Raw genomic sequence first — 54,872 nt, 5'->3', positions numbered from 1 at the left:
CGTCCAGGAGGGCGTTGAGGAGTTGGTAGTAGCGGACCGGGGACAGGTCCAGTTCCTCGCGTATCGCCCGCTCCTTCGCGCCGGGGCCGGAGAACCCGCGCCGCTCCAGGGCGAGGATGTCCCGCCCCTCCGTCCCCAGCCCGTCCGTTTCCGTTCGCCGCTCCATGCCCGCACGGTAACGCCCGGCACCGACAGCGGCCCAGCGGCCGGACGGCGGACCGGTGGACGGGCGGCTCAGCCCTCGGAGCCGGCGTCCAGTGTGGTGGCCGTGGTCTGGAGTTCGCCCAGGACGCCGGCCGGGTCGCCGCCCGGGGTCACGGCCTGGCCGATCCGCTTCTTGATCTCCGCGCTGACCTTCGCCCAGGAGGTCCGCCCGACGGGGTAGGTCTCGGAGAGGACGAGCTGGTCGAGGAACGGCTTGAGGTCGGCGTCCTCCTCGGCCGCGCCCATCACCTGGGAGGCCGAGCTGGTGACCGGCAGAAGGTCGTACTCGCGGGAGAAGTCCAGCACGTTCTTCTCGCTGTAGACGTAGTCGAGGAAGTCGCCCACCTGCTCGGCGTGCCCGTTCTGCTTGAAGGCGGTCATCCAGTCGGCGACGCCCATCGAGACCTTGGTCGGGCCGGCGACGCCGGGCATCGGCACCATGCCGAACTTCACGCCCTTGCCGGCGGCGGCCTTCATCAGCGAGGGGTGCCCGTTGAGCATGCCCACGTCGCCGGCGGCGAACGCGGCGAACGCGGCGGCCCGGTTCAGCTTGTCCGGCGCGACCGGGCCGGTGAGTCCCTTGCCGACCAGGTCGTCCTTCAGCCAGTCGAAGGTCTCGACGTTCTCGGTGGAGTCGATGCTGTAGGCGCTGGCGGTCTGGGTGTAGCCGCCCCCGCCGCTGAGCAGCCACTGAAGGGTCTCGGCCTGCGCCTCCTCGGGCCCGAGGGGCAGTGCGTACGGGTACTTCACGCCCTTGTCCTTGAGCGCCTTCGCGTCCTCGGCGAGCTCGGCCCAGGTGGTCGGCGGGGTCAGGCCGGCCTCGGCGAACAGGGTCTTGTTGTAGAACAGCAGCCGTGTGGAGGAGGCGAAGGGCATGCCGTACTGCAGTCCGCGCACCTCGCCGGCGTCGGCGAGCTGGGAGACGAAGTCGGCCTCGACGGGGATGGAGAGCACATCGCTCACCTTGTAGAGCTGGTCGGCGGCCGCGTAGTCGGCGTACGCGCCGATCTGGGCCATGTCGGGGGCCTTGCCCGCGTCGACCATCGCCTTGACCTTGGCGTCCACGTCGTTCCAGGAGTAGACGCTCACGTCGACGGTGACGCCGGGGTGGTCCTTCTCGTACGCCTCGACGAGCTTGTCCCAGTACTTCTTCGAGCTGTTGGCGTCGCTGTCGCCGTAGTCGGCGGCGACGAGTCTCAGGGTGACGTCGTCGTCGGAGTCTCCGGACAGTCCGCAGCCGGTGAGGACCGCGGCCATGCCGAGGGCGGACACCCCCGCGACCGTTCCCGTGATCGTTCCTGACTTCCGTACCCGCCGCTGCACCGTGGTGCTCCCAACTGATTGATCAGACCAATGGACCGTTATCCGGAACAAGGTCTACACCACCCGTGTGGACTAGACCTCTTTCGGGCCTTCGGGGCGGCACGGTACTCCCTGAAGCGCGAGTGGACTAGACCTCTTGCGGGTACTCGGTCCACACTGTCCTCGTGAGACATGTCATCGCCCTGGACGTGGGCGGCACCGGGATGAAGGCCGCCCTGGTCGGCGCGGACGGCGCACTGCTGCACCGGGCCCGCCGGCCCACCGGCCGCGAGCGCGGACCCGACGCGGTCGTCGCCGGCATCCTCGACTTCGCCGCCGAGCTGCGCGAGCACGGCGTCCGGCGGTTCGGCGGACCGGCCGCCGCGGCGGGCGTCGCCGTGCCCGGCATCGTCGACGAGAGGAACGGTGTCGCCACCTACGCGGCCAACCTGGGCTGGCGGGACGTGCCCCTGCGGGCACTGCTCGCCGACCGTCTCGGCGTCCCCGTCGCCCTCGGGCACGACGTGCGCACCGGCGGCCTCGCCGAGGGCCGGATCGGCGCGGGCCGGGGCGCGGACCGGTTCCTGTTCGTGGCGCTGGGCACCGGCATCGCCGGCGCGATCGGCGTCGACGGCCGGGTGGAGGCGGGGGCCCACGGCTTCGCGGGCGAGATCGGCCACATCGTCGTACGGCCCGGCGGAACCCCGTGCCCGTGCGGACAGCACGGCTGTCTGGAGCGCTTCGCCTCGGCGGCGGCGGTCGGCGAGGCATGGGCGGCGGCCTGCGGAGACCCCGAGGCGGACGCCGCGGACTGCGCGAAGGCCGTCACGTCCGGCGCCCCGGACGCCACCCGGATCTGGCGGACGGCCGTGGACGCGCTCGCCGACGGCCTGGTCACCGCCCTCACCCTGCTGGACCCCCGCACGCTCGTCATCGGTGGCGGTCTCGCCGAGGCGGGGGAAACCTTGTTCACACCACTACGGGACGCGGTCCGCCGACGGGTGACCTTCCAGAAACTGCCGGAGATCGTCCCGGCCGCCCTGGGCGACACCGCCGGCTGCCTGGGCGCGGGCCTCCTGGCCTGGGATCTCCTCGACACAACCGACGGTATGGAGGTAACACCCTGATGGCCACCCCCCTAGGGACGCGGGGAACTGCGCAACGACCCACCACGCGCCCGCAGGTACTCGCCGGCGCCAGGGTGGTCCTGCCGACGGGCACGGTCCCCGACGGCCGCGTCACGATCGACGGCACGAAGATCGCCGCCGAAGCCCCGCCCGGGACCCCGCAGGGAACGGCGACGGTGATCGACGTGACCGGCCACTGGCTGGTCCCCGGCTTCATCGACCTGCACAACCACGGCGGCGGCGGAGCCTCCTTCTCCGGCACGGCCGAGGATGTCCAGAAGGCCATCCACACCCACCGTCTGCACGGCACCACCACCCTCGTCGCCTCGACCGTCACCGACGACATGGACTTCCTGGTCCGTCAGGCCGGCCTGCTGAGCGAGCTGGCCGAACAGGGCGACCTGGCCGGCATCCACTTCGAGGGCCCCTTCATCTCGCCGTGCCGCAAGGGCGCGCACTCCGAGGCACTGCTGCGCGACCCGGACCCGGCCGACGTACGCAAGCTGATCGACGCGGCGCGCGGCCGGGCCAGCATGGTCACCCTCGCGACCGAACTCCCCGGCGGCCTGGACTCCGTACGCCTGCTCGCCGAGCACGGTGTGATCGCCGCCGTCGGGCACACGGACGCGACGTACGAGCAGACGGTCCAGGCCATCGAGGCCGGAGCCACCGTCGCCACCCACCTCTTCAACGCGATGCCGCCGCTCGGCCACCGCGCCCCCGGCCCGATCGCCGCGCTCCTGGAGGACGAGCGGGTGACGGTCGAGCTCATCAACGACGGCACGCACCTGCACCCGGCCGCCCTGGAGCTGGCGTTCCGTCACGCGGGCGCGTGCCGGGTGGCGTTCATCACCGACGCGATGGACGCGGCCGGCATCGGTGACGGCCGCTATCTGCTCGGCCCGCTGGAGGTCGAGGTCAGCGAGGGCGTGGCCCGGCTGGTGGAGGGCGGCTCGATCGCGGGCTCCACCCTCACCCAGGACCGCGCCTTCCAGCGGGCGGTGACGATCGACCGGCTGCCGGTCGAGGACGTGGTCGCCGCGCTGTCCGCCAACCCGGCCCGGCTGCTGGGCATCGCCGACACGGTGGGTTCGCTGGAGCCGGGCAAGGACGCCGACCTGGTCCTGCTGGACGAGAACTTCGAGCTCAAGGGCGTGATGCGTAAGGGGATTTGGGTGGTGGATCCCCGACTGGCCTGAATCATCCCCCCGCACGGCGACGGTGACCGGCCCGCGCACTGGGCCGGTCGCCGTCTCTTTGGCATGATCAGGCCTCCGGAGACCGGAACGTTCCGGGACCGTTCATCCTGCACACATGCCATCGGGGGGAGGCCCGCCCAGGTGATCCTCACCGTCACCCTGAACACCGCTCTCGACCTCACCTATCGCGTGCCCGCGCTCCGGCCGCACACCTCGCACCGGGTGACCGACCTGCGGGAACGGCCTGGCGGCAAGGGGCTGAACGTCGCTCGGGTGCTGGCCGCCCTCGGCCACGAGGTGACGGTGACCGGTTTCGCGGGCGGCCCCACCGGCCGGGTCGTCCAGGACCTGCTCACCGGTACGGCGGGGGTACGGGACGCGCTCGTCCCGGTCGCCGGGGCCACCCGCCGCACGGTCGCGGTGGTCGACGACCGCACCGGCGACACGACCCAGCTGAACGAACCCGGCCCGGTGATCGCACCGGCCGAGTGGTCCGCCTTCCAGGAGGCGTACGAGGAACTGCTGGGCGGCGCCGACGCGGTGGCCCTGTGCGGCAGCCTGCCGCCGGGGGTGCCGGTGGGCGCGTACGCGCTCCTCATACGACGGGCCCGCGCCGCGGGTGTCCCCGTCCTGCTGGACACGAGCGGCGAACCGCTGCGCCGGGGCGTCGCCGCCCGCCCGGACATCGTCAAGCCGAACGCCGAAGAACTGGCCGAACTCACCGGCTCCCACGAGCCGCCCGGTGCCGTCCAGGACGCCCGTCGGCGGGGAGCCGGGTCCGTGGTGGCCTCGCTGGGCCCCGGCGGCCTGATCGCGGCGACCCCGGAAGGCCGTTGGCGGGCCGTCCCGCCCGCCCGGATCCGCGGAAACCCGACCGGCGCCGGCGACTCCGCGTCCGCCGGGCTGCTCTCCGCCCTCGTGGAACGCCTGCCCTGGCCGGAGCGCCTGACCCGCGCGCTCGCCCTGTCCGCGGCGACCGTACCGGCCCCGACAGCGGGCGAGTTCGACCGTGCGGTCTACGAGCGGCTGCTCGGCCGGATCACGGTGACCGCAGAGGTCGCCGCGGCCTGAACCCGGGGGCTCACCTCTTGACCTGACCCTCCTTCACCCACAACTGGTCCAGCAGGACGTTGCACTTGTCGCCGTCCTGGCAGGAGAGGGTGAGGGTGTTGGTGCCCTTGGTGAGCGTGGGATACGTGTAGCTCGTTGTCCAGCCCTTGACGAAGTCTCCCGCGGGCGCCTTCGCGTAGTTCTTCAGCGGGAACTTGCTGCCGAAGGTCTTGCCGTTGACCGTGAGCGTCATCGCCTGGTCCTCACCCGGCACGCTGTAGTGCGCGAACAGGGTGTAAGTGCCGTCCGACGGGATGCCGTTGACCGTCCAGGTGACGGAGTTGCCCACCTGGTTGAGGCCGACGTATACACCGCCGTCCGCCTGCGCGCCCTCGACGTCCGAGGCCAGCGCGGCGCTGCCGCCGAGATTCAGTGCCTTCGCGTCGACCGGCGGGATCTCCTTGCCGTCCGCGTCGTCGGCGCCCGACTCGCTGGGCGAGGGACTCGCGGACGCGGAGGTCGACTCGGAGACCTGGTCGCTCGCCTTGTCGTCGTCGGAACCGCCGTCGCCGTTCGCCATGGCCACCGCGATGCCGATGACGACCGCGGCGACCACCGCGACCGCGCCGATCAGCAGACCCTTGGTGTTGGGGCCGCGGCCACGACCGCCGCCGCCCTGCGCGGGCTGCCGGCCGGTGGAGGGGCCGCCGCCGCCGAAGTTCTCGGGCGCCGAGTAGTGCGCGTTCGGCTGGCCGTATCCGCCCTGCTGCTGAGGGACCGTCGACTGCTGACCGTACTGCCCGTACTGCGCGGTCTGCTGCTGCGACTGCGCTCCGTTGCGGCGCTCGCCGACCGCGCGCACTCTGTTGACGGAGTTGGGGTAGCCGTAGCCACCGCCGGAGGGCGGCTGCGCGCCGTTGGCCTGGCCGTCGGCGTAGAGGTAGCCGAACGGGTCGTCGTCCTCGGGCGTACTCGCGCCGTTGTTGCCGGACGTCATCCCTTGGTACTCCTCAGCAGGTGCGGGTCGGATGCGATGGTGCGGTCAGACTGGCGAGCCTACCCGCTCCGGATGGCCCAAACAGGTGACTCTGCTCGCACCCACTCGCTGACCTGGTGATCATCCCGCTCGACGATGCTGTTTGGGACGAGATCGTTTCTCGACGTACATCCGCTCGTCGGCGGACTTCAGCACTTCGTCCGCGGTCATCCCGCAATGTGCCCAGCCGATGCCGAAGCTCGCGCCCACCCGCACGGCCCGGCCCTCGGCGCGGATCGGCTGGATGATCTCGTTGCGCAGCCGTACGGCCAGGTCGGCCGCGTCGGCGCGGCCGAGGCCGTCGGCGAGGATGACGAACTCGTCGCCGCCGAGCCGGGCGACCGTGTCGCCGTCGCGGACCTGGCGGGAGAGCCGGCGGGCGACCTCGATGAGGACCGCGTCGCCGGCGTTGTGGCCGAACCGGTCGTTGATCGACTTGAAGCCGTCGAGGTCGCAGAAGAGGACGGCGAGCCCCTTCGTGCCGTCGTCGTGGCCCTCCTCGGGAGCGGCGCTGTGCACATGGTGGTCGTAACCGTCGAAGGACTCGGCGCCGCCGGGCCGGTAGTCGAAGCCGTGCCCGTTGGCGTCGAAGGCCGCGTGGCCGTAGGTCGTGTCCATCGCGTCGAGGGCCGCAGGGTGGGTGGACTGGGGGCGCTGACAGAGCCGGGCGGAGAGCCGCGAGCGCAGTTCGGCGGAGTTCGGCAGTCCGGTGAGGGAGTCGTGCGAGGCGCGGTGGGCGAGCTGGAGCTCGCGGCGCTTGCGGTCCTCTATGTCCTCGACGTGGGTGAGGAGAAAACGGGGCCCGTCGGCGGCGTCGGCGACGACGGAGTTGCGCAGGCTGACCCAGAGGTAGGTGCCGTCCCGGCGGCCCAGTCGGAGTTCGGCGCGCCCGCCCTCGGCGGAGGTGCGGAGCAGCGTGCCTATGTCCTCCGGGTGGACGAGGTCGGAGAAGGAGTAGCGGCGCATCGCGGAGGCGGGGCGGCCCAGCAGCCGGCACAGGGCGTCGTTCGTCCGGAGTATCCGCCCGTGCTGGTCGCCGCCCATCTCGGCTATCGCCATGCCGGAGGGGGCGTACTCGAAGGCCTGGCGGAAGCTTTCCTCACTTGCGCGCAGGGCCTGCTGCTCGCGTTCGAGCCGGACCAGTGCCCGCTGCATATTCGCGCGTAGACGTGCGTTGCTCACGGCGATGGCGGCCTGGAAGGCGTACATCTGGAGGGCTTCGCGCCCCCACGCGCCGGGCCGTCGGCCGTTGCGCGGCCGGTCCACGGACAGGACGCCTATGAGCTCGCCGCAGGTGCCCCCGCTGCCGGGGGCGGCGGGCATGTACATCGGGGCGAAGAGGCGGTCCGAGGGGTGCCACTCGTCCTCGAACCGGGGCGCGGGTCCGTCGGTGTACCACTGCGGTACGTCGTCGTCGTCGAGGACCCAGCCCTCGGTGTGGGGTATGAAGATCAGGTCGCCCCAGGTCTCCCCCATGGCGAGGCGCCGGTCCCAGGAGTCGCGCGAGCCGACCCGGCCGGTGATGAGGGCCTCGGCGGCCGGGTTGCCGGCGAAGGCGGCGACCACGAGATCGCCGTCGGGGCGCACGAGGTTGACGCACGCCAGCTCGTACCCGAGTGCCGTGACCACGCCGTCGGCGACGGTCTGCAAGGTGTCGGCCAGGCTGCGGGCCGTGTTCATGTCGGCCATGACCTGGTGCAGCTGTCGCAGGGACGCAAGGCGGACGTAAGGCTCCGACTCGGTCTCCATGTGTTTCGCCCTCCCCCCGAGACTTCGCAGCGAATCAAGGGTTGTCTTCGGCGTAACGTCTTTTCTGGTGCTCTGTTGTCGGTGTGTGTCTCAATGTGACGCCTCCGCCACTGAATCACAGCGCGCTGCCCACTCGGTACACAGGGTCAACAATTAATGCCCCTTGTGACTCAAGTCACAGATGAAGATGAACATTTGAGTGGAGTTTCCGCGTTTTCCTGTGTGTTTCCTGAACACGCACAGGCACGAACAGCCCCCGCCGGGCACCCGGATCGGAGCCGGACCACCTCGGTCCACGGTCCTACGACCCTACTCGGGCGGAGGTCCGATGCGGCGCGCACCGACCGGACACTAGCGTTTCGGGCATGCCCCCAGACGTACTCGAGCCGACCGCGCTCGCGACCGTGTCCGAGACCCACTCCAGGCATGCTGAGGGAGTGAGCAACGACGAGTTCCGTGCCGCCATGTCCCGGCTCGCCGACGGCGTGGTCCTGGTGACCGCCCGGGAACCGTCCCTCGACCCGGACGACCCCGGGGCGCCGGACGGCGAGGACGTCGGCATGACCGCGACGGCGTTCCTGTCCGTCTCCCTGGATCCGCCGCTGGTCCTGGTCAGCCTCCGCACGGGCTCCCGGATGGACGACCTGCTCGACGAGCAGCCCCTGTGGGCGGTGTCGGTGCTGTCCGAGAGCCAGCGGCACATCGCGGGCCGTTTCGCCATGAAGGGCCGCATCAGCGACCGGCTGCTCTTCGAGGACATCCCGTACACCCGCGGCGCGATCGCCGGCGCCCCCATGGTCGGCGGCGCCCTGGCGACCCTGGAGTGCCGCACCGAGCAGCGGGTCGTGGCCGGCGACCACACCCTGGTGATCGGCCGCGTGCTCACCGCGTCGGCACCGACCTCGGAGGGCGGCCCGCTGATGTATTTCCGGGGCCGTTACCGGCAGCTGGGGTGACGCCGGAAATACCGTGGCCCGCCGGCGAACAGCCCGCCTAGGGTGCCCGCATGACGACTTCAGGGCCGCGCCTCGAGAAAATCACCCCCTCGAACTTCGAGGCCGCCACCGGCATCCGGGTCCGCCCCGACCAGGAGTTCGCGGTCTCTCCGGTGATGCGGTCGCTCGCGGAGGCTCATGTCCATCCCGCGGGCCTCGCCTGGCCGCGCCTGATCATGGACGGTGACCGGCCCGTCGGCTTTCTGATGGCCTTTCTCGACATCGACTGGAACGGGCGCGGAGACGGCGGCCCGATCCGCTCCGGACTGTGGCGGCTGAACATCGCCGCCGGCGAACAGGGCCGCGGTTACGGCCGGTTCGCCGTGGAGTCCGTCGCCGCGGAACTGCGCCGCCGGGGCACCGAGGAGATGTACGTGACCTGGCACGAGGGCGAGAACGGTCCCGCGGACTTCTATCGCAGGCTGGGCTTCCGCACGAACGGCGAGACCAGCGAGGGAGAGACGGTCGGCGTCCTCGCACTGGCCTGACGACGCCCCCCGGCCCACCTGTGGCCCCTGGCCCGCCTGCGGCACCCGCCCGTCTGCGGCACCCGCCCGTCTGCGGCTCCCGGCGCCTAGAGAAGGACCACGTCCGTTTCGGAGATGCGGTCGGGGTCGGTCTCGACGTCGATCACGGCGATCCGGCCGCCACGTACGAACGAGAAGCGGATCGTCCGCTCCACCCGGCCGCCGCACAGCACCGCCAGTCCGGTCGCGCCGTCGACGAGGGCGGGCCGGGCCACTGCCCCGACGAAGGTGAAGCGCGACGCGCCCGCCGCGACCGCCGGCGCGCCCGCGACCACCCCGGCCTCGGAACGGGCCACGACGTCCGGGTCGAGCACCGCGAGCACCTTGACGAAGTCCCCGTCCCGGGCGGCGGCCAGGAAGGCGTCGACGACCTTCCGCTGCCGGGTGAGATCGACGTCCGGCTCGTGGGCGCCCCGCACCCGGCGCCGGGCCCGGCCGGCGAGCTGCCGGGCGGCTCCCGGAGTCCGGTCGGTGATGCTCGCGACCTCCTCGTAGGACACGCCGAACAGGTCGTGCAGCACGAACGCCAGTCGCTCACCGGGGGTGAGGGTGTCCAGGACGACGAGGAGCGCGACGCCCACGGAGTCGGCGAGCAGCGCGTCCTGCGCCGGATCGGCCTCCTCGTGCGGCGCGGCGGGTGCCCGGTTCTCCGGCGGTTCCTCGGCGCCGGAGCGGCGCGAGCGCAGCATGTCCAGGCAGACCCGGCCGACGACGGTCGTCAGCCAGCCCGCCAGGTCGTCGATCTCCTTGCCCGCGCTCTCGCCACTGCTCCGGCTGAGCCGTACCCACGCCTCCCGCACGGCGTCGTCGGCCTCGGCGGCGGACCCGAGCATGCGGCGGGCGACGGCACTCAGGCGGCTGCGGTGCGCCTCGAATCGTTCGGCGAGGAAGTCGTCGTCGCCTGTTGCCATCGTTGCTCACATCCCTGCTCGCGATTGACTGTCATGTAACTGACGTCTCTCGGGGCCGAAATGTGACACGCGTACGCAAGATGCCGGGAAATCGAGCAGAACGAGTCAGGAGCGGTCCGGTGCGGTCATCCCCAATCCCGCCCGTCACGGCCCCGCTTCGTCTGCGACCGCTGCTTCTTCTCCCGCAGCCGGCGCTCGTTGATCCCGCGCGGGATCCGGGTCGGCCGGCGCGGCTTGGGCGGCGGGGCGGTGGCCTCGGCGAGGAGGGTGGCGAGGCGTACGGCGGCGGTCTCGCGGTTGCGCCACTGGGAGCGGTGCTCGGAGGCGCGGACGGTGACGACACCGTCGACGAGCCGGCCGGCCAGCCGCTCGAGCGCCCGCGCCTTCCACACCTCGGGCAACGCCTCGGTGCGCGCGAGGTCGAAGCGGAGCTCCACCTGCGAGTCGCTGGTGTTGACGTGCTGCCCGCCCGGTCCCGAAGACCGCGAGAAACGCCACATGAGCTCGGCCTCGGGAAGCGAGACGGAGCCGCGGACGACATAGGGACCAGACATGCCGACCATGTTCCCGCTCCCGACGCCCCCACGTCACGCGAATATCCCCGCAACCCGCCATGAGACCGACTTGGTAAAGAAAGTAAAGAAACTCGGAGTGGCGGGGAACCTTGAGCACCCTTCGCTGCGTTCATAGGGATAGCTGTAGCTTCGTGCCCGTACGAAGCCCGTACGAAGCCGTACGCAACGAGGGAAGGACTCCCAACCATGGCTGTAAGCCTGTCCAAGGGTGGCAACGTCTCGCTCACCAAGGAGGCTCCGGGCCTGACCGCCGTCACCGTGGGCCTCGGCTGGGACGTCCGCACCACCACCGGAACGGACTTCGACCTCGACGCCTCGGCGATCGCGGTCAACCTCCAGGGCAAGGTCTACTCCGACGGCCACTTCGTCTTCTTCAACAACAAGCAGACGCCGGACCAGACCATCGTCCACACCGGCGACAACCGCACCGGCGAGGGCCAGGGCGACGACGAGGCGATCAACGTCAACCTCGCCGGTCTCCCGGCCGACATCGACAAGATCGTCTTCCCGGTCTCGATCTACGACGCGGAGAACCGCTCGCAGAACTTCGGCCAGGTCCGCAATGCCTACATCCGCATCGTGAACCAGGCCGGCGGCGCCGAGATCGCCCGCTACGACCTCTCGGAGGACGCGGCCACCGAGACGGCCATGGTCTTCGGCGAGCTGTACCGCAACGGCGCGGAGTGGAAGTTCCGCGCGGTCGGCCAGGGCTACGCGTCCGGCCTCGTGGGGATCGCCCAGGACTTCGGCGTCAGCGTCTGAGTCCCGCGCCCACGCGCACGCCTCGCGGAGCCCCCGGCCGGTCGGCCGGGGGCTCCGCGGTCTACCTGGCGAGTTCGGCCGGTTCGTCCAGCCGGGTCAGCTTCCGCGGGTTCCTCATCAGATAGATCCGGGTGACCAGCCCGTTCTCCACCACGACGCTCACCGCGGTCGTCTCGCCGTCGATCTCGAACCGGCCCGCGGGCGCGCCGTTGAGCCACACGGTCGTCGTCTCGAACGCGGCCGCCGCCGGCCGGTCGGCACGCGCGAGCACCCTCGCCACCCTTCCGGCCCCGTGGATCGGAGCCAGTGCCGCGGCCGCGAACCCGCCGCCGTCGGCGATCAGCACCACGTCCGGCGCCATCACCTCCAGCAACTCGTGCAATCGCCCGGTGCGCAAGGAGGCCAGGAACCGCTCCACCACGGCCCGCTGCTCCGCCCGGCTCACCTGCATCCGCGGCCGCCGGGCCGCCACGTGCTCGCGGGCCCGCCGCGCGATCTGCCGCACCGCGGCCGTGGACTTGCCCGTCGCCTCGGCGATCTCGGCGTACGCCATGTCGAAGACCTCGCGGAGCACGAACACCGCCCGCTCCGTCGGCCCGAGCGTCTCCAGCACGGTCAGCATCGCGATCGAGACGCTCTCCGCGAGCTCGACGTCCTCGGCGACATCAGGACTGGTCAGCAGCGGCTCCGGCAGCCACTCGCCGACGTACTCCTCGCGGCTGCGCGACAGCGTGCGCAACCGGTTGAGGGCCTGCCGCGTGACGATCCGGACGAGATACGCCCGCGGGTCGCGCACCTGGTCGTGGTCGACGTCGGCCCACCGCAGCCAGGACTCCTGCAGCACGTCCTCGGCGTCGGCGGCCGACCCGAGCAACTCGTAGGCGACCGTGAAGAGCAGGTTGCGATGGATGACGAAAGGGGATCCGGTCATGCCGTCGACGCTGCCCGGGACTTCGCGGGGCGCGCGGCGAACGGAAGCTCGCACACGTCGGAGTAGCCCTGCGAGGTGATCCCGTGCGCCGTGTTGCTCCTGGTCGACAGGTTGGCGAAGCCGATGAACACGGTGAGTTCGACCAGCGCCGCCGGGCCGAGCCGCTCCAGCAGCCGCGCCGACAGCTCGTCGGTGACGGTCGTCGGCGTGTGCGTCATCGCTTCGGCGTACTCCAGCACGTCCCGCTCCAGCGGGGAGAAGACGTCGGCCTCCCGCCAGCGCGGCACCCGACTCGCCTTGGTCAGGTCCAGGTTCTGGTTCAGCGCCAGGAAGTAGTTGATGTCGAGGCACCAGCTGCACCCGACCAGCGCGGCGACGGCGATGTGCGCGAACGTCTTGAGGCTCTCGTCGGCCGCGCTCCACGAGCCCACCCCCGCCGAGAACTCCTGGGAGGACAGGGCCACGTCGGGGTTGTTGAACACCACTTCGAGGGGCTCGGGCACGGATCCGAGCTGCTTGATCAGGTTCTCCCGCAACTCGGCGGGAAGCTCGGCCTTCGGGATACGCGGTGTCATGTTCTTCTCCTTGTCCGGCGGCGGCCTGTCCGGCCTCTTCGGCGTGTTCGGCCTGTCCGGCCTCTTCGGCGTGTTCGGCATCAAGACACCGCCGGGCTCTCGGATGTGACATCCGGTCGGACCACGTGATCCGGGGTTGCCCGACTAGCGTGCTCCTCATGCTTCTCAGCCCGCTCCCCCGTACCGCCGACCACGACATCCCCGCGCCCCTGCTCACCGAACTCACCGCGCTCTACGCCTCGCAGCACGCGTTCCACGCCCTCGGCGGTGACTTCCCGGACCCGGACGACATCAGGCCGGAGCAGGTGGCGGCGGCGCTCGCCCGGGAGCGGGCGCACGAGGGTGCGCGGGTGCTGCTCGCCCGCAGCGAGGGCCGGCTGGTCGGGGTCGTGGTCACGCTCGACCGGCACCCCGACCCGGCCGATCCCGATCCGTGGGTGGGGTTGCTGATGGTGGACGCGGCCGCGCAGGGGCGGGGCCACGGCAGGCGGATCGTCCAGCAGGTCGAGGATCGCTTCCGGGAGGCCGGCCGCGACGCCCTGCGGCTCGCCGTGCTCGACGCCAACAGCGCGGGGCTCGCCTTCTGGACCGCCCTCGGGTACCAGGTCGTCGGGCACCGGCCCGACCTCCGGTCCGGCCGGCCCTGTGCCGTGTTGCGCAAGCCGCTGCGCCGGTCCCGCCGCGCCGCGCGGGTCGCCGTGGTCGATCCGCGGGGCGCGGTCCTCCTCTTCCGGTACCGGAACCCCGACGCAGGCACGCACTGGGCCCTGCCCGGCGGGGGTCTGGAGGAGGGCGAGTCGCCGCGCGAGGGGGCGCTGCGGGAGCTGCGCGAGGAGACCGGGTGGGCGGACCTGGAGCCGGGACCGCTGCTGTGCACCTGGGAACACGACTTCATCCGCAGGGGCACCCTCGTCAGCCAGCACGAGCAGATCTACGTCTGCGCCGGCCCGCGCCGCGAACCCGGCGGGCCCGACCTCGCCGCCTCCCATGCCACGGACGGCATCCTCGGCTGGCGCTGGTGGACGCGTGACGAGCTCGCGCGGGAGGCGGATCCCGTGTGGCCTCCCGGCCTCGCCCCGCTGCTCGACGTCTGGGAGGCGGAGAGCGGCCGCCGTCGCCCGGGACCGGCGTGACGGCTCACGGGCGTGCGGGCCTGCCCTCCCCGTACAGCCAGTCCGCCCAGATCTCGTCGAAGTCCTCGTCCGGCGCCCGCTTCTCCACGTAGGCCGTGAAGTCGTCGGTGCGGGCGCCGCCGTGGCGGTGGGCGGCGGCCCAGCCCTGGACGATGTCGTAGAAGGTGTCGTCGCCGACGGTCTGACGGATGCGGTGGATCACCATCGCGCCGCGCTGGTAGACGGGGGTGTCGGAGATGTGTGCCGCGCTCGTCGGCTTCGCGGGCGGAAACGCCCACAGGTCCTCGTACTCGTCCTCGCCGTGGTCGTACAGCTCCGTGAACGTCTCCTGTGCCGTGGCGCCGCCCTCGTCCTCCGTCCACAGCCACTCGGCGTAGGTCGCCAGGCTCTCGTTGAGCCACATGTCCTGCCAGCTCTTCGGCGTGACGGAGTCGCCGAACCACTGGTGGGCGGTCTCGTGGACGAGGGTCGCGATGTCGGGGGCGCCGGGGTGGACGGGACGGTTCTGGGTCTCCAGGGCGTATTCGACGTCCTCGGGACGGTCGACGATCGCGCCGGTGGAGGAGAACGGGTAGGGACCGAAGTTGTACTCCGCCCATTCCATGACCTCGGGGAGCCGGGCGAGCACCTTGCGGCTCGCGGCCACCTGGGAGGGGTCCACGGCGGTGTACACCGGCAGACCGCCCTTCGCCCCCGAGGCGGTGGAGCGGGGGAGGGTGGAGCGGGTGACCGTGTAGCGGCCGATCGCGACGGTCGCCACATAGCTCGCCATCGGTTCGGCGGTGTGCCAGCGGAAGGTGGTCCGGCCGTCGTCCGCCGTCGTCGTGCCGCGCAACTCTCCGTTGGAGACGGCCGTCAGGCCCTTCGGGACGCTGACGGCGATGTCGTACGACGCCTTGTCGGAGGGGTGGTGGTTGCCGGGGAACCAGGCCATGGACCCGGTCGGCTCACCGAGGGCGAGCGCTCCGTCCGCGGTGCGCAGCCAGCCCTCCTTCGAGCCGTCCGGGTCGGTGATCGTCCGCGGGCTGCCGGAGTAGCGGACCCGTACCTCGAAGGTCTCCCCGTCGGACAGGGCGCCGGGCGGCCGGACGATCAGTTCCTGGCCGTCCCTGCGGAACTCCGCCGTGTCGCCCCCGACGGTCACCTCCTCGACCTTCATGCCCAGGAGGTCCAGGTCGAAGGCGGCGAGGTCCTCGGTCGCCCGGGCGGTGACCACGGCGGTGCCGGTGAGCCGGTTGCCGTCGGGGGTGTAGGCGAGGGTGAGGCCGTAATGGGAGACGTCGTAGCCGCCGTTGCCCGCCTTCGGGAAGTACGGATCACCGACGCCCGGGGCACCCGAGGCGTCCCGGGCCCGGGCGCCCGCGGTGTCCGGCGCCACCTCGTCGTCGCACGCGGTCAGGGCGAGCACGAGCGTCACGGCGGCCACCGCCGGGGCAAGGCGTACGGATCGGGACATGTCAGTGATCCTATGGGGCCGACCGGCTCCGGCGCGGGGGCGTGACACCATCGCCTACGTGCTCGACATCGGCTACGCCCTCTCCAACCGCTTCCCGGACCCGCCGCAGAAGGACTACCGGCGCGCGGACGTCCACAGCCTCCGCCACGACCTGTTCTGCGGCGACGTGTACCTCGCCGACACCAAGGCCGACCGTGAGGTGTCCACAGCCTGGGGATGGGTGCCGGTGCTGGACTTCGCGTGGGCACTGTGCGACATCGTGGAGCTGATCGACCGGGATCCGGCCGGCTCCCGCGCCTCCCGCCCGCAGTACGCGGAACTGGATTTCACCGAGTCGACCGACCGCATGCTGTTCGAGCGCCGCTTCGGCTGGGTGGACATCGCGGCCGACTGGATGCCCGCGGACGAGCCGCCGCTCAGCTTCTCGCACTCCGAACTCCGCCGTGAGGCCCGCGACTTCCTGCACGACCTCCTCGCCGACCTGACCGACCTGCACGAGGACCTGGCCGAGAACCCGGCGATCTGGACACTTCAGGCCCGCTTCCCCCGGGTGAGCTAGGCCCTACCGGGTTCGGGGCTCTGGCCTCGAACCCCGACCGACCCCCGACCCCTGCCCCTGACCGCGAGCCCCGGACCCCGAGCCGCCGGCCCCGAGCCGATGACCGCCCCGGGCCCCTGGCCCGGCCTGGGCCATCGGCCCCTCCCGCGCCCTCCCTCAGCCCTCCACCCTGATGCCCAGCTCGGCCGCCAGTACCGGTGCCAGATCCAGCAGTTGGGCCGCGCTGATCACCGCGCCCGACAGACGGTCCACGCCGCCCGCCAGGCCCAGTTCCACCGCTCCGCGCAGGTCCACGTCCGTCAGGGTCGCCGCGGTGAAGTCGGCGGACTTCAGGGCGCAGTCGACGAACTCCACCCGTTCGAGCCGGGCACCGCCGAAGTCCGGCTCCACCAGGACGCACGACTCGAAGACCACGTCTCTCAACCGGGCCTGACGCAGGTTCAGGTAATCGATCTTGCCGCCGCGGATCACCACCCGTTCCAGGACGGCGCCGTACATCTGGGTACCGCCCAGGCGGGCGTCGAGCAGCTCGACATCGCGCAGGGTCGCCTCCGCCAGGTCGGTGCCGACGCCCCGGATGCCGCTGAGGACCGAGTCGAGGAAGCGGGTGTGGCGCAGCCGCGTCTCGTCCAGCGCGCAGCCCCTCAGGGCGCAGTCCATGAAACGGGCGCCCCCGCCGTCCTGCCCGGCGAGGTCCAGCTCGCGCAGCTCCACGCCGTCGTAGTCCCCGTCGGGCTCCAGCTCCCCGCCTGCGTACGGCTCCAGCGGCGGCAGCCGCACCTCCGGACGCCGCGCGCCCTTCACCACCGCACTGGTCCCACCGCCGGTCCCGCCGGTTCTCCCGGTCCCTGTCCTCGCCATGCCCCCATGCTGCACCCCGCCACCGACAATCCCGCAGCCCGCCCTCCGGCAGCCGGAACGCCCTTGACCTCGACCAAGGTTCAGGTTGAAGGCTGGGAGCAGCGACGGGGACGGCCCGTCCCCGACCCACCCCCGCAGCGGCGAGCTGGTGACGAACGACTACCAGCAGCTCACCCTGCACCACACCCGGCCCCCACACCCACACCCGACGTCCACGACCACCGCCCACCACCCGCCACCCATCGGGGGATCCCTGTGCACGCCATCCGCCTCCACGCCTTCGGCCCCGCCGAGAACCTCCACTACGAGGAGGTCGCCGACCCGGTGCCCGGCCCCGGCCAGGTCCGCGTCCTCGTCGAGGCCGCGGGCGTCCATCTCCTGGACACCAGCCTGCGCGAGGGCTTCCAGGGCCCCGCCCCCGCGCCGACGGCCCTCCCCACCGTCCCCGGCCGGGAGATCGCCGGCGTCGTCGAGGCGCTCGGCGAAGGCACCCCCGACAGCTTGCTCGGCAGGCGCGTCGTCGCCCACCTGGGATTCGCGCCCGGCGGGTACGCCGAACGCGCCGTCACCGACGTCGACCGTGTGCACGAGATCCCGCCGGACCTGGACCCCGCCCGGGCCGTCGCCATGATCGGCACGGGCCGCACGGCACTGGGGATCCTCCTGTTCGCCGAGCTCGGACCCGCGTCCGTCGCCGTGGTCCCCGCGGCCGCGGGCGGCATCGGCACGCTCCTCGTGCAGTACGCCAAGAACGCCGGCGCGACGGTCGTCGGGCTGGCCGGCGGGCCGGAGAAAGTGGCCCGGGTCGCGGCGAACGGCGCCGATCTCGCCGTCGACTACACGGACACCGCCTGGCCCGCCAAGGTCCGCGCCCACCTGGGCGGCCGGACGGCCGACGTCGTCTTCGACGGGGTGGGCGGTGACGTCGCCCGCGCTGCCGTCGCCCTGCTCGGCCCCACGGGCAGGCACCTCGTCTTCGGCTGGTCCGCCGAAGGCATCCGCGACGGCGAGGGGTACTTCGTCGAGGGGGTCTCGCGGCCGGTCCTGGGGCCCGTGATGATCGAGAAGGCGGGCGGTCTGCGGGCCCTGGAGGTCCGCGCCCTCGCCGAGGCGGCGGCCGGCCGGCTGAACCCGGCGGTGCAGACGTTCCCGCTCGCCGAGGCCGCCGCCGCGCACCGGGCGCTGGAGAACCGCGGAACGGTCGGGAAGGTCGTCCTGGTGCCGTGACCGGCCCCGACCGGCCCCGACCGGCCGCGAGCAGCCCCACGGGCGGCACGGCAACCGGCCGCGAGCAGCCCCACGGGCGGCACGGCAACCGGCCGCGAGCAGCCCCGCACCCGGCCGGCAACCGGTTCAGCAACCGTTTCGGTCACCGCTTCAGGGATGCGATACGACCCGATTCATGGTGTTCTGGCTGGATGAGTGTCACCCGAACAGGTGAATCCTCCGCCGACACCGCACCCGATCCCCGCCGCTGGTGGGGCCTGGTGATCATCGCCCTCGCCCAGCTCATGGTGGTCCTCGACGCGACCATCGTGAACATCGCGCTGCCTTCCGCACAGCGGGACCTGGGCATCTCCGACGGCGACCGCCAGTGGGTGATCACCGCGTACACCCTGGCCTTCGGCGGCCTGTTGCTGCTCGGCGGCCGCATCGCCGACCTGGTGGGCCGCAAACGCACGTTCGTCATCGGGCTCGTCGGTTTCGCCGCCGCCTCCGCGCTGGGCGGGGCGGCCACCGGCTCGGCCATGCTGTTCGGCGCCCGCGCCCTCCAGGGCGTCTTCGCGGCCGTACTCGCCCCTTCCGCGCTCAGCCTCCTGACGACGACGTTCACCGACCCCAAGGAACGCGGCAAGGCCTTCGGCATCTACGGCGCCCTCGCCGGCAGCGGGGCCGCGATCGGCTTCATCGTCGGCGGCCTGCTCACCGAGTACCTCGACTGGCGCTGGTGCCTGTACGTCAACGTGCCCATCGCCGTCGTCGCCGTGCTCGGCGCCCTCGCGCTGCTCCATGACCGCCCCGGCCACGCGGGCGCCCGTCTCGACGTGCCCGGCGCGGTGCTGGGCTGCGGCGGCCTGGTCGCGATCGTCTACGGCTTCAGCGAGGCCGAACCGCGCGGCTGGACCGACCCGCTGGTGCTGGGGCTCTTCGCGGGCGGGATCGTCCTGCTCACGGTGTTCGTGTGGTGGCAGACGAAGGCGCGGGTACCGCTGCTGCCCCTGCACATCATCAAGGACCGCAACCGCGCGGGCTGCTTCCTGACCATGGGCCTGGCCATCATCGGGATGTTCGGCCTGTTCCTGTTCATGACCTACTACCTCCAGGTCATCCTCGGCTACTCGCCCCTGAAGACGGGCCTCGCCTTCCTCCCGCTCACCGTGGCGATCATCATCGGCTCGACCCAGATCTCCGCCCGGCTGATGAGCCGGGTGCCGCCGCGCATGCTGATGGTCCCCGGCATGCTGCTGGCCGCGGGCGGCATGGTGATCCTGACCCAGCTGACGGTGGACTCCTCCTACTCCAGCGAGATCCTGCCCGCCCTGCTCCTGATGGGCCTCGGCATGGGCCTGACCTTCATGCCGGTCTTCTCCACGGCCACCGCCGGGGTGGCCCCGCAGGACTCCGGCGTCACCTCCGCCACCGTCAACACCTCGCAGCAGGTGGGCGGCTCCATCGGCACCGCGCTGCTCAACACGATCGCCACCACCAGCACCACCGCGTACATCTCGGCCCATCTGACCGACCCCGCCCGCAAGGCGCAGGTCGCGGCGGAGGGCACGGTGCACGGTTACACCGTGGCCATCTGGTGGGCCGCCGGGATCATGCTGCTGGCCGGCCTGGTGGCGGGCCTGATGGTCACCACCGGCCCCCAGCGGCACGCCCCGACGGAGACAGCGGTACCGGAGTCGGTCGGCTGACCGCCCCGGCGTGGTCACCGCTCCGGGCGGGCTGACCCACCCGATCCCCCGACCGTCCGATCCCCCGACGGCACGATCCCCGGCCCCCCTGTTCCCCGGACGTCCCGGTCCCCCCGACCGTCCCTGTCCGCCCGGCCGTCCTTGTCCCCCGGCCGTCCACGTCCGTGGCGTCAGTGGCGTCCCGCCACCCGGTCCGCGAGCCGTGCCAGTCGCGAGGACCCCGCCGCGTGGCGTTCCGTCTCCCGCCGGTCCGCCGCCCGGTAGGTCGCGTACATGCCCCGCACCCCCAGCCAGCGCAGCGGCTCCGGCTCCCACCTGCGCACCCGGTGCCCGACCCAGGGGAGGTCGGTGAGGCCGGTGCGGCCGTCCTGCCCGGAGTCGAGCCGCACCAGGTCCCGGAGGGTCCGCGCGGCCAGGTTCGCGGTGGCGACGCCGGAGCCGACGTAACCGCCCGCCCAGCCGATGCCCGTGGCCCGGTCCAGCGTCACCGTCGCGCACCAGTCGCGGGGCACCCCCAGCACCCCGGACCAGGCGTGCCGCACCCGCACCCCGGCCAGCGCCGGGAAGAACTGGACCAGGATCTCGCGCAGCGCCGCGGCGGTCTCGAGCTGCGTGCGTCCGTCGTCGTCCGTCCGCGAGCCGAAGCGGTAGGGCACCCCGCGCCCGCCGAGTGCGATCCGGCCGTCCGCCGTGCGCTGGGCGTACATGTAGGCGTGCGCCATGTCGCCGAGCGCCTCCCGCCCCGACCAGCCGACCGCCGCCCACTGCTCGTCGGTCAGCGGCTCGGTGGCGATCATCGAGGAGTTCATGGGCAGCCAGGTCCGCCGCTCGCCCTTCAGCGCGGCCGTGAACCCCTCCGTGCAGCGCAGCACGTACGGCGCGCGCACGGTCCCGTACGGCGTCACCGCGCGCCCCGGGAGGATCGACGTCACCGGGGTCGACTCCCTGATCTCCACCCCCAGCGCCTCCACGGCCGCCGCGAGCCCCTTGACCAGCTTCACCGGGTGCACCCGCGCCCCGTGCGGGGTCCAGCTCGACCCCACGGCGCCCGCCACCCGCACCCGCTCGGCCGTCTCCCGGGCGCCGTACAGCTCGCGGTCCCGCTCCCCGTACGACAGCTCGTGCGCGTGGAAGTCCTTCAGCCGCGCGAGTTGCGCGGGGGTCCGGGCCACCTCCAGCACCCCGCCCTGGTGGACCCCGGCGTCGAAGCCCTCCTCCGCCACCGCCCGGACGACCTCGTCGACGGTGTCGTTCATCGCCCGCTGGAGCCGTACGGCGGCCTCGTGGCCGTGCAGCTTCGCGTATCTGTCCCGGCCCGCGATGCCGTTGTACAGCCAGCCGCCGTTGCGGCCCGAGGCGCCGTAGCCGCAGAACCTCTGCTCCAGGACGGTGATCCGCAGGAAGGGCGCCGCCTTCTTGAGGTAATACGCCGTCCACAGCCCCGTGTACCCGCCGCCTACGATCACGACGTCGGCGGAGGCGTCGCCGGCCAGCGGCTCCCGTACCGCCGGAAGGCCGTCGTCCGCGTACCAGAAGGAGATGCCGCCGTTGACGACACCGTCCACGCCACCGCTCGCCGAGCTGTTCATGGCCGGACGTTAACCCGGCGGCACCTGGTGTGCGGAGGCGCGGTACGAAAAGAGCGGACACGGGTGCTGCTCACGAGGAGGGACATCATTCCCCCGTCCCCGTGTCGGTGCCGTCGGCCCGGAAGATCCGGTCCAGGTGATGGCGCAGAACCGTGGTGGCCGATTCCGGGCTGCGCTGGCCGACGAGGATGCCGGTGCCGAGTCCCGCGGACATGGCGAGCAGGCTCACCGCTTCCAGTCGCACGTCCACACCGGGCTGAACGAGGTCGCTCTCCTCCGCCTGGCGCAGGAGAGCGACGACGGCGCTCTCGGCGGCGTCCGGGTTCGTGAGGAAGGGCTGGGCGGCGAGCACCTCGTCGGTGACGGACAGAACGGCGTACGAGGTGTAGACGAGGTGGAAGGCGCGGCTCTCCTCGTCGATCGGCAGTGCCGCCGTCAGCATCGCCTCGATCATCGCGCGCGGTCCCGGATCGTGGCCGGCGGCCCGGATCCGGGCGGCGACGCGCTTCCCGAATTTCCCGGCCAAGTGCTGAAGCCCGTAGAGCAGCAGTTTCTCCTTGGTCTCGAAGTAGTACTGCACCAGCCGCAGCGAGACGCCCGCCTCCGCCGCCACGTCGCGCATCCCCGCGGCGTGCAACCCGCGTCGCGCCGCCACGCGCAGGAGCGCCTCGGCGATCTCGGTACGCCGCTCCGCGTGGTCCACACGCCTGGGCATCGACCGCTCCTCCGCTCGCCGTGTCCACCGGCCGGGTTCGCCCCGCCACGTTGATGATACATCCGTACCATCAACGTGATACGTTCGTACCACGAAGAATCGACACCCGGACCGGCACACACCCGGACAGACGCCGGGACCGAGAGCCGAGCCGATTCCCGTCCCGACACCCGACCGCTACCCGGAGGTGACCGTGTCCCAGACCGAGACCCGCACCCAGGCCGACGTCGGCCGCTATGTGAGCGACACCCTGCGCGACCGCTACTTCGCGGCCTGCGACGCCGTCTACGCGCTGGGAGCGACCGCCCACGCGGAGACGGACGTGGCGACCTCGTTCGGCACCACGCACGTCTACGAGTACGGCCCCGAGGACCCGGCCGCCCGCGCACGCACCCCCATCGTCCTGGTGCACGGGGCGGGCTCCTGCTCCGCCATGTGGTACCCGAACACCCCCGCCCTCAGCGCCGCCCGCACGGTCTACGCCATCGACACCCCGGGCGATCCGGGACGGAGCGTCCAGCGCGAACCCCTCCACCGACCCGAGCGCGCCGCACAGTGGCTGGACGAGACACTCGCCGGGCTCGGGCTCGACCGCGTGCACCTGGTCGGCACCTCCTACGGCGGCTGGCTCGCCCTGAACCAGGCGCACCGCCGGCCCGACCGGCTCGCCTCGGTCACCCTCCTCGACCCCGGCGGCCTGGAGAAGGTGGGCCTGCGCTTCTTCGTATGGATCTTCGTCAGCCTGTTCGCGACCTTCGCGCCCAAGGCGCTGGGCCCCCGGCTGGCGGCGTGGCTGGAACAGCCGGTCCTGGTCATGCCCGAGCTGCGCACCATGGTCAGGCGGAGCGCCCGGGCCTACCGCGTACGCCGTCCCGCCCCACTGCCCCTGTCCGAGGAGGAACTGACCACCATCCGCACCCCGCTCTACCTGGTGCTCGGCAGGCGAAGCCTCCTCCTGCACCCGCACCGGCAGGTCGAGCGCGTTCCACGCCTGATCCCCGGCGCCCGGGCCGAGATCGTCTCCGGCACCGGCCACGGACCCCAGATCGACCACGCGGACGAGGTCGATCGGCGGATGCTGGCCTTCATGGACTCCAGCGACTGACGGGCACGGTGTCCTTCGGGTCCCGCGCTCCTTCGCGCCCTCTGACCAGCGGATAACACGCCAGCCCGACGAGGACGGAGACGAAGTGGCCGAAGTCGGTGAAGGTCGGTTCGGCGGTGAGCGGGAAGCCGTAGAAGACGAGGACGGCCGCGAGGTACCCGTACCGCCAGGGCGGCCGGAGCCGGTAGACGAGTACCGCCACCACGCCCGACAGCGCGTAACTCACCCCGACGTCCAGGGTGTTGACCGCCGACCGGGGCGCGAGCCCGTCGCGGATCGCGTCCGCCAGCGCGCCCTCGCTGATCAGCGTCGCCAGCACATGCGCGGCCACGCACACCGCCAGCCACCGCGCGGTCCCCAGCCAGCGCTCGGCCTGGGCGTGGAAGACGGTGTAGAGCGCCGCGTACGGCAGCCAGTACCCGCCGTCGATCCACATCGCGCTCGCCACCAGCACCCGCACCGGGTGCCGGGACAGCTCGTGGATGTTGGTGGACCGCTGCCGCAGGAACTCCTGCTCGAACTCCGGTGACATGTGGTGCAGGGCCACCGTGGTGACGAACAGGACGGCCAGCCACACATAGGTGCCGGGCGCGCCGCGGACGTACGCCCACACCGCCCGCCCGACGCCGGATATCCCGCTGAGCCGTCCCACCCGGCCCAGTATCGGCGAAACACCGGCCGACGGCAGGGGGAGCGGGCAGCGGAAAGCCCAGGTCGCACAAGAGGTGACCTGGGCTTTCCATGGAGCCCCCTGTCGGATTCGAACCGACGACCTGCTCATTACAAGTGAGCTGCTCTGGCCATCTGAGCTAAGGAGGCACCGCGCACCACCTCGCGCACGCGAGGGCGGGTCCACTGTACACAGCCGGGCTTTCCGCGAGCCACGGACTTCCGGGGCCCGCGCGCCTCCGACCAGCGGGCGGCCGTACCCTCCTCGAAAGTTTCCGCGAAGTTCACATGCCTGCGGGTACTGACAGACCGGGAAACGCCAGGTACCGTCCTGACCCAGTTCGCTCATGTGGACTACACCAACCACCTTCCTACAACGGATCGTCCGGCACGTTCCTGCCGGTAGAAGGGGGCCTAGCACCATGGCCACTGTCACGTTCGACAAGGCGACCCGGATCTACCCGGGTTCCACCAAGCCCGCCGTCGACGCACTCGAGATCGACATCGCGGACGGCGAGTTCCTCGTCCTGGTCGGGCCGTCCGGCTGCGGCAAGTCCACCTCGCTCCGCATGCTCGCGGGGCTCGAGGACGTCAACGGCGGTGCGATCCGCATCGGCGACCGCGACGTCACGCACCTGCCGCCCAAGGACCGGGACATCGCCATGGTGTTCCAGAACTACGCCCTCTACCCGCACATGTCGGTCGCCGACAACATGGGCTTCGCGCTCAAGATCGCCGGCGTCAACAAGGCGGAGATCCGGCAGAAGGTCGAGGAGGCCGCGAAGATCCTCGACCTCACCGAGTACCTGGACCGCAAGCCGAAGGCCCTCTCGGGTGGTCAGCGCCAGCGTGTGGCGATGGGCCGCGCCATCGTGCGTGAGCCGCAGGTCTTCCTCATGGACGAGCCGCTGTCCAACCTGGACGCCAAGCTCCGCGTCTCGACGCGTACGCAGATCGCCTCGCTCCAGCGCCGCCTCGGCATCACCACCGTCTACGTCACCCACGACCAGGTCGAGGCCCTGACCATGGGCGACCGCGTCGCGGTCCTCAAGGACGGTCTGCTCCAGCAGGTCGACACCCCGCGCAACATGTACGACCGGCCCGCGAACCTCTTCGTGGCCGGCTTCATCGGCTCCCCGGCGATGAACCTCGTCGAGGTGCCGATCGCCGACGGCGGCGTGAAGTTCGGCAACTCGGTGGTGCCGGTCCAGCGCGACGCGCTCGCCGCCGCCACCGACAAGACGGTCACCGTCGGTGTCCGCCCCGAGCACTTCGACGTGGCCGGCGCCGACGCCGACACGGGCCTCGCGGTCGTCGTGAACGTCGTCGAGGAGCTCGGCTCCGACGCCTTCGTCTACGGCACCGCCAAGGTCGGCGGCGAGTCGAAGGACCTCGTGGTCCGCGTCGGCGGCCGCGACGTCCCGGAGAAGGGCAGCACGCTGCACGTCGTCCCGCGCGCGGGCGAGACCCACGTCTTCTCGACGTCGACGGGCGCGCGTCTCTCCGACTGAAACCCGGTTTGAACCCGGGTGATTCACCCGGGTTGACGAAAAGGGCCCCGCAGCCTGCTGCGGGGCCCTTTTCCGTACCCGTCCCCCGTCCGCGAAATACCCCGGCACAGCGGACATTTCGACTGGGGGCCGTCAACCCCTTACCCAAAAGGGAGCACGGCTTCATCCCCCGTCCGGGTGACTAAATGTCGCCATATAACTACTGCACGCTACCCTCTCACGCGTGAAGCACTCCGCGAACCACTCCACCACCCAGCGCACGCGCCGCGGCCAGGGCGGCCCAGCCCGCCGTATCGGCCGCTCGCTCGCCCTCGTCCTGCCCGTCGTCATGGTGCTCTCCGGGACCCTCGCGGTCACCCGGGTCAACTGGTCGGGGAACCCCTCGGATTCGGTGCTCACCGCCTCCGACGTCTCCGCCGCGCAGCAGTCCTCGCACCAGGCCGCCAAGGCCCCGCAGGACGTCCTGCGCGACCAGTTGCTGACCGAGCTCCAGGAGAAGGATCCGGGCGTCGCCCTGACCCACCTCCAGGCCGCCGTGAACGGCAAGCCGTCGCTCGCCAGGCACTGCTCGTCCATCGCCCGCGCCCTCGGCCGCGCCGCCGTCCGCATGTACGGCGCCTCGCGCGCCCAGTCGTACTCCCGCCCGGTGTGCGACACGGCCTTCGCCTCGGGCGTCCTGGCGGCCCGGGGCTGAGCCCCCGGGGCCCAGGCCGGCCCGTACCGACCGCGGCGTGCGGTTCCCTCCCGCCGGGGGACCCGCACGCCCCGAAACAAGCGGCACGTACAGTGCGGGCATGACCGATCCGCACGCCGCGTCCCGCCCCACGCAAGCCGTCATCCTGGCCGGTGGCCAGGGGTCCCGGCTGCGTCCGTACACCGACGACCGGCCCAAGCCGATGGTCGAGATCCCCGGCACGGGGACGCCGATCATCGGCCATCAGCTCGGCTGGCTCGCCGAGGAGGGCGTCACCGACGTCGTCATCTCCTGCGGCCACCTCGCCGAGGTCCTCCAGGACTGGCTGAAGTCGGCCGACCTGCCCGTCGAGGTCACCACCGTCGTGGAGACCGAGCCGCTGGGCCGTGGCGGCGGTCTGAAGTACGCGGCCGCCCACCTGCCCCACCCCGACCGGCCCTGGTACGCCACCAACGGCGACATCTGGACCCGCTTCTCGCTGCGCGAGATGGCCGACTTCCACACGGAGCGCGACGCCATAGCGACCCTCGCGCTGGCCCGTCCGCGCATTCCGTGGGGTGCCGTGCAGACCGACGGGTTCGGCCACATCACGGACTTCATCGAGGCGCCCCCCACCACGTACGAGATCAACGCGGGCGTCTACGTCTTCTCCCCCGCGTTCGCCGGGCTCCTCCCCGAGCGGGGGGACCACGAGCGGACGACGTTCCCGCACCTCGCCCGCGAACGACGGCTGGCCGGCTTCCCGCTCCCGCAGGGGGCGTACTGGCGGGCCATCGACACCGCGAAGGACCTCAGGGAGGCGGCGAAGGAACTGGCGGCGCTCAGCCGCTGACCGCTAGCCCCTAGCCGCCGGCCGTTCCGCGGGCGTTGCGGTGCGTTGCGGGTGGAGCGGTTCGTTGTCGACTGCCGGTCCGGTGGGGGCTGGTCACGCGGTTCCCCGCGCCCCTGAGGACGCGCGGGGGCCGCCTCCCTGCGAAGGCTCGCGGGGTCCGTGGCTCGGAAAAAACTCGAGGGTGCCGCGCGCTTCTCAGCGTGCGGCACCCTCTGTTCTTCGGGATCCGTCCTACCCGAGCAGGCCACCCACCAGGCCCGGCTGGCCGGAGGACGACGAGCCGCCGTCCGAGCCGCCACCGCCGCCGCTCGTCGAACCACCCGAGGTGGCCGAGCCGCCGGACGAGGGCCCCGAGCTGGTCGAAGGGGCTTGCTCCACCGGATCGGACTGCTCCGGCGGGGCCTCGCCCGCGGTGCCCTGGGTCTGGCTGGGCGCTCCGGCGTCGCCGTTGCCGGTGGTGCCGGAGTCCTGGGCCTGCGACGGCTCGCTGTCCGTGCCCGCCGTCGGGGCCGCCGAAGTGGCGTCCTGGGTGGGCGAACTGGACGCGGCGGGCTCGCGCGACGCCTTGCGCGTGCCGGACTTCTCCGGCAGCGGCGAGCCCGGCAGCTCGTTGCGCGGGGGCTCGCCCGGGCCGGGGACGACCACCCGGTCGGCGTCACGGACCGCACCGCCGAGCAGCGAACCGACGAGCAGCGTGAGCCCGACGGCGATCGCAGTGACCAGGGCCCCGCGCCGCAGCACGTAACGGCGCAGCTCCCACAGGTCGGAACGCGGACCGAGCCGGCGCCACGCCCCGGCGGCGAGCCGGCCGTCCACCGAGTAGACGGGGGCGCCGGCGATGATCAGCGGCGACCAGGCGGCGAGATAGATGATGTCGGGGGTGTCGTAGACCGGGACGGTCTTCCAGCTGACGGTGACGATGAGCGCCGCCGACAGTCCGGCGCCGACGACCGCGGCGACCCGCTGCCAGCAGCCCAGGACCGTGAGGACGCCCACGACGACCTGGAGGAAGGCGATGACGAGGCCTGAGCCGACCGGGTGGTGCAGGGCGAACTGACGCAGCGGCTCGGCGACTTCCCACGGGTGCAGGGTGTTGAGCCACTTCACCATGGAGCCGCGCTTGCCGCCGTCGAAGTAGACGGGGTCGCACAGCTTGCCCATGCCGGCGTACATGGAGATGAAGCCGAGGAAGACGCGCAGCGGGAGCAGCACCACGCCGAGGTTCATCCGGCGGCCCGGGTAGTAGGCGTGGCGGGCGGGGTCGTCGCCCTGCCGCCGTCCGCGCGGCGCCGGCTCCGGGTCGGTGTCGTCGTCCCCGAAGTCCTCGAACTGGGCGTCGTCGTAGCCGGGTTCGTCGTAGGCGCTGCCGACGCCGCGCATGTTCGGCAGGATCCGCTGCTCGCCGTCGACGGGCGTCCGCTGGGCGCCGACGATCGGGGTCTCGAGGGTCTGCGCGGCGAGGTCGCCGTCGTAACCCCGGCCGCCCGTGCCGACGCGGGGGATGACCTGGGTGGCTCCGGCGTCCGCACCCGGCGGTTCGCCGTGGCCGACGCTGCCTGCCCGCACGGCCTGCAGCAGTCGGTGGGCGCCGGTGTCGTCCGGGGCGGACTTGCCGCTCCAGACGACGGCGCGCCGACGCCCACCGGAAGCGGCGCCCGCTCTGCTTACCGCCCCGACGGCGGCCATGCGCGCGGTGTCATCGATGGCGCTCACGTGCCGGGCGATCCGCGGGGATTGGTTACGCCGCGCCGACGCTCCCAGCTGCACGCGGAAGCTCGCGTGGCTGACGATGATCTGCGCCGGATCGCTCGGCACCTTCACCATGCTCAGCGCGGGAGCGTCGTCGAATCCCGACGAGCGGTCCCCCGTGGGTGTGCGGGGTGTTCTGGTGTCCACACTCATCTAACCGAGTGACGTGTGTTTAGGACACTGCTTTGACCCGCCGGATCTGTCCGGACTCCGTCAAGGTTGCACTACTCGCCGGGATTAACCCGTCCGAGTGAACCTTCGCAGGCTCACCGGGCGGGCTTCAGCCCTCCGTCAGCTCCTGCGCCGAGCCGCCTCGTACAGCACGATCCCCGCCGCCACACCGGCGTTGAGGGACTCCGCGCCACCCGGCATCGGGATCCTCACCCGGAAGTCGCAGGTCTCGCCGACCAGGCGGGAGAGGCCCTTGCCCTCGCTGCCGACGACGATGACGACCGGACCGTCCAGGGCCTTCAGCGTGCCGACCTCGTGCTCGCCGTCGGCGGCCAGGCCGACGACCGCGATACCGGCCTTCTTGTAGGCCTCGAGCGCGCGGGTGAGGTTGGTCGCGCGGGCGACCGGGGTACGGGCGGCCGCACCGGCGGACGTCTTCCAGGCACCGGCCGTCATACCGGCCGCGCGCCGCTCGGGGACGACGACGCCGTGACCGCCGAAGGCGGAGACGGAGCGGACGACGGCACCCAGGTTGCGCGGGTCGGTCACACCGTCGAGGGCCACGATCAGCGGGTCCTCGCCGTTGTCGTAGGCGGCCGACACCAGGTCCTCGGGGTGCGCGTACTCGTACGGCGGGACCTGGAGGACCAGGCCCTGGTGGTTGAGGCCGTTGGTCATGCGGTCCAGCTCGGGGCGCGGGGCCTCCATGAGGTGGATGCCGCCGCGCTCGGCGGCGAGCTGGAGCGCCTCGCGCACCCGCTCGTCGTTGTCGATGAACTGCTGCACGTAGAGCATCGTCGCGGGCACGCCCTCGCGCAGCGCCTCGACGACGGAGTTACGGCCGACGACCATCTCGGACGTGCCCTTGCCGCCTCGGCCGCGCGCCGTCGGCCGGCGTACGGCCTGCTTCGCCTTGGCGGTCGCGATGCGGTTCGCCTTGTGCTTCTTGCGCATCTCGGCGGGCGGGGTCGGTCCCTTGCCTTCCAGGCCCCGGCGCCGCTGGCCGCCACTGCCGACCTGCGCGCCCTTCTTGCCGGACATGCGGCGGTTGTTGGCTGCCATGAGTCTCTCGTCTCCGTGAGCTTTTCGTACGTACGTCTTATGCAGTGTGCCGCCCGGGAGGCCGGGCGGCACAGTCGATCAAGGGCGGCCCTGGGCCGTCCTACCGCGGACCGAGGCTCCAGCGCGGCCCCTGCGGGCCGTCCTCGATGGACAGACCGGACTGGGCGAGCTGGTCACGGATGGCGTCCGCGGTGGCCCAGTCCTTGCGCCCGCGGGCCGACTCGCGCTGGTCGAGGACGAGTCGTACGAGGCTGTCGACCACGCCGTGCAGGTCCTCACCCCGGCTCTCGTCGCCGGCCCAGTGCGCGTCGAGCGGGTCCAGACCGAGGACGCCGAGCATGGCGCGGACCTCGGCGAGGCGGGCCACGGCGGCTTCCTTGTCGTCGGCGGCGAGGGCCGAGTTCCCCTGCCGGACCGTCGTGTGCACGATGGCCAGCGCCTGCGGAACGCCCAGGTCGTCGTCCATCGCCTCGGCGAAGGCCGGCGGCACCTCGGCCGCCGGTTCGACGACTCCCCCGGCCTTCTCGACGACGCGCTGCACGAAGCCCTCGATCCGCGCGAACGCCGACTCGGCCTCGCGCAGCGCCTCCACGCTGTACTCGATCATCGAGCGGTAGTGGGGCGTGCCGAGGTAGTAGCGCAGCACGATCGGCCGCCACTGCTTCACCATCGTGGAGACGAGGACGCTGTTGCCCAGGGACTTCGACATCTTCTCGCCCGCCTTGGTGACCCAGGCGTTGTGCACCCAGTACCGCGCGAACTCGTCGCCGTAGGCCTTGGCCTGGGCGATCTCGTTCTCGTGGTGCGGGAAGATGAGGTCGAGGCCGCCGCCGTGGATGTCGAAGACGGGGCCCAGGTACTTGTGCGCCATCGCCGAGCACTCGAGGTGCCAGCCGGGACGCCCGCGGCCCCAGGGGGTCTCCCAGCTCGGCTCGCCCGGCTTGACGGACTTCCACAGGGCGAAGTCACGCGGGTCGCGCTTGCCGGCCTCGGCGTCGCCGGAGGGCTGGAGCAGGTTGTCCAGCTCCTGGTTGGACAGCTGGAGGTACTCCGGGAACGACCGCACGTCGAAGTAGACGTTCCCCTCGGCCTCGTAGGCGTGACCGCGCTCGATCAGCCCGCGCATCATCTCGATCATCTCGGGGACGTGCCCGGTGGCGCGGGGTTCGTAGGTCGGCGGCAGGCAACCCAGCGCCTGGTAGCCGTCGTTGAACGCGCGCTCGTTCTCGTACCCGATCGACCACCAGGGGCGGTCCTGGTCGTGCGACTTGGCGATGATCTTGTCGTCGATGTCGGTGACGTTGCGGATGAAGGTGACGTCGTAGCCGCGGTGGGCGAACCACCGGCGCATGATGTCGAAGTTCAGGCCCGACCGGATGTGCCCGATGTGCGGGGCCGCCTGCACGGTGGCGCCACAGAGGTAGATCGAGACACAACCCGGCTGGAGCGGGGCGAAGTCACGGATCTGCCGGGCACTGGTGTCGTACAGGCGAATGGTCACCACACCAGGGTAGTGGGCGCGAGGCGATGCCCCGAGCCCGTTCCGCCCAAGGGCCACACATTCGTGACATGCCATGGCATATGTCGGCCGGCACGCTCGGCACCGGCTCAGTCGGCGGGTGTACCGGTGCGTGCCACCAGCGCCGTCGCGATCGCCATCAGGCCCTCGTCGCGGCCCGGGAAGCCGAGCCCGTCCGTGGTCGCACCCGACACCGACACCGGCGCGCCCGCAGCCTCGGAGAGGATCTTCTGCGCCTCGTCGCGCCGCTTGCCGATCTTGGGGCGGGGCCCGACGACCTGTACGGCGACGTTGCCGATGACGAAGCCGGCCGCCCGGACGATCCGGGCCGCCTCCGTGAGCAGGGTGACGCCCGAGGCGCCGGACCACTCGGGGCGCCCGGTGCCGAAGTGCTGCCCCAGGTCACCGAGGCCGGCCGCGGAGAAGAGCGCGTTGCAGGCGGCGTGCGCGACCACGTCCGCGTCGGAGTGCCCGGCCAGGCCGGGGCCCTCCCCTTCCCACCTCAGGCCCGCGCACCACAGGTCGCGGCCCTCTTCGAAGGCGTGGATGTCGGTGCCGATGCCGACCTGGGGAAGCACGGGCCACGTCTCAGAAGCCATCGTTGAGCCTCCTGCGGGCCAGGACCGCCTCCGCGAGGACCAGGTCGAGCGGCCGGGTGACCTTGAAGGCCTCCTCGTGGCCGGGGACGACCACGACCGTCAGCCCCAGCTGCTCGACCATGCTCGCGTCGTCGGTGACGTTGTCAGTGACCGTCTCGTGGGCGCGGACCAGAGTGGCCCGGTCGAAGCCCTGCGGGGTCTGCACCGCACGGAGGCGGGCGCGCTCGGGGGTCGCGACGACCGGCTCGGGATCGCCGGCGGTCCCGGCCGGCTCGACCTCTTTGACGGTGTCCGCCAGCGGCAGTGCCGGGACGACGGCGGGGGCGCCGTCCCGTACGGCCTCGATCACGGCGTCGACCGTGTCGACGGGGACGAGGGGCCGCGCGGCGTCGTGCACGAGGACGATCTCGTGGCCGGGCGGCAGCGCGTCCAGGCCGAGCTTCACGGACTCCTGGCGGGATTCACCGCCGGGCACGACCAGGAAGTCGGTGCGGTCGGGCAGGGCGTGCGCGTCGAGCAGGGACTTCACCTCGGCGGTGCCGTCCGGCGGCGCCACGACGACGACCAGGGAGACGGCCCGGGAGGCGGCGAGGGCGCGTACCGCGTGGATCAGCATGGGCGTGCCGCCCAGCGTGCGGAGTGCCTTGGGGGCGCCCGGACCGAGGCGGACACCCCGCCCGGCGGCCGGAATCACCGCGGCCGTGCGGGTGGGCGCGGGGGAGGGACGCGAATCGTCAGACATCGGTTCCTGTCAGGTTTGTGTTCCGGCCCGGCGTGGGTATGGCCCTGGAAGTGCCGGGCGCGACGCCTTGACCGGACCCTTCCGTGACGTGCCGGTCGAGGCAGCTGCCCGGGCCCGGCACACCAAGTATCGAAGCATCGGTCGCATTATCGGGGGCGGTTCGGCGCGGTACCGACCGATCACCCCCGTGGGGCAGGCGGACGGCGGTTGTCCGGGCGCGAACATGCCGCAGCGCCCGGCGACGGGAATTCGTCATCGGGCACCGCGGCATTTCAGTGTTCTACAACGCGCATGGTCCTCAGCGCGCATGTTCTTCACTGCGCGTGTTCTTCAGCGTGCCGAAGCCGGTCTCGGGCCGGCGTCAGCACGCGAAAAACGCGTCGAGCTCAGGACGCGAGCACCTCGTCGAGCAGGGCTTCGGCCTTGTCCTCGTTGGTGTTCTCCGCGAGAGCGAGCTCGCTCACCAGGATCTGGCGGGCCTTGGCGAGCATGCGCTTCTCACCGGCGGAGAGTCCGCGCTCGCGCTCACGACGCCACAGGTCACGCACGACTTCCGCGACCTTGATGACATCGCCGGAGGCGAGCTTCTCCAGATTTGCCTTGTAACGACGCGACCAGTTCGTGGGCTCCTCGGCGTACGGCGCGCGCAGCACCTCGAAGACCCGGTCCAGCCCGTCCTGACCGACCACATCACGTACGCCGACGAACTCCGCATTGTCCGCTGGCACACGTACCGTCAGGTCACCCTGGGCGACCTTCAGCACCAAGTAGGTCTTGTCCACGCCTTTGATCTGGCGAGTTTCGATAGCCTCGATCAGCGCGGCCCCGTGATGGGGATAGACCACGGTGTCGCCAACCTTGAACGTCATGTGACAGGTACCCCTTCCGTGGCTATCCAGGGTAACACGGAAACTGCGGGTTCTGAATGGCGTTTTCGCAGGTCAGGGCATATCTCGGGGCTTGACAACAGCAACTGGAACGTGCTGCGGAGGGTCGGCGGAAGCAGGTATTCGCAGGTCGGAGGCGCTCTCCGAGGGGGGAGAAACGCGCACGTTACACGCATCCGGAGCTCCACCCGAAGGGGCGAACGTCCACAAATGTCCGCTTCCATGAGTGCGACTTACGCTACTCCGTTCGGTTCACCTGGCCTGATACGAGCCGTTTCCGGAATTGATCATCGACCCCTGGACCCGAGCCGTGATCAATTCCGGGGGCGACCTCGCATTCCTTCACCGAAAATCCGCGAGCGGACGTCCGGCGCGATTATGCGAATGCGCCGGTGAGACGGAAGAGCGCGGGAAGAGAGCGGCAGGAACACGGGCGAGAAGAGAAGAGGGGGAGGAGAAGGAGAGGGGACGACGGGAAGACGGGCGGGAAGACGACGGGTGAAGCCGATGTGACTCGTGGGTCGCTTGGGACGGTCGGGACGGGTGGTGACGGAGGGCGTTCCGCGCGTCCGTCGAGGCATGGGATCGCTCTAGAGGCGGGTCGGGTGCGGTGGCGCGAGAACGGCTCGGTAACCTAAGGCCGCTGACAGACCCTTAGGACGGCTTTATCCAAAGGAAAGCCGCCCGCGTGTACAAGGAGTTGCCGCCGCCGTGAGCAGCAGCCTTCGACGCGGCGCCCTCGCCGCTTCCGCCATCGCGTTCTCGATCGCCTCGCTCGCCGCCTGTGGGGCCGGCAACGACTCCCAGACCCTGGAGATCAAGCCGGACAACGCCGCCACCAGCGTCGGTGACATCAAGCTTCAGAACGTCATCGTCATCACCCAGCCCGACCTGGAGTCGACCGGTCCCGCCGTGATCTCGGCGACCGTCTTCAACAGCGGCAGCAAGGCGCAGACGCTGGATTCCATCACCCTCGACGGCGGCAAGTCCGCCGAGCTCTCGCCCGCCAAGGGCAAGGGCGCGCTGACCGTCCCGGCCGGCGGCTCCGTCGTCATCGGCGGCGCGAACAACGCGTCCGCCGTCCTGTCGAGCAGCCGGGAGGCCGTCAAGGACGGCGACGCGCAGAAGGTGACCTTCACCTTCAGCGAGACCGGCGAGGTGAGCCTGCGCGCCTTCGTCGTCCCCGCCGAGAGCTACTTCTCGAAGTGGGGCCCGAGCGACATCCCGAGCGCCTCGGCGTCCCCCTCCGGCAGCGCGTCGGCGTCCCCCTCCGGTTCGGCCTCCGGCGCCGCCGAGACCGGATCGGCGTCCCCGTCGGACTCGGCCTCCGCGTCGACGTCGGCCTCCGCGTCCGAGTCGGCGGCCGGTAGCTGACCCGCGCGCACACCGGCACACAGGAAGGGCGGCACCCCACACGGGGTGCCGCCCTTCCTGCCTGTTCAACCCTCCCCGACGCACCCCTCACCCCGCTCCGCGGGCATCAGGGCGCCGGGCCGGCCTACGGCTCGAACTTGTAGCCCAGGCCGCGGACCGTCACCAGGTACCGCGGGGCGCCCGGGTCGGGCTCGATCTTGGCGCGCAGGCGCTTGACGTGGACGTCGAGGGTCTTGGTGTCGCCCACGTAGTCGGCGCCCCAGACCCGGTCGATCAGCTGCATACGGGTCAGGACGCGGCCGGCGTTGCGCAGCAGCATCTCCAGGAGGTCGAACTCCTTGAGGGGCAGGTCGACCTTGGAGCCGGAGACCGTCACGACGTGGCGGTCGACGTCCATGCGGACCGGGCCGGCCTCCAGGGCCGCCGGGGTCACCTCCTCCGGCTCGCCCCGGCGACGCAGGACGGCCCGGATACGGGCGACCAGCTCGCGCGAGGAGAAGGGCTTGGTGACGTAGTCGTCGGCTCCTATCTCCAGGCCGACGACCTTGTCGATCTCGCTGTCCTTAGCGGTCACCATGATCACGGGGACGTTGGAGCGGCCGCGCAGCTGACGGCACACCTCCGTACCGGGCAGGCCCGGCAGCATCAGGTCGAGCAGTACGAGGTCGGCGCCGTTGCGCTCGAACTCGTCGAGTCCGTCGGGCCCGGTGGCCGCGATGGCGACCTCGAAGCCCTCTTTGCGGAGCATGTAGGACAGGGCGTCGGAGAAGGACTCCTCGTCCTCGACGACGAGCACTCGGGTCACGGAAGGACCTCCGGGGCGGAAAGCGTCCGGTACGCGGACGAATCGGGGGATGAGGCGCGGGGTGGTGTGTGGGTGGAGCGGTGAGGGGAGGAGTGACCGACCTCGTCGACGTCACCGAGGTCGTCGACGTCGTCGACCTCGTCCGGGTCGGGGTGCTGCTGCGCGCGGTCGCGGGCCACGCCCGCCTCCGGGAGACGCAGGGTGAACGTGGAGCCCTGGTTCTCGGCGCTCCACACCGTGACCTCCCCGCCGTGCGAGGCGGCCACGTGCTTGACGATCGCCAGCCCGAGACCCGTACCGCCCGTCTGGCGGGAGCGGGCCGGGTCGACGCGGTAGAAGCGCTCGAAGATGCGTTCCTTGTCCTTGTCGGAGATGCCGATGCCCTGGTCGGTCACGGCGATCTCGATCAGGTCGCCGCCCGGCGCGCTCACCCGGCGGGCGGCTATACCGACGCGGGTCCGGGCGGGCGAGTAGTTGACGGCGTTCTCGACCAGGTTGCCGAGGGCCGCGGCCAGCTGGCCCCGGTTCCCGAAGACGCGTAGGTCGGCGGTGCCGCCCGCGGCCATGGTGATCTGCTTGGTGCCGGCCTGGTGCCGGCAGCGGTCGACGGCCTCGGCGACCAGCTCGTCGATCCCGACCGGCTCGGCGTCCTCCAGAGGATCGTCGTTCTGGACCCTCGACAGGTCGATGAGTTCCTGCACGAGGCTGGTCAGCCGGGTGGCCTCGATCTGCATACGGCCGGCGAACCGCTCCACCGCCTCCGGATCTTCCGAGGCGTCCATGACGGCCTCGGAGAGAAGGGAGAGCGCGCCGACCGGGGTCTTCAGTTCATGGCTGACGTTCGCCACGAAGTCCCGCCGGACCGCCTCGATACGACGGGCCTCGGTGAGGTCCTCCACGAGCAGGAGCACCAGCCGGGAACCCAGCGGGGCCACTCTGGCGGACACGGCGAGAGCCTCGCCGCGCCCGGTCCCACGCCGGGGAAGGTCCAGCTCGACCTGGCGTATCTCTCCGTCGCGTCTGGTGTCCCGGGCCATCTTGAGCATCGGCTCGACGCTGAGCCGGCCGCCGCGCACCAGCCCGAGGGCGTAGGCGGCGGAGCTGGCCTTCACCACGGCGTCGGCCTCGTCGAGCACGACGGCCGAGGAGCGAAGCACGGAGAGGACGGTGTCCACACCCGGCGGAAGCACCGGGTCCGTGTGCAGGGAGGTGCGCGTGGGGCGCTTCTGTTCCCGCTCGCTCCAGCGGAACGCCAGCATGGCGATGACACCGGTGAGCACCCCGGCGATCGCTGCCGCTGCGGCGACCGCCGCGTTCACGTCCATGCCACCAGGTTAGGCACGCGATCGGTCCTGGCCACAGCTGTCGAGGTGCGACCTCGAACACTCGTCGCCCAGAGTTCACCTTGGAGCCAGTGGTGGTTCATTTGGGGTGCCGGAAATCGACGCGTACGGGGCGGAGCGTGGCACCGTGGGGTTCGCAGCACCGGTTCCACGGCCGGTCGGCGTCGGTGCAGCAGCCGGTTCCGACCTGGTTCGCGGCCGGTTCTGGCCCCCGGAACCGAACCCGAACCCCAAGCACGACGTACGAGAGGGAACCCTGATGCGGGACGCGTACCACGAGGAACTGGACTCGATCGGCGACAGCCTGGTGGAGATGGCCCGGCTGGTCGGGTCGGCGATCGGACGCGCCACGACCGCCATTCTCGACGCCGACCTGAAGCTCGCCGAGAGCGTCATCGAGGCCGACAAGAGGGTCGACGAGCTTCAGCACGACCTGGAGGCACGGGCGATAGCGCTGCTGGCCCGGCAGCAGCCGGTGGCGACGGACCTGCGGATCGTGGTCACCTCGCTGCGGATGTCGGCCGACCTGGAGCGCTCGGGCGACCTGGCCCAGCACGTGGCGAAGCTGGCGCGGCTGCGCTTCCCGAACCGCGCGGTCCCGCAGGACCTGCACGCCACGATCCTGGAGATGGGTCAGCTCGCCCAGCGCCTGATGGCGAAGGCGGCGGAGGTCGTCGTCACCAAGGACGTCGACCTCGCCCTCCAGCTGGAGTCGGACGACGACGCGATGGACCTCCTGCACCGCACGCTCTTCCAGCACCTGCTGGACGACCGCTGGAAGCACGGCATCGAGACGGCCGTCGACGTCACCCTGCTGGGCCGCTACTACGAGCGCTTCGCCGACCACGCGGTGGCCGTCGCCAAGCGCGTGGTGTTCCTGGTGACGGGCGAGCACGCGGACGAGCTCCAGCCGGAGATCCAGCCGGACATCCAGCCGGCGACCGGAGCGGGAAAGCGAACCGCGACAGGGACCGGGACGGGGACGGCGGCCGAGGGGGTCTGACCCCGACGGCGGTCCGGCCCGGGTCCCGGTCCCGGTCCCGGCGGGTGACCGCGGTCCGGCCGGGGCGGGCCGACCGTGGATCCGGCCGGGGCGGGTCGACCCGGGTCCGGCCGGGGCGGGTGATCGCGGGGTCGTCCGCCGGGGGCGTACCGGGTCCCCGCAGGGCGTGTGCAGGCCCCTGTGCGCCGTTGAGCCGTTGATGCGCCCAGCGGAACGGGCATGCAATGGGCACAGGTCCAACGCCTCCGGGAGGAACCCATGGCCGAGTCCCCCACCACTCCCACGCCCGACCCCGCACAGGAACGCCCGACCGAGCAGCCCGCCGAGATCAGGAACCTGATGCTCATCGGCGCGTGCGGCTGCGGTTCCGGGTGCGGCTGCGGGTGCCAGTCGGGCAACCCCTGCCAGTGCGGCTGAAGCCCACCGACGAACGTGTGGGAACGAGGGGCCCGGCGCCGTCATCGGCACCGGGCCCCTCGCCATGCCCTCGCCATGCACGCTCACCCCGCGTCCGGTCGCAACGCGGGGAGCGCGAGCGCAGCATGGAGGTACAGGCCCGCGGGCACAGGCAGGTACACGGGCACGGCGAAGACCGGAAGGGGGCGGGCAGTCATGACCCGCTTCATGGACGTCCACCACGGCATGCAGGGCATCACCGCCGACCAGCTCCTCGAAGCCCACCAGGCGGACCTCGCCGTCGAGGGCGAAGAGGGCGTGCACTTCGACCGGGCCTGGGCGGACCCGGAGTCCGGAACCGTCTACTGCCTCTCCGAGGCACCCTCGGCGGAGGCCGTTCTCCGCGTGCACGAGCGCACCGGCCACAGGGCGGACGAGATCCACCCGGTGCCGTTGACGGTGTGACAGCGCTCGGAACCTCCGCCGGGGGCGACAGGGGCGAGGACGGGGACGGTGACAGGGCCGGGGACGCGGATGGCCCGGACCGGCCTCAGGAAGGCTCGACCGCCGATACGGCGGTGACGGTCACCGTGTTGTCGCACTCGGCGAACTGACCGTCGTCCAGGGCCACTTGGTGCTTCCCGGCGCCCGGCAGTCCGACGACGATCGTGGGGTACACCCTGGGCTCCGCACCGGATTCGCAGTACCCGTCGGCCTCTCCCTGCACCTGCACGAACGTCAGCTTCACCCATGCGCTGCCCCCGGGAGCCAGCTTCACCGGCGAGGCGGAGCCCGTGGTCGTGACGGTGAGCGGGAAGTTCTTCTCGGGAGAGCCGTTGCCTGCCCCCGCGACGGTCGGGTGGCCCTTCAGGACACACGCCTTGGCCGAGGTGTTGGTGAACTCGACGACCGCCGCCCCCGTCCCCGTACCGTCGGGCCGATCGGCGGCCTGCCGGGCGGCGGCCTTCAGGCTGCCCGCGGAACAGCCCGGCGTGGTCCCGGCCGAGCTGTCCACGGCGGGCGTCACGACAACGGTGCTCGCGGCGGGCGGCGCGCCGGAAGGAGACGTCACGTGGGCGGGAGTCGCGGAGACGGGACTGCCGGACGCGGGACTGACGGACGGACCGGCGGACGCGGAAGAGGCGGACGCGGGGGTGCCGGACGCGGGAGTGGCCGAAGCGCTGGGGGACTTCCCCGCGTCGCATCCCGTCGTCATCAGAGCGGCGGAGGCCACGACGGCCGTCATCACGGCGGCCCGCATCCCGAACCTGTTCCAGCGCATGTGCCCGCTCCCGTGCCTGTTCGCGTTCCTGTTCGCGTTCTCGTTCGTGTTCGCGTCCGTGGTGGTGTTCTCGTCCGTGGTCGTGGTCGTGTTCTCGTCCCGCATGCTGCTGCCCCCGATTCCGAATCGCCGAGGGCGTCGGCCCCCGGCGACCATCCGCCTGCGTGTCATCCGTCAGGACCGACAGAACGGGCAGCTCAGGGGTTCTCCCGCGGACCGACCTGTGACGCACCGGTGACGATAACCAGCCAGATCGACCGAACCCCGCACCTTTGAACCCCCGGTGAAGGTGGCGTCGGCCTGCCCGCCTCGCCGCCCGGCCGCCACCGGGTGACCCGGGGCCCCGCATCCGACCCCGAGGAACCGCGCACCGTACTGCTCCGGGAAGCCCGACTCCTCGTCGGCTACCGCGACGGCCCCCTCGCTCGCACCTCGGACGGCGCCCCCGGAACACCCCGGCCGGGCGCTCACGAAGCGAACGCTCTCCCCGAACCACCCCGGCCGGGCGGCCCCACCCCGCACGCGGCCCCCGCCTCACCCCGCCCCGGCGACCGCGCCCGGACCGCGCCGGCCTGACCGCCTCCGTCATCCGCCCCGAAATTGTTTCCCGAGGGGTGTGAATCCCCTCAAACCAGTCACTCGATTACATAACGGACCGGAAAGTACACGGTCGTGAGGAGGAGTGGCTGATGAGCGAGGCAGTGCAGGGCGACACGACGAGGTTGCGGCAGGCAGGAGAGACGGCCAAGACGGAGGCATCCGCCACCGCCGATCAGGCCCGGCAGGCCGCGGGACAGGTCACGGACACCGCCGTGGATCAGGCCAAGGCCGTGGCGGGTGAGGCACGACAGCAGGTGGGCGCGGTCGCCCACGATCTGCGGAGCCGTGCGATGGACGAGGCCGACGAACAGGCCAAGCGGGCCGCCGGCTCACTGCGCCAGTGGGCGGACGACCTGAACGGGCTGGCGGAGAACGCCCGGAGCGACTCGCCCGCCCGTAGCCTCGCGGCCCAGGCGGCCGCGGGCGGACACCGGGCGGCCGACTATCTGGACCGGCAGGGAGTCGACGGCGCCCTCACCGACGTACAGGACTTCGCCCGCCGACGTCCCGGCATGTTCCTGGGCGGCGCGCTGCTGGCAGGGCTGGCCGTCGGGCGGCTCGTGAAGGTGGCGTCGAAGTCCGACGGGGCCGCCGAGAAGCGGAGAGAGCAGCCCGCGGCGACGGCCGAGGGACGCCCCACGGCGCTCCCGTCCGGTCCTCCGCCGGAGATGCAGCCGGCCGCCGGCATGCCCCCGGGCGGTGCTTCGGCTCGCCCGTATCCGGAGGTGTGACAGATGTCCTCGCTCTTGTCCCGCCAGATGGCGGCGCATCGGGAGGACACCTCGGTGGGTGAACTCCTGTCCGCCGTGACCTCCGACGTCCAGACCCTGTTCCGGCAGGAGCTCGAACTCGCCAGGACCGAGGTCAAACAGGAGGCGACCAAGGCCGGTAAGGCGGCCGGCATGTACGGCGGCGCGGGATTCGCCGGCTACATGGTGCTGCTGTTCCTGTCCCTGGCCGCCGTGCTGGGCCTGTCCAACGTGATGGACGGCGGCTGGGCCGCCCTGATCGTCACCGCGGTGTGGGCCGTGGTCGGCGCGGTGCTGTACCAGAAGGGCCGCGCCCGGATGCGCACCGTGGAACCGAAGCCCGAGCAGACCGTCGAGACGCTGAAGGAGAATGCGCAATGGGCACGTCACCCGATCAGATGAGGGCCGAGATCACCGCCACCCGGGATCGGCTGTCCGCCGACGTGGACCGGCTCGCCGACCGTGCCAACCCGCGCCGTATGGCCCGTCGCCGCACCCGCAGGATGCGCGGCGCGGTCTCGGGCATGCGGGAACGGGTCATGGGATCCGCCTCCCAGGCCGCCCAAGAGGTCGGCGGCGGCGCGCAGTCGATGGCCGGGTCGCTGCAGGAGGGCACCCAGCAGGCGGTCGGCACCGCGCGTGAGGCGGCCGGCCAAGCCGGTGAAGCCGTACGGCAGGCCCCGGAACAGGCGATGCGCCAGACCCAGGGCAACCCGCTGGCCGCCAGTCTCATCGCGTTCGGCGCCGGCATGCTGGCGGCCTCGATGCTGCCCGCGTCCCAGCTGGAGCAGGAGAAGGCCGCCGACCTGATGGAACGCGGCGGCGACATGCTGGAACCGGTCAAGCAGGCCGCCCTCGACTCCGCGCAGAACCTCAAGGAAGGCGCCAAGGAGACCGCACAGGGAGCGGCGCAGGAGATCAAGGACACCGCCGCGGAGGCCGCGCGCACCACGCAGGACGAGGCCCGCGACCAGACCACCCAGGTGACCGACCAGGCACGTGCATCAGGAACCCAGATAGCCGACAAGTCCCGGCAACAACCCGGCCAAGGCTGAACCCACCGCCCCAGCACCACCGCCCCACCCCTACAGACCCATCACCACGCAGGTCCCACAGCGGGGACCACATCGACGAGCCTGCCGACCCGCGGCAGACCACGGAGGCCGCAGCCGCGTCTTCGCGATGTGGTCCCCGCTCTGTTCGCGCTGTTGCCCGTGATTCCGGGTGACCCGGGTGACCCCCATGCCTCTCACAGGCGTGACGTCGGTAGGCCCTGAATGACGTGAACGACTGAGCAGATCGATTCGCCGAGGTTCGGCAGTGAGCGCCCGGGTACGCGCCCGTTGGTGTCGGACGGTGGCGACGGTCATCGCGGGCGGCTGTGACGGGCACCCCGTCCTCTTGCCCGTGTCGGATGGCGCAGGAAATCGAACACATGATTGAATTTCGTCATGCGACGGTTCCCCGACGATCTCGTCCAAGCGCAGCAGGAGTGGTGCGCCACCTACCGGCAGCTCGCTGCCCGGCCGGGTCGCACAGAGCTTCGGCGGCGTCTGCTTCGGCTGTCCACCCAGGTGTTCTTCCACCCCTACTGGCAACAAGGGCGCCCCAGCCCCACGGCGTGGTGGGAACTGCGGCACCCGGAAGGCGCGGCAGCGGATGTACGCGAGCGGCTGACCGGATGACGGGCCGGGACGCAGGGCCACATGCCTCGGACGACCCCGAAGACATGCCCGGACCGAGCCGCGTGATCGTGGACCCGCCCTCCCCCAAGGGCGGCCGGCGCGTTCGCGTGGACGGCGAGATCCTCGGACTGGCTCACCACGTCGCCGACGTCGCGGAGTTCCTCCGCCGCGCCGGGCTGGAGATCGACCCGGCGGAGATAGCGGGTTCACCCTGGATCGACTGGCGCGGCACCGGGCCCGAGCACTGGGACCCCGAGCCGAACGACCGACGTCCATAAGGCCGCGCATCGCGCAAGCCAAGTCGCGGCAGCCTCAGCGATCGGTCCGCCGTCGGCGGCCTGACGCAGGTTCCTGCCGTGATTCCCACCTCCGTGTCCGAGGAGGACGCGGCGGCAGCCGTCTCAGCCCTCCGCGATGCCGGGGCCGGGCAGAGGCGAGAGAACAGCGGCGAGAGAACAGCCGGAGCCGTACTTTCTGAAGCACTGAGCGGTTCCGAACAACCGGCTGACGGCCCGAGGGTCGGCCCAGCCCCACCAAAAAGCCCCCGCCCCGCGAGGAACTCGCAGGTCGGGGGCCCAAAGGGTGTTGCCTACTTCTTCTTGCCCTGGTTCTTGACCGCTTCGATCGCTGCTGCTGCCGCGTCCGGGTCGAGGTAGGTGCCGCCCGGGGTGAGCGGGTTGAAGTCGGCGTCGAGTTCGTAGGCGAGCGGGATGCCCGTCGGGATGTTCAGGCCGGCGATGTCGGCGTCGGAGATGCCGTCCAGGTGCTTGACGAGGGCTCGGAGCGAGTTGCCGTGGGCGGCGACCAGGACCGTGCGGCCCGTCAGGAGGTCCGGGACGATGCCGTCGTACCAGTACGGGAGCATGCGGACGACGACGTCCTTCAGGCACTCCGTGCGGGGGCGGAGCTCCGGCGGGATGGTCGCGTAGCGGGCATCGGAGGCCTGGGAGAACTCGGAGTCGTCCGAGAGCGGCGGGGGCGGGGTGTCGTAGGAGCGGCGCCAGAGCATGAACTGCTCCTCGCCGAACTCCGCGAGGGTCTGCGCCTTGTCCTTGCCCTGGAGGGCGCCGTAGTGGCGTTCGTTCAGGCGCCAGGAGCGGTGGACCGGGATCCAGTGGCGGTCGGCGGATTCGAGGGCCAGCTGGGCCGTGCGGATCGCGCGCTTCTGGAGCGACGTGTGGACCACGTCGGGGAGGAGGTCGGCATCCTTCAGGAGTTCGCCACCGCGGACCGCCTCCTTCTCGCCCTTCTCGTTGAGGTTGACGTCCACCCAGCCGGTGAACAGGTTCTTCGCGTTCCACTCGCTCTCGCCGTGACGGAGGAGGATCAGCTTGTACGGTGCGTCGGCCATGCGTATGAGCGTAATCCACCGCTCCGATCCGTTGTGCGCCCGCTCGTACCGCGGACAGGCCGCGGACAGGCCCTCTGACGGTTGACGGGATCTGTTAATCGAGTGGCCTCCGACGCTTCGCCTCTCGTAAGTTCTGAGCGCTGCCTGAGCCACTTACATGCGCCGGCTACGAAGCCGCTTGCCTCCGGGGGATCCGTCATGTCCGTCGCCGTCCTGAGACGTGCCGCCCGCGAGACCCTCTCCGGGCTGCCCCGCGAGTTCTGGTGGCTGTGGACCAGCACCCTCGTCAACCGGCTCGGCGGCTTCGTCGCCACCTTCATGGCGCTGTACCTGACACTCGACCGCGGATACTCCGCCTCCTACGCCGGGCTCGTCGCCTCGCTGCTCGGGCTGGGCGGGGTCGTCTCGTCGCTCGGCGGCGGGATGATGGCGGACCGGCTCGGACGGCGGCCCACACTGCTGGTCGCCCAGACCGCGACGGCCGCCTCGGTGGCGCTGCTCGGGTTCGTGGAGCATCCCGTCGCCATCGCCGGCGTCGCCTTCCTGGTCGGGATGGCCTCCAACGCCTCCCGGCCGGCCGTGCAGGCGATGATGGCCGACATCGTGCGACCCGAGGACCGGGTCCGCGCCTTCTCGCTCAACTACTGGGCCATCAACCTCGGATTCGCCGTCTCCTCCATGGGCGCCGGTTTCATCGCCGAGGTCAGCTACCGCGCCGGGTTCCTCCTGGAGGCCGGCATGACCCTCGTCTGCGCGCTCGTCGTCTTCCTCAAGCTGCCCGAGTCCCGGCCCGAACGGGAGGAGAAGGCAGTACGGGAGGACGGCGTCGGGCTGGGGGCCGTGGTGCGGGACGGACGGTTCATGAGCGTCGTCGGGCTGTCCTTCCTCGTCGCGCTCGTCTTCCAGCAGGGGGCCGTGGGGCTGCCTGTGGCGATGGGCGCGGCCGGGTTCACGTCGGCCGACTACGGCATGGCGATCGCCGTCAACGGCGTGCTCATCGTCGCGTTGCAGATCCCCGTCACCCGGTTCATCGAGCACCGGGACCCGCGCCGGCTGCTGGTCGTCTCCTCGGTGCTCGCGGGGTACGGCTTCGGGCTCACCGCCTTCGCCGGGTCGGTCGGCGTCTTCGCGCTCACCGTCTGCGTGTGGACCCTGGCGGAGATCGTCAACGCGCCGACCCAGACCGGGCTGGTCGTCCGCCTCTCCCCGACCCACGGGCGCGGGCGCTACCAGGGCATGTACACGCTCTCCTGGGCCGTGGCCTCGCTGATCGCCCCGGTGATGTCCGGTTTCGTCATCGACCGGTTCGGGGCGGAGTGGCTGTGGGCGCTGTGCGCGGTCGTGGGGACGGCGGCGGGAGTCGGCTACGCCGTGCTGATGCGGCGCCTTCCGGGGAGGGACGAGGGCCGGATCGACAGCCGGGTCGACAGCCCTGCCGACCGGGTCGGCCGGGACGAGCGGGTCGGCCGGGTCGCGGAGACCGTCCTCGGTGAGAAGACCGTCCTCGGTGAGAAGACCGTCCTCGGTGAGAAGACCGTCCTCGGCCGTGACAAGGCCGTCCTCGCCGGCGAGCCCGCGGCCGACGCCGTATGAGCGACGGGCGCCGCGCGGGCGGTGGACGCCGGTGTCAGGGGTGCATTCGTGCGCCCTTCAGGACCTTGTCCACCGCGTTCCTCGGGCCGTAGACCGCCAGACCCACGACATCCAGCCCGGCCGTCGGCACGGCGCGCACCGCCGCGCGGTTGTCGCGGTCGTTGCCGGTCGCGAAGAGGTCGCTCGTGAACACCGCGCGCGGGAGGGACCGGGAGAGCACGCGCGCGTGAGCGGCGGTCAGCGTCTCCTTCGTCCCCTCGAAGACGAGCACCGGCTGGCGGAACATCGACTGGTATCGCACGCCGTCCGCGTCCTCGTACGGCTCCCCGATCACCTCGGGGAGGGCCGTGCCGAGGCCGCTGACCAGGAACGCGGTGACGTTCAGGCGCTGCCAGGTCTCCAGGTCCTCGCGCAGCAGGACGGCGATCTTCGTGTCGAAGCGGACGGGGCCGGCGGCCGTGCCCGTGCTGACGCCTGTGCCTTCGGCCGTGGTCATGCTCGTGGCGGTGGCGGTGGCGGCGCTCGTGCCCGTGACGGTGCTCGTGGTCGTGTTCGTGCTCGTGGTCATACGGCGAGACTGCCGATCGTCGTACGACTTCGTCTTGTACGTTCTTTGCATGGCACCCCGGCAGGAAGTCTCCGCCTGGCGCCCCTCCGTCCCGGGCGTCGTGGAGGTCTTCCACGCCCACTTCACCGAGTACGCGTACCCGATGCACGTGCACGAGGCGTGGACGCTGCTGATCGTCGACGACGGCGCCGTACGGTACGACCTCGACCGGCACGAGCACGGCACCCCGCACGACACGGTGTCCTTGCTGCCGCCGCACGTCCCGCACAACGGTTCACCGGCCACCGCGGACGGTTTCCGCAAACGGGTGCTGTACCTGGACTCCGACGTGCTCGGCGTCGACCTCATCGGGGCCGCCGTCGACGCGCCCGACCTGCGTGATCCCGTGCTGCGCCGACGGGTCGGCCAGCTGCACTCCGCCCTCGTCCGGCCCGGCGACGAGCTGGAGGCCGGCAGCCGGCTGACGCTGATCGGCGAGCGGCTGCGGACCCATCTGCGAGCGGGGCCGCGCACCGCTGCCCCGCACCGCGACCCGGGCCTCGCCCGCCGCCTGCGTGAGCTGCTCGACGAACATGTCGTCCAAGGTCTGACGCTGGACGAGGCCGCCGGGCTCGTGTCGGCCCATCCGGCCCACCTGGTAAGGGCGTTCAGCGCGGCGTACGGCATCGCGCCGCACCGGTACCTCACCGCCCGCCGGGTCGACCTCGCCCGCCGGCTGCTGCTGGACGGGCGGCCGCCGGGTGAGGTCGCGGCTGCGGCCGGGTTCTACGACCAGGCTCATCTCACCCGGCATTTCCGGAAGTTGGTGGGGGTCACGCCCGGGCGCTACGGGGATCGCCGGACATGAGCGGTTCCGGGGTCAGTCGGCCGGGCGTTGCGTCAGATGCGCGAACGCGTCCAGGTTGCGCGTCGGTTCGCCCCGGGAGACCCGCCACTCGTACTCCCGGCGGATAGCACTCGCGAAGCCCAGCTCCAGGAGCGTGTTGAAGGCGCCGTCGGCGGCCTCCAGCGTCTGGCCCATGAGGCGGTCGATCTCGTCGGCGGTGACCGAGGCGAGGGGGAGGCGGGCGGTCACATAGACGTCGCCGAGCCGGTCGACGGCGTAACTCACGCCGTACAGCTTGAGGTTGCGCTCCAGGAGCCAGCGGTGCACGCCGGACTCGTTCTCGTCGGGGTGCCGGACGACGAAGGCGTTCAGGGAGAGGGAGTGGCGACCGACGATGAGGGAGACGGTCGTCCTGAGTTTGCGGGTGCCGGGCAGCTGGACCACGAAGGTGCCGGGGGCCGGGGTCTCCCACTCCAGCTCCGCGTCCTTCAGGAAACCCTCGATGACCTGTGCGGCCGTCTTCTCCACGTCACCCATGCTCGGAGCGTACGCGACGGCGGTGGGACTGGGCCGCGGCCGTGTAGACGTCGGCGGTGGCGGCGGCCGCGGTGTCCCAGCCGAAGGACTGGGCGTGCGCGGAGGCGGCCGCGCCCATCCGGTGGGCGAGGTCGGGGGCGTCGGCGAAACGCGCGAGCACGCGCGCGTAGGCGGCTGGATCGTGGCCCTGTACGAGGAAGCCCGTCTCGCCGTCCCGCACGGCCACCGGGAGCCCGCCGACGGAGGCCGCGAGCACCGGGGTGCCGGCCGCCTGCGCCTCTATGGCGACCAGCCCGAAGGACTCGCTGTAGGAGGGCACGACCAGCACCGAGGCCGCCCGGAACCAGTCCGCGAGCTGGTCCTGGCCGACCGGCGGACGGAACCGTACGACGTCGGCGATGCCGAGCCGGGCGGCCAGCTTCTGCAGGCCCTCCGGCTTGGCGAGGCCACTGCCGCTGGGGCCGCCGACGACCGGGACGACGATGCGGGAGCGCAGCTCGGGGCGCTCGTCGAGCAGGACCGCCACCGCGCGCAGGAGCACGTCGGGAGCCTTCAGGGGCTGGATGCGGCCGGCGAAGAGGGGGACGAGCGCGTCCTGGGGCAGGTCCAGACGGGCGCGGGCGGCGGCCCGGCCGTCCGCCGGGGTGAAGCGCTGGAGGTTGACGCCGGGGTGCACCACCGCGACCTTGCCGGGGCCGGCGTGGTAGTGCCGTACGAGTTCGTCGGCCTCCTCCGCCGTGTTGGCGATGAGGCGGTCGGCGGCGGCGACGATCTGGGTCTCCCCGATGACGCGGGCGGCGGGCTCGGGGGTGTCGCCGTCGGCCAGGTTGGCGTTCTTGACCTTGGCCATGGTGTGCATGGCGTGCACCAGGGGGGCGCCCCAGCGCTGGGCGGCCAGCCAGCCGACGTGGCCGGAGAGCCAGTAGTGCGAGTGCACGAGGTCGTAGTAGCCGGGGCGGTGACCGGCCCAGGCCTGCATCACCCCGTGCGTGAAGGCGCACAGCTGGGCCGGGAGGTCTTCCTTGGCGAGGCCCTCGTAGGGGCCGGCGTCGACATGCCGGACGAGGACCCCGGGGGTCAGCTCGACCGTGGGCGGGAGGCCGCCGGTGGTAGCGCGCGTGAAGATCTCGACCTCGATGTTGATCGCGGCGAGGCGCTGCGCGAGCTCGACGATGTAGACGTTCATGCCGCCCGCGTCGCCGGTGCCGGGCTGGTGGAGCGGAGAGGTGTGCACGGAGAGCATCGCGACGCGGCGGGGGCGGCGGTGGAGCCTGAGCCGCGAGGGTGCCGCCGAAGAGCGACGCCCGAGCCTGTTGGTGTACTGGCTCACGGGGCGTTCCTCCTTGCTGCGGGCATGCCGGAAAGAGGGTTTCGGGGCCCTCCAAGGGGGAGCAACACCGAAGCGAGGCGTTCCCATTCCGTACAGGTTTCGGAAAGGAGCGTTTTTTGCACAGTCATTACCGCATATCGCTCAACCGTTCGAGGGCGGTATGCGTTGCGGCTGCCGGCGCGGGGCCCGCGATTCCCCGCCCCGCCCCGCCCCGCCCCGCCCCCCCTTCCCGTACTTCCCTTACTTCCTTGCCTCCTCTCCCCTCCCCTCCCCTCCCGAGCGAAGGGGGACTCCGGGCGGGCCGAGGGCGGGGCCGCACTACCCTCGTAGGCATGACCTCCCGCGCCCCCGCCCGCCCTGTGGGCACGGTCACGCGCGGGACGACGAACCCCAACCGGCTGCGCCGCATGGACCGCTGGATCGCCGCGACGCACGGCGCCGAGCTGCGCCGCGCCGCCGAGCCGCTCGCCGTCGACCTCGGGTACGGGGCGGCGCCCTGGACGGCCGTCGAGTTGCTCAGGCGACTGCGTTCCGTCGCGCCCCGCACGCGGGTCGTGGGCGTCGAGATCGAACCCGCCCGGGTGGCGGCCGCCAAGCCGTACGCGTGCGACGGGCTGGACTTCCGGCACGGCGGTTTCGAGATCCCGGTGTCCCGGCGGCCGCACCTCGTACGTGCCGCCAATGTGCTGCGGCAGTACGACGAGGACGAGGTCGCCGCGGTCTGGCAGCGGCTGTGCGCGCGGCTCGCTCCGGCCGATCCGGTGACCGGGTCCCACGGCGGTCTGCTCGTCGAAGGGACCTGCGACGAGATCGGACGCCGGCACGTATGGGTCGCGCTCGGTCCGGAAGGGCCGCGCACGGTCACCTTCGCGGCCCGGCTGGGTTCCCTGGACCGGCCCTCGGACCTGGCGGAGCGGCTGCCCAAGGCCCTGATCCACCGCAACGTCCCGGGTGAACCGGTGCACGCCTTCCTGCGCGACTTCGACCGCGCCTGGGCAGCCGCCGCGCCCTACGCCTCGTACGGCGCGCGTCAGCGGTGGATCCGCGCGGTGCGGGATCTGACGGCCCACTGGCCGGTGACGGACGGACCGGCGCGGTGGCGGCAGGGGGAAGTGACGGTGCGGTGGGGGGCGTTGGCTCCCCGAGCCTGAGCCGACCCGTGACCGAGCCGAGGCCGCCCCCCCCCGGTGCCGGATCCCCGCCTCTACCCGGATCGCCGGGAACGATCTCCGTGAGTCGTTCGTCACACTGACGGGGAGATCGTCATGGCGGGGTGGCGAAGAGGGGAAGGACTGCTTCGGTCGCCGTACCGCTCCCGCGTTCCGTCGTCACCTCTGTCGTTTTCGGCCGTGACGTGGCACGATCCCCCGGGCACCGTAAGTTACTGACGGTTAATCAGGGGTTGGGGGACGGGGTATGGGGACGGGCAAGCGCGGCCTGCTCGCGGCGGCTGTGACGGTGGTCTGCGCGGTCACCGTGCTGGGCGCACCCGGCACCGCGTTCGCCGACCCGGACCCCACACCGTCGCCGTCGGCGAGTTCCACGGCCCCGCCGCTACCCTCCACCGCGTCCAACAAGGATCTCGAGGCCGTCCGCACCCAGCTCGAGGCGCTCTACCACGACGCCGCGGTCGCCACCGACGCCTACAACGCGGCCGAGGAAGCGGCGAAGAAGCAGTCCGCGGAGATCGTCGAGCTGGCCAAGAAGATCGTCGCGGGCCAGGAGAAGCTGGACGACCTCAAGGACCGCGCGGGTGCGGCGGCGCGCGCCCAGTACCGCACCGGCGGCCTGCCGGACGAGGCCCGGTTGATGCTGACCGAGGACCCGTCGGAGTTCCTCGACGGCGCGGGCCGGGTGCTCCAGGGGCAGCGCGCCACCAAGGGCCTGATCAGCGAACTCACCCGTACCCAGCAGGACTTGGAGCAGTACGCCAAGGACGCCTCCACCCAGTGGCAGAAGCTGGAGGCCGGCCGCAAGACGAAGGCGGCCGCCCAGAAGAGGATCGAGAAGCAGATCGCGGCGGCCGAGAAGCTCGAGTCCCGGCTGGAGAAGAAGGAGAAGGAGCGCCTCGAACAACTGGAGGCGCAGGTCGCGCTCGAGGCGCAGACCGCCTGGCTGGACACCGGAATTCTCCAGGAGATCGACAGCGCGGCGTCCGTCCAGGGCAAGAAGGCGGTGCAGTTCGCCACCGCCCAGATCGACAAGCCGTATGTATGGGGCGCGGAGGGGCCGGACAGCTTCGACTGCTCCGGACTGACCTCCGAGGCCTGGAAGAGCGCCGGGCAGCCGATACCGCGCACCTCGCAGGAGCAGTGGAAGCAGTTGCCGCACATCGCCGTCGCGGACATGCGCCCCGGCGACCTGATCATCTACTTCGCCGACGCGAGCCACGTCGCGATGTACGTGGGCGACGGCGCGATCATCCACGCCCCGCGACCGGGCCGTACGGTCACGCTCGCGGGGGCGGGCTCGATGCCGATACTCGGGGTGGTCCGGCCCGACGCGTGAGGCGGGGCGCGCAGTGCCGGGCGGCCGGGTGCCGGGCGGCTCCTCGCGAAGCCGCTCTTCACGTGACCCAGGCCACCTTCGCCCCGTCACCAAACCCCGCGCCGACGTGACGTTCGTCATCCCCGCACCACACCCGCCCTGCCCAAATGCGGGACAGAACGCGGCATATGACAGTGGCCAGAGATCAAGCGGCCTGCTTCACACCATTCCGTTGCGGCACCTTCTGCCGCTATGGTCCCCGTCGGTGGGTCGAGGTCCCTCGTCCCCGCCATGCCCTCGGGGGGAGGGAAGGAACTCGAGACGATGCCCGTACCCGTACCGCGGCAGAGAGCGATCCCGGCCGTGGAAAGTGGTCAGGCGCAGGCCGCGCCCGCAGTCGGCGGCCCTTCCAAGGAAACCGTTCGCAACGAGGCGACCACGGCCGAGAACCGGAACAACGCCGCGCACCACCACAGCGCGCTCAACGCCACGCCCGCCGACGGCGTCCACCCAGGCGTGAGCACGACCAGCGTGAGCACCACCGGCATGAGCACCACCGGCATGAGCACCACCGGCAGCACGAGCACGACCGGCAGCGTGAGCGCCACGAGCGTCAGCGCCACCGGTGCGGGCCCCGCTGTGGGTACCGCGCACACGACCCTCACCCTGCTGCTGATCGAGGACGACCCCACGGCCGCGCCGATCGTCCACGACCTGCTCGACGCGGACGGCAAGCCGATCCGGGTACGCACCGCCCGCAACCTCACCGAGGCCGAGCGGTTGCTGACCCATGACGTGCACTGCATCCTGCTGGACCTGGCGCTCCCGGCGCCCGGCAAGGCGGGCGAGACCGACGACGAGCTCACCGTCCTGCGGCACGTGCTGCGGCTCGCCCCCCGGCACGCCGTGCTCGCGCTCACCGCGTCCGGCGACGCCGAGCGCGGCGCCGAGGCGGTTCGCGTGGGCGCCCAGGACTACCTCTACAAGGACGAGCTGGACGGCCGGCTGCTGAGCCGCGCGATCCGCTACGCCGTGGAGAGGAAACGTTCCGACACGGCCGAGCGACGGCTGGCCGAGGGCAAGCTGCGCGCGCAGGAGAACGCCCGGCTGGAGCGCGGGCTGCTGCCCACACCCCTCCTGGAGGGCTCCCCGCTGCGCTTCGCCGCCCGCTACCGCCCCGGCCGCTCACGCGCGCTGCTCGGCGGCGACTTCTACGACACCGTGCGCACGCCGGACGGCACCGTGCACGCCATGATCGGCGACGTCTGCGGGCACGGCCCGGACGAGGCGGCGCTCGGCGTGGAGCTGCGCATCGCCTGGCGGGCGCTGACGCTGGCGGGCCTGTGCGGGGACGAACTGCTGAACACGCTTCAGCAGGTGCTGGAACACGAGCGCGACGACGACGAGATCTTCGCGACGCTGTGCACGGTGGACATCGCGCCCGACGGCCGCCGGGCGGGCCTGTGCCTGGCCGGCCACCCGGCACCGCTGATCGCCCGCCCGAACCGGCCCGCGCGGCTGCTGCCGTACGACAACAACGGCCCCGCCCTCGGCCTGCTGCCGGGCGCCCGCTGGCCGCGGATGCAGGTCGAGCTGGGCGCCGAGTGGAGCCTGATGCTGTACACCGACGGCCTGATCGAGGGGCGGATCGGCGAAGGCCGGGAACGGCTGGGCCAGGACGGCATGGTGGAGATGATCCGCCGCCAGCTCGCCGAGGGCCTGAGCGGCGAGGCGCTGCTGCGGGCCGCGGTCAACGAGGTCCGCCAGCTCAACGGCGGCGAGCTGACGGACGACGTGGCAGTGGTCCTGCTGGACCGCGTCCCGACGCCGACCGCGTAACCCGACGCCGCACCAGTACCCCGACGCCGACCCCGAGACAGCGCCCTGCCGCTCGTAACGGTCGCCGGTCGCGGGACGGACTCGTACCGGTCGCCGTTCGCCGGACAGAGCTGTGCCGCCCGTCCAGTTGATCGGGATCCCGCCGCGGAGCCCCCGTACGCGCGGCGCCCCGCACCCCGGGGTAGGGGCTGCGGGGCGCGGAAGGCTCTTGTGGGTCAGCGGCCGCCGTTGTACGGGCCGTACGGGCCGTCGCTGCTGCTGCCGCCGCGCCTGCGGCCCCAGCCGCCGCCACCGCCGGCCTGCCGGAGGGCGGGCCGTACGTCCACGAAGAAGACGATCGTGGCGACGAGTCCCGCGAGCTGGAGGAAGAGCATCGGCACCAGGAGGTTCACCGCCACCGCGATGCCCAGGATGATCAGCCAGAAACCCTTGTTCTGCTTGTCGGCGGCCCGGTAGGCGTCGTCACGGAACAGAGCGGCCATCACCAGCGCCACCACCGCGAGGACCAGCATGGCGAGGTAGAGCAGCCACAGCAGCCCGGCGAAGCCTTGGATCAGCACAACGTCCACCACCCGACTCGACGCGATTCGACTCGCTCGTCCGTCCTTACGCGGTCACCGTACCCGCAACCGCGCTTCCGCTACCCGTACAACGGGCCGGGCACCACCTGAGTGCCCGGCCCGTGCCTGTATGTCCTTGTCCGCCGTGTCCGTCCCGGCCGTCGGTCTCACTTGGCCGGCGGCGTGGTCTTCTTCGTCGCGACGGGCTTGCGGACCGGAGCCTTCTTGGCGGCGGCGGCCTTCTTCGCCTCGGCGGACTCGGACGGCGTCGCGGCCGCGGCGGGCTTCGGCGCCTCCTTGACCGCGACCGGCTGGACCACGGGCGCCGGCTTGGGCTCCGACTTCGGCTCGACCGCGATGGCGAGCTCCTCGATCTCCTCGGCGGCCTCGCCGCGCCAGGTCTTCACGGCCTGCTCGCCGTGCTCGGCGACCTTCTCGTACGTCTCACGGGCCTTGACGGCGTACTCGGCGGCGACGCCGACCCCGCGCAGCGCGAAGTCCTGGGCGGACTCGCCGAACTTCTTCAGGTCGGCGTCGAGCGTGCTGCCGATCTTCTTGAGGTCCCCGTCGAGGCTGCTGATGAAGTCGGTGACCTTGGTCTGGAGGGTCTCCTGCGCCTCCTTGGCCTTGGCGGTCGCCTCCTTGGCGCGGGCGCCGGCCTTCTCCTGCACGGTCTTGGGGTCGGTGTTGCGGACGGCCTCGAAACGGGCCGGGGCCTCGGTGCGCAGCTGCTCCACCAGACCCGGCACCTTCTTCGCCTGCTGGAGGGCCAGATCGGCGGTGCCCGCGGCGAAGTAGAACGGGGTGGGGTCGCTGAAGGTCTTGCGCAG

At 71.7% G+C, this 54,872-nt stretch carries 56 protein-coding genes and 1 tRNA gene (2 of these 57 cut by a window edge); 28 read left to right on the top strand and 29 right to left on the bottom strand.

Annotated features, from left to right (window positions below; translation table 11 throughout):
* Together OG440_RS20460 and OG440_RS20455 are read right to left on the bottom strand one after the other, a co-directional pair.
* Positions 1–166, bottom strand: the 5' portion of a protein-coding gene (locus OG440_RS20460) for a DUF3263 domain-containing protein (protein WP_406008241.1). It extends 83 nt beyond the left edge of the window; 166 of the gene's 249 nt are visible here — the first part of the coding sequence; the start codon lies at positions 164–166; its stop codon lies off the left edge, out of view.
* A 68-nt stretch (positions 167–234) separates the two neighbouring features.
* Complete coding sequence (locus OG440_RS20455; RefSeq protein ID WP_406008240.1) at positions 235–1,476, bottom strand: ABC transporter substrate-binding protein; 1,242 nt, start codon at positions 1,474–1,476, stop codon at positions 235–237.
* A gap of 215 nt (positions 1,477–1,691) precedes the next feature.
* Between OG440_RS20455 and OG440_RS20450 the strand changes: the two genes are divergently transcribed.
* The 3 genes from OG440_RS20450 to OG440_RS20440 all read left to right on the top strand — a co-directional run bounded on the left by OG440_RS20450 (position 1,692) and on the right by OG440_RS20440 (position 4,903).
* Positions 1,692–2,633 carry an ROK family protein gene (locus tag OG440_RS20450; protein WP_406008239.1) on the top strand — a complete coding sequence of 314 codons (942 nt, stop codon included), beginning with the start codon at positions 1,692–1,694 and terminating at the stop codon, positions 2,631–2,633.
* Positions 2,633–3,832: an N-acetylglucosamine-6-phosphate deacetylase gene (gene nagA / locus OG440_RS20445; protein WP_406008238.1), complete on the top strand. Its 1,200-nt coding sequence runs from the start codon at positions 2,633–2,635 to the stop codon at positions 3,830–3,832. Before OG440_RS20450 ends, nagA begins: the two co-directional genes overlap by 1 nt.
* Positions 3,833–3,973: 141 nt before the next feature.
* A complete protein-coding gene (locus tag OG440_RS20440) occupies positions 3,974–4,903 on the top strand; it encodes a 1-phosphofructokinase family hexose kinase (RefSeq protein WP_406008237.1) in 930 nt (309 codons plus the stop codon).
* A 10-nt stretch (positions 4,904–4,913) separates the two neighbouring features.
* Here OG440_RS20440 and OG440_RS20435 read toward each other — a convergent pair whose 3' ends face one another.
* Positions 4,914–5,879: a carbohydrate-binding protein gene (locus OG440_RS20435; protein ID WP_406008236.1), complete on the bottom strand. Its 966-nt coding sequence runs from the start codon at positions 5,877–5,879 to the stop codon at positions 4,914–4,916.
* A 120-nt stretch (positions 5,880–5,999) separates the two neighbouring features.
* On the bottom strand, positions 6,000–7,667 hold the full coding sequence (cdgB, locus tag OG440_RS20430) for a diguanylate cyclase CdgB (protein WP_406008235.1): 1,668 nt from the start codon (positions 7,665–7,667) through the stop codon (positions 6,000–6,002).
* A gap of 365 nt (positions 7,668–8,032) precedes the next feature.
* Between cdgB and OG440_RS20425 the strand changes: the two genes are divergently transcribed.
* A complete protein-coding gene (locus OG440_RS20425; protein WP_406008234.1) occupies positions 8,033–8,623 on the top strand; it encodes a flavin reductase family protein in 591 nt (196 codons plus the stop codon).
* Positions 8,624–8,673: 50 nt separating this feature from the next.
* On the top strand, positions 8,674–9,150 hold the full coding sequence (locus OG440_RS20420) for a GNAT family N-acetyltransferase (RefSeq protein WP_406008233.1): 477 nt from the start codon (positions 8,674–8,676) through the stop codon (positions 9,148–9,150).
* 86 nt (positions 9,151–9,236) lie between these two features.
* On the opposite strand, the gene OG440_RS20415 is transcribed toward OG440_RS20420, so the two are convergent.
* Both OG440_RS20415 and arfB read right to left on the bottom strand, forming a co-directional pair.
* Positions 9,237–10,100 carry a sigma-70 family RNA polymerase sigma factor gene (locus OG440_RS20415; protein WP_406008232.1) on the bottom strand — a complete coding sequence of 288 codons (864 nt, stop codon included), beginning with the start codon at positions 10,098–10,100 and terminating at the stop codon, positions 9,237–9,239.
* Positions 10,101–10,225: 125 nt separating this feature from the next.
* Positions 10,226–10,663: an alternative ribosome rescue aminoacyl-tRNA hydrolase ArfB gene (gene arfB / locus OG440_RS20410; RefSeq protein WP_351762914.1), complete on the bottom strand. Its 438-nt coding sequence runs from the start codon at positions 10,661–10,663 to the stop codon at positions 10,226–10,228.
* Between the two features lie 198 nt (positions 10,664–10,861).
* Between arfB and OG440_RS20405 the strand changes: the two genes are divergently transcribed.
* On the top strand, positions 10,862–11,437 hold the full coding sequence (locus tag OG440_RS20405) for a TerD family protein (protein WP_351762911.1): 576 nt from the start codon (positions 10,862–10,864) through the stop codon (positions 11,435–11,437).
* 61 nt (positions 11,438–11,498) lie between these two features.
* On the opposite strand, the gene OG440_RS20400 is transcribed toward OG440_RS20405, so the two are convergent.
* On the bottom strand, positions 11,499–12,368 hold the full coding sequence (locus OG440_RS20400) for an RNA polymerase sigma-70 factor (protein WP_406008231.1): 870 nt from the start codon (positions 12,366–12,368) through the stop codon (positions 11,499–11,501).
* Positions 12,365–12,943 carry a carboxymuconolactone decarboxylase family protein gene (locus tag OG440_RS20395; protein WP_406008230.1) on the bottom strand — a complete coding sequence of 193 codons (579 nt, stop codon included), beginning with the start codon at positions 12,941–12,943 and terminating at the stop codon, positions 12,365–12,367. Before OG440_RS20395 ends, OG440_RS20400 begins: the two co-directional genes overlap by 4 nt.
* Before the next feature lie 158 nt (positions 12,944–13,101).
* Between OG440_RS20395 and OG440_RS20390 the strand changes: the two genes are divergently transcribed.
* Positions 13,102–14,076 (top strand): GNAT family N-acetyltransferase, encoded by a 975-nt coding sequence (locus OG440_RS20390; RefSeq protein ID WP_406008229.1) that lies wholly within the window; start codon positions 13,102–13,104, stop codon positions 14,074–14,076.
* 4 nt (positions 14,077–14,080) lie between these two features.
* On the opposite strand, the gene OG440_RS20385 is transcribed toward OG440_RS20390, so the two are convergent.
* Positions 14,081–15,532 (bottom strand): M1 family metallopeptidase, encoded by a 1,452-nt coding sequence (locus tag OG440_RS20385; RefSeq protein WP_406008228.1) that lies wholly within the window; start codon positions 15,530–15,532, stop codon positions 14,081–14,083.
* Positions 15,533–15,590: 58 nt separating this feature from the next.
* Between OG440_RS20385 and OG440_RS20380 the strand changes: the two genes are divergently transcribed.
* Positions 15,591–16,091 (top strand): hypothetical protein, encoded by a 501-nt coding sequence (locus tag OG440_RS20380; protein ID WP_406011403.1) that lies wholly within the window; start codon positions 15,591–15,593, stop codon positions 16,089–16,091.
* Positions 16,092–16,247: 156 nt separating this feature from the next.
* Here the strand turns inward: OG440_RS20380 and OG440_RS20375 are convergent, their stop codons facing one another.
* Positions 16,248–16,952: a pentapeptide repeat-containing protein gene (locus tag OG440_RS20375; RefSeq protein WP_406008227.1), complete on the bottom strand. Its 705-nt coding sequence runs from the start codon at positions 16,950–16,952 to the stop codon at positions 16,248–16,250.
* Between the two features lie 255 nt (positions 16,953–17,207).
* Between OG440_RS20375 and OG440_RS20370 the strand changes: the two genes are divergently transcribed.
* Entirely contained in the window at positions 17,208–18,179 is a 972-nt protein-coding gene (locus OG440_RS20370) for a zinc-binding dehydrogenase (protein WP_406008226.1), read from the top strand.
* 191 nt (positions 18,180–18,370) lie between these two features.
* Entirely contained in the window at positions 18,371–19,870 is a 1,500-nt protein-coding gene (locus OG440_RS20365; protein WP_406008225.1) for an MFS transporter, read from the top strand.
* 170 nt (positions 19,871–20,040) lie between these two features.
* Here OG440_RS20365 and OG440_RS20360 read toward each other — a convergent pair whose 3' ends face one another.
* Together OG440_RS20360 and OG440_RS20355 are read right to left on the bottom strand one after the other, a co-directional pair.
* Positions 20,041–21,459: an NAD(P)/FAD-dependent oxidoreductase gene (locus OG440_RS20360; RefSeq protein WP_406008224.1), complete on the bottom strand. Its 1,419-nt coding sequence runs from the start codon at positions 21,457–21,459 to the stop codon at positions 20,041–20,043.
* 85 nt (positions 21,460–21,544) lie between these two features.
* Complete coding sequence (locus tag OG440_RS20355; protein WP_406008223.1) at positions 21,545–22,174, bottom strand: TetR/AcrR family transcriptional regulator; 630 nt, start codon at positions 22,172–22,174, stop codon at positions 21,545–21,547.
* 187 nt (positions 22,175–22,361) lie between these two features.
* On the opposite strand from OG440_RS20355, the gene OG440_RS20350 reads away from it, so the two are divergent.
* Positions 22,362–23,279: an alpha/beta fold hydrolase gene (locus OG440_RS20350; RefSeq protein ID WP_406008222.1), complete on the top strand. Its 918-nt coding sequence runs from the start codon at positions 22,362–22,364 to the stop codon at positions 23,277–23,279.
* On the opposite strand, the gene OG440_RS20345 is transcribed toward OG440_RS20350, so the two are convergent.
* The gene (locus OG440_RS20345; RefSeq protein WP_406008221.1) at positions 23,260–23,931 is read right to left on the bottom strand and encodes a rhomboid-like protein; all 672 of its coding nucleotides are present in this window, start codon (positions 23,929–23,931) and stop codon (positions 23,260–23,262) included. The two genes, OG440_RS20350 and OG440_RS20345, sit on opposite strands and share 20 nt — an antisense overlap.
* A 90-nt stretch (positions 23,932–24,021) precedes the next feature.
* A tRNA-Thr gene (locus tag OG440_RS20340) sits at positions 24,022–24,098 on the bottom strand.
* A gap of 272 nt (positions 24,099–24,370) precedes the next feature.
* Here OG440_RS20340 and OG440_RS20335 point away from each other — a divergent pair.
* From OG440_RS20335 to OG440_RS20325, 3 genes are all read left to right on the top strand, one after another.
* On the top strand, positions 24,371–25,459 hold the full coding sequence (locus tag OG440_RS20335; RefSeq protein ID WP_054243882.1) for an ABC transporter ATP-binding protein: 1,089 nt from the start codon (positions 24,371–24,373) through the stop codon (positions 25,457–25,459).
* 223 nt (positions 25,460–25,682) lie between these two features.
* Positions 25,683–26,153, top strand: coding sequence for a hypothetical protein (locus OG440_RS20330; protein ID WP_406008220.1), 471 nt, complete (start codon positions 25,683–25,685; stop codon positions 26,151–26,153).
* A 100-nt stretch (positions 26,154–26,253) separates the two neighbouring features.
* Positions 26,254–26,985, top strand: coding sequence for an NDP-sugar synthase (locus tag OG440_RS20325; RefSeq protein WP_406008219.1), 732 nt, complete (start codon positions 26,254–26,256; stop codon positions 26,983–26,985).
* 231 nt (positions 26,986–27,216) lie between these two features.
* On the opposite strand, the gene OG440_RS20320 is transcribed toward OG440_RS20325, so the two are convergent.
* The 6 genes from OG440_RS20320 to OG440_RS20295 all read right to left on the bottom strand — a co-directional run bounded on the left by OG440_RS20320 (position 27,217) and on the right by OG440_RS20295 (position 33,696).
* On the bottom strand, positions 27,217–28,887 hold the full coding sequence (locus tag OG440_RS20320) for a DoxX family membrane protein (protein ID WP_406008218.1): 1,671 nt from the start codon (positions 28,885–28,887) through the stop codon (positions 27,217–27,219).
* 138 nt (positions 28,888–29,025) lie between these two features.
* Positions 29,026–29,967 carry a 23S rRNA (guanosine(2251)-2'-O)-methyltransferase RlmB gene (gene rlmB, locus OG440_RS20315; RefSeq protein WP_406008217.1) on the bottom strand — a complete coding sequence of 314 codons (942 nt, stop codon included), beginning with the start codon at positions 29,965–29,967 and terminating at the stop codon, positions 29,026–29,028.
* 100 nt (positions 29,968–30,067) lie between these two features.
* Positions 30,068–31,468, bottom strand: coding sequence for a cysteine--tRNA ligase (cysS, locus tag OG440_RS20310; protein ID WP_406008216.1), 1,401 nt, complete (start codon positions 31,466–31,468; stop codon positions 30,068–30,070).
* Positions 31,469–31,575: 107 nt separating this feature from the next.
* Positions 31,576–32,085, bottom strand: a complete 510-nt coding sequence (ispF, locus tag OG440_RS20305) for a 2-C-methyl-D-erythritol 2,4-cyclodiphosphate synthase (protein ID WP_406008215.1) — start codon at positions 32,083–32,085, stop codon at positions 31,576–31,578.
* On the bottom strand, positions 32,075–32,827 hold the full coding sequence (gene ispD / locus OG440_RS20300; protein ID WP_406008214.1) for a 2-C-methyl-D-erythritol 4-phosphate cytidylyltransferase: 753 nt from the start codon (positions 32,825–32,827) through the stop codon (positions 32,075–32,077). Before ispD ends, ispF begins: the two co-directional genes overlap by 11 nt.
* 386 nt (positions 32,828–33,213) lie before the next feature.
* Positions 33,214–33,696 carry a CarD family transcriptional regulator gene (locus OG440_RS20295; RefSeq protein ID WP_003953493.1) on the bottom strand — a complete coding sequence of 161 codons (483 nt, stop codon included), beginning with the start codon at positions 33,694–33,696 and terminating at the stop codon, positions 33,214–33,216.
* 729 nt (positions 33,697–34,425) lie between these two features.
* On the opposite strand from OG440_RS20295, the gene OG440_RS20290 reads away from it, so the two are divergent.
* A complete protein-coding gene (locus OG440_RS20290) occupies positions 34,426–35,088 on the top strand; it encodes a DUF461 domain-containing protein (RefSeq protein WP_406008213.1) in 663 nt (220 codons plus the stop codon).
* Between the two features lie 124 nt (positions 35,089–35,212).
* Here OG440_RS20290 and OG440_RS20285 read toward each other — a convergent pair whose 3' ends face one another.
* Together OG440_RS20285 and OG440_RS20280 are read right to left on the bottom strand one after the other, a co-directional pair.
* Positions 35,213–35,893, bottom strand: coding sequence for a response regulator transcription factor (locus tag OG440_RS20285; RefSeq protein ID WP_007382946.1), 681 nt, complete (start codon positions 35,891–35,893; stop codon positions 35,213–35,215).
* Positions 35,890–37,218: a sensor histidine kinase gene (locus OG440_RS20280; RefSeq protein ID WP_406008212.1), complete on the bottom strand. Its 1,329-nt coding sequence runs from the start codon at positions 37,216–37,218 to the stop codon at positions 35,890–35,892. The genes OG440_RS20285 and OG440_RS20280 overlap by 4 nt, the downstream gene beginning before the upstream one ends.
* Before the next feature lie 277 nt (positions 37,219–37,495).
* Between OG440_RS20280 and phoU the strand changes: the two genes are divergently transcribed.
* From phoU to OG440_RS20265, 3 genes are all read left to right on the top strand, one after another.
* Complete coding sequence (phoU, locus tag OG440_RS20275; protein WP_406008211.1) at positions 37,496–38,239, top strand: phosphate signaling complex protein PhoU; 744 nt, start codon at positions 37,496–37,498, stop codon at positions 38,237–38,239.
* A gap of 258 nt (positions 38,240–38,497) precedes the next feature.
* Positions 38,498–38,656: a hypothetical protein gene (locus OG440_RS20270; protein WP_189921217.1), complete on the top strand. Its 159-nt coding sequence runs from the start codon at positions 38,498–38,500 to the stop codon at positions 38,654–38,656.
* Positions 38,657–38,851: 195 nt separating this feature from the next.
* Complete coding sequence (locus OG440_RS20265; RefSeq protein ID WP_406008210.1) at positions 38,852–39,100, top strand: SCO4226 family nickel-binding protein; 249 nt, start codon at positions 38,852–38,854, stop codon at positions 39,098–39,100.
* An 85-nt stretch (positions 39,101–39,185) separates the two neighbouring features.
* Here OG440_RS20265 and OG440_RS20260 read toward each other — a convergent pair whose 3' ends face one another.
* A complete protein-coding gene (locus tag OG440_RS20260) occupies positions 39,186–40,022 on the bottom strand; it encodes a DUF4232 domain-containing protein (protein WP_406008209.1) in 837 nt (278 codons plus the stop codon).
* A 584-nt stretch (positions 40,023–40,606) separates the two neighbouring features.
* Between OG440_RS20260 and OG440_RS20255 the strand changes: the two genes are divergently transcribed.
* From OG440_RS20255 to OG440_RS20235, 5 genes are all read left to right on the top strand, one after another.
* Positions 40,607–41,248, top strand: a complete 642-nt coding sequence (locus OG440_RS20255; protein WP_406008208.1) for a hypothetical protein — start codon at positions 40,607–40,609, stop codon at positions 41,246–41,248.
* 3 nt (positions 41,249–41,251) lie between these two features.
* Positions 41,252–41,668, top strand: a complete 417-nt coding sequence (locus tag OG440_RS20250) for a phage holin family protein (protein WP_406008207.1) — start codon at positions 41,252–41,254, stop codon at positions 41,666–41,668.
* On the top strand, positions 41,644–42,321 hold the full coding sequence (locus OG440_RS20245) for a DUF3618 domain-containing protein (RefSeq protein ID WP_406008206.1): 678 nt from the start codon (positions 41,644–41,646) through the stop codon (positions 42,319–42,321). Before OG440_RS20250 ends, OG440_RS20245 begins: the two co-directional genes overlap by 25 nt.
* 396 nt (positions 42,322–42,717) lie before the next feature.
* Entirely contained in the window at positions 42,718–42,951 is a 234-nt protein-coding gene (locus tag OG440_RS20240; RefSeq protein WP_406008205.1) for a hypothetical protein, read from the top strand.
* A gap of 44 nt (positions 42,952–42,995) precedes the next feature.
* The gene (locus OG440_RS20235) at positions 42,996–43,229 is read left to right on the top strand and encodes a hypothetical protein (protein WP_406008204.1); all 234 of its coding nucleotides are present in this window, start codon (positions 42,996–42,998) and stop codon (positions 43,227–43,229) included.
* Positions 43,230–43,540: 311 nt separating this feature from the next.
* On the opposite strand, the gene OG440_RS20230 is transcribed toward OG440_RS20235, so the two are convergent.
* Positions 43,541–44,302, bottom strand: a complete 762-nt coding sequence (locus OG440_RS20230) for a phosphoglyceromutase (RefSeq protein ID WP_406008203.1) — start codon at positions 44,300–44,302, stop codon at positions 43,541–43,543.
* A 198-nt stretch (positions 44,303–44,500) separates the two neighbouring features.
* On the opposite strand from OG440_RS20230, the gene OG440_RS20225 reads away from it, so the two are divergent.
* Complete coding sequence (locus tag OG440_RS20225; protein ID WP_406008202.1) at positions 44,501–45,895, top strand: MDR family MFS transporter; 1,395 nt, start codon at positions 44,501–44,503, stop codon at positions 45,893–45,895.
* Between the two features lie 34 nt (positions 45,896–45,929).
* Here OG440_RS20225 and OG440_RS20220 read toward each other — a convergent pair whose 3' ends face one another.
* Positions 45,930–46,391: a DUF2000 family protein gene (locus tag OG440_RS20220; RefSeq protein ID WP_406011402.1), complete on the bottom strand. Its 462-nt coding sequence runs from the start codon at positions 46,389–46,391 to the stop codon at positions 45,930–45,932.
* Positions 46,392–46,512: 121 nt separating this feature from the next.
* Between OG440_RS20220 and OG440_RS20215 the strand changes: the two genes are divergently transcribed.
* Complete coding sequence (locus tag OG440_RS20215) at positions 46,513–47,310, top strand: AraC family transcriptional regulator (protein WP_406008201.1); 798 nt, start codon at positions 46,513–46,515, stop codon at positions 47,308–47,310.
* Between the two features lie 12 nt (positions 47,311–47,322).
* Here OG440_RS20215 and OG440_RS20210 read toward each other — a convergent pair whose 3' ends face one another.
* Both OG440_RS20210 and mshA read right to left on the bottom strand, forming a co-directional pair.
* Positions 47,323–47,826, bottom strand: a complete 504-nt coding sequence (locus OG440_RS20210; protein ID WP_406008200.1) for a YbjN domain-containing protein — start codon at positions 47,824–47,826, stop codon at positions 47,323–47,325.
* On the bottom strand, positions 47,819–49,156 hold the full coding sequence (gene mshA, locus OG440_RS20205; RefSeq protein ID WP_406008199.1) for a D-inositol-3-phosphate glycosyltransferase: 1,338 nt from the start codon (positions 49,154–49,156) through the stop codon (positions 47,819–47,821). Before mshA ends, OG440_RS20210 begins: the two co-directional genes overlap by 8 nt.
* Positions 49,157–49,488: 332 nt before the next feature.
* Here mshA and OG440_RS20200 point away from each other — a divergent pair, with 332 nt between their 5' ends.
* The 3 genes from OG440_RS20200 to OG440_RS20190 all read left to right on the top strand — a co-directional run bounded on the left by OG440_RS20200 (position 49,489) and on the right by OG440_RS20190 (position 53,482).
* Complete coding sequence (locus tag OG440_RS20200) at positions 49,489–50,307, top strand: class I SAM-dependent methyltransferase (protein WP_406008198.1); 819 nt, start codon at positions 49,489–49,491, stop codon at positions 50,305–50,307.
* Positions 50,308–50,572: 265 nt separating this feature from the next.
* Positions 50,573–51,664, top strand: coding sequence for an NlpC/P60 family protein (locus tag OG440_RS20195; RefSeq protein ID WP_406008197.1), 1,092 nt, complete (start codon positions 50,573–50,575; stop codon positions 51,662–51,664).
* 303 nt (positions 51,665–51,967) lie between these two features.
* Positions 51,968–53,482 carry a PP2C family protein-serine/threonine phosphatase gene (locus tag OG440_RS20190; RefSeq protein ID WP_406008196.1) on the top strand — a complete coding sequence of 505 codons (1,515 nt, stop codon included), beginning with the start codon at positions 51,968–51,970 and terminating at the stop codon, positions 53,480–53,482.
* Positions 53,483–53,697: 215 nt separating this feature from the next.
* Here the strand turns inward: OG440_RS20190 and OG440_RS20185 are convergent, their stop codons facing one another.
* Entirely contained in the window at positions 53,698–54,042 is a 345-nt protein-coding gene (locus OG440_RS20185) for a DUF2516 family protein (protein WP_406011401.1), read from the bottom strand.
* A 167-nt stretch (positions 54,043–54,209) separates the two neighbouring features.
* A protein-coding gene (locus tag OG440_RS20180) for a hypothetical protein (protein ID WP_406008195.1) crosses the window boundary here: on the bottom strand, positions 54,210–54,872 show its 3' portion. It continues 18 nt past the right edge of the window; 663 of the gene's 681 nt are visible here — the last part of the coding sequence; the start codon falls outside the window, past its right edge; its stop codon occupies positions 54,210–54,212.

Source organism: Streptomyces sp. NBC_00637, from assembly GCF_045161545.1.
Classification (GTDB): domain Bacteria; phylum Actinomycetota; class Actinomycetes; order Streptomycetales; family Streptomycetaceae; genus Streptomyces.
The sequence above is the reverse complement of the archived record's forward strand: the minus strand, read 5'-3'. Positions and strand labels throughout refer to the sequence as shown.

Bases quoted from the DNA above. Each gene is read 5' to 3' on its own strand.
- nagA (WP_406008238.1), top strand. From the start codon at position 2,633: ATGGCCACCCCCCTAGGGACGCGGGGAACTGCGCAACGACCCACCACG.
- OG440_RS20435 (WP_406008236.1), bottom strand. From the start codon at position 5,879: ATGACGTCCGGCAACAACGGCGCGAGTACGCCCGAGGACGACGACCCG.
- cdgB (WP_406008235.1), bottom strand. From the start codon at position 7,667: ATGGAGACCGAGTCGGAGCCTTACGTCCGCCTTGCGTCCCTGCGACAG.
- OG440_RS20425 (WP_406008234.1), top strand. From the start codon at position 8,033: ATGCCCCCAGACGTACTCGAGCCGACCGCGCTCGCGACCGTGTCCGAG.
- OG440_RS20420 (WP_406008233.1), top strand. From the start codon at position 8,674: ATGACGACTTCAGGGCCGCGCCTCGAGAAAATCACCCCCTCGAACTTC.
- OG440_RS20415 (WP_406008232.1), bottom strand. From the start codon at position 10,100: ATGGCAACAGGCGACGACGACTTCCTCGCCGAACGATTCGAGGCGCAC.
- arfB (WP_351762914.1), bottom strand. From the start codon at position 10,663: ATGGTCGGCATGTCTGGTCCCTATGTCGTCCGCGGCTCCGTCTCGCTT.
- OG440_RS20405 (WP_351762911.1), top strand. From the start codon at position 10,862: ATGGCTGTAAGCCTGTCCAAGGGTGGCAACGTCTCGCTCACCAAGGAG.
- OG440_RS20400 (WP_406008231.1), bottom strand. From the start codon at position 12,368: ATGACCGGATCCCCTTTCGTCATCCATCGCAACCTGCTCTTCACGGTC.
- OG440_RS20395 (WP_406008230.1), bottom strand. From the start codon at position 12,943: ATGACACCGCGTATCCCGAAGGCCGAGCTTCCCGCCGAGTTGCGGGAG.
- OG440_RS20390 (WP_406008229.1), top strand. From the start codon at position 13,102: ATGCTTCTCAGCCCGCTCCCCCGTACCGCCGACCACGACATCCCCGCG.
- OG440_RS20385 (WP_406008228.1), bottom strand. From the start codon at position 15,532: ATGTCCCGATCCGTACGCCTTGCCCCGGCGGTGGCCGCCGTGACGCTC.
- OG440_RS20375 (WP_406008227.1), bottom strand. From the start codon at position 16,952: ATGGCGAGGACAGGGACCGGGAGAACCGGCGGGACCGGCGGTGGGACC.
- OG440_RS20365 (WP_406008225.1), top strand. From the start codon at position 18,371: ATGAGTGTCACCCGAACAGGTGAATCCTCCGCCGACACCGCACCCGAT.
- OG440_RS20360 (WP_406008224.1), bottom strand. From the start codon at position 21,459: ATGAACAGCTCGGCGAGCGGTGGCGTGGACGGTGTCGTCAACGGCGGC.
- OG440_RS20355 (WP_406008223.1), bottom strand. From the start codon at position 22,174: ATGCCCAGGCGTGTGGACCACGCGGAGCGGCGTACCGAGATCGCCGAG.
- OG440_RS20335 (WP_054243882.1), top strand. From the start codon at position 24,371: ATGGCCACTGTCACGTTCGACAAGGCGACCCGGATCTACCCGGGTTCC.
- OG440_RS20325 (WP_406008219.1), top strand. From the start codon at position 26,254: ATGACCGATCCGCACGCCGCGTCCCGCCCCACGCAAGCCGTCATCCTG.
- OG440_RS20320 (WP_406008218.1), bottom strand. From the start codon at position 28,887: ATGAGTGTGGACACCAGAACACCCCGCACACCCACGGGGGACCGCTCG.
- rlmB (WP_406008217.1), bottom strand. From the start codon at position 29,967: ATGGCAGCCAACAACCGCCGCATGTCCGGCAAGAAGGGCGCGCAGGTC.
- ispF (WP_406008215.1), bottom strand. From the start codon at position 32,085: ATGGCTTCTGAGACGTGGCCCGTGCTTCCCCAGGTCGGCATCGGCACC.
- ispD (WP_406008214.1), bottom strand. From the start codon at position 32,827: ATGTCTGACGATTCGCGTCCCTCCCCCGCGCCCACCCGCACGGCCGCG.
- OG440_RS20295 (WP_003953493.1), bottom strand. From the start codon at position 33,696: ATGACGTTCAAGGTTGGCGACACCGTGGTCTATCCCCATCACGGGGCC.
- OG440_RS20280 (WP_406008212.1), bottom strand. From the start codon at position 37,218: ATGGACGTGAACGCGGCGGTCGCCGCAGCGGCAGCGATCGCCGGGGTG.
- phoU (WP_406008211.1), top strand. From the start codon at position 37,496: ATGCGGGACGCGTACCACGAGGAACTGGACTCGATCGGCGACAGCCTG.
- OG440_RS20270 (WP_189921217.1), top strand. From the start codon at position 38,498: ATGGCCGAGTCCCCCACCACTCCCACGCCCGACCCCGCACAGGAACGC.
- OG440_RS20265 (WP_406008210.1), top strand. From the start codon at position 38,852: ATGACCCGCTTCATGGACGTCCACCACGGCATGCAGGGCATCACCGCC.
- OG440_RS20260 (WP_406008209.1), bottom strand. From the start codon at position 40,022: ATGCGGGACGAGAACACGACCACGACCACGGACGAGAACACCACCACG.
- OG440_RS20255 (WP_406008208.1), top strand. From the start codon at position 40,607: ATGAGCGAGGCAGTGCAGGGCGACACGACGAGGTTGCGGCAGGCAGGA.
- OG440_RS20250 (WP_406008207.1), top strand. From the start codon at position 41,252: ATGTCCTCGCTCTTGTCCCGCCAGATGGCGGCGCATCGGGAGGACACC.
- OG440_RS20245 (WP_406008206.1), top strand. From the start codon at position 41,644: ATGGGCACGTCACCCGATCAGATGAGGGCCGAGATCACCGCCACCCGG.
- OG440_RS20240 (WP_406008205.1), top strand. From the start codon at position 42,718: ATGCGACGGTTCCCCGACGATCTCGTCCAAGCGCAGCAGGAGTGGTGC.
- OG440_RS20235 (WP_406008204.1), top strand. From the start codon at position 42,996: ATGCCCGGACCGAGCCGCGTGATCGTGGACCCGCCCTCCCCCAAGGGC.
- OG440_RS20230 (WP_406008203.1), bottom strand. From the start codon at position 44,302: ATGGCCGACGCACCGTACAAGCTGATCCTCCTCCGTCACGGCGAGAGC.
- OG440_RS20225 (WP_406008202.1), top strand. From the start codon at position 44,501: ATGTCCGTCGCCGTCCTGAGACGTGCCGCCCGCGAGACCCTCTCCGGG.
- OG440_RS20220 (WP_406011402.1), bottom strand. From the start codon at position 46,391: ATGACCACGGCCGAAGGCACAGGCGTCAGCACGGGCACGGCCGCCGGC.
- OG440_RS20215 (WP_406008201.1), top strand. From the start codon at position 46,513: ATGGCACCCCGGCAGGAAGTCTCCGCCTGGCGCCCCTCCGTCCCGGGC.
- OG440_RS20210 (WP_406008200.1), bottom strand. From the start codon at position 47,826: ATGGGTGACGTGGAGAAGACGGCCGCACAGGTCATCGAGGGTTTCCTG.
- OG440_RS20200 (WP_406008198.1), top strand. From the start codon at position 49,489: ATGACCTCCCGCGCCCCCGCCCGCCCTGTGGGCACGGTCACGCGCGGG.
- OG440_RS20195 (WP_406008197.1), top strand. From the start codon at position 50,573: ATGGGGACGGGCAAGCGCGGCCTGCTCGCGGCGGCTGTGACGGTGGTC.
- OG440_RS20190 (WP_406008196.1), top strand. From the start codon at position 51,968: ATGCCCGTACCCGTACCGCGGCAGAGAGCGATCCCGGCCGTGGAAAGT.